This window comes from Alkalihalophilus marmarensis DSM 21297 (assembly GCF_000474275.2).
GTDB classification, from domain to species: domain Bacteria; phylum Bacillota; class Bacilli; order Bacillales; family Bacillaceae_D; genus Alkalihalophilus; species Alkalihalophilus marmarensis.
On sequence record NZ_ATAE01000003.1, the window covers coordinates 171,087 to 228,757 of the forward strand.

Annotated in this window: 59 protein-coding genes (2 of these 59 cut by a window edge); 43 read left to right on the forward strand and 16 right to left on the reverse strand. The window is 38.3% G+C overall.

Annotated elements, in window-relative coordinates:
- Nucleotides 1-598, reverse strand: partial view of a hypothetical protein gene (locus A33I_RS00930; RefSeq protein WP_022626598.1) — the 5' portion only. Its footprint begins 740 nt before the window's first position; the window shows 598 of its 1,338 coding nt (coding positions 1-598); it begins with the start codon at nucleotides 596-598; the stop codon falls past the left edge of the window.
- Between the two features lie 174 nt (nucleotides 599-772).
- Here A33I_RS00930 and A33I_RS00935 point away from each other — a divergent pair, with 174 nt between their 5' ends.
- From A33I_RS00935 to A33I_RS00950, 4 genes are all read left to right on the forward strand, one after another.
- Nucleotides 773-1,132 carry a hypothetical protein gene (locus A33I_RS00935; RefSeq protein ID WP_022626599.1) on the forward strand — a complete coding sequence of 120 codons (360 nt, stop codon included), beginning with the start codon at nucleotides 773-775 and terminating at the stop codon, nucleotides 1,130-1,132.
- 82 nt (nucleotides 1,133-1,214) lie between these two features.
- The gene (yunB, locus tag A33I_RS00940; RefSeq protein WP_022626600.1) at nucleotides 1,215-1,964 is read left to right on the forward strand and encodes a sporulation protein YunB; all 750 of its coding nucleotides are present in this window, start codon (nucleotides 1,215-1,217) and stop codon (nucleotides 1,962-1,964) included.
- Nucleotides 1,965-2,113: 149 nt separating this feature from the next.
- Nucleotides 2,114-2,674, forward strand: coding sequence for a tyrosine-type recombinase/integrase (locus A33I_RS00945; RefSeq protein WP_022626601.1), 561 nt, complete (start codon nucleotides 2,114-2,116; stop codon nucleotides 2,672-2,674).
- Between the two features lie 22 nt (nucleotides 2,675-2,696).
- Nucleotides 2,697-4,178 (forward strand): potassium/proton antiporter, encoded by a 1,482-nt coding sequence (locus A33I_RS00950; RefSeq protein WP_022626602.1) that lies wholly within the window; start codon nucleotides 2,697-2,699, stop codon nucleotides 4,176-4,178.
- 47 nt (nucleotides 4,179-4,225) lie between these two features.
- Here A33I_RS00950 and A33I_RS20090 read toward each other — a convergent pair whose 3' ends face one another.
- The 3 genes from A33I_RS20090 to A33I_RS00960 form a co-directional block, all read right to left on the reverse strand.
- Nucleotides 4,226-4,438 (reverse strand): hypothetical protein, encoded by a 213-nt coding sequence (locus A33I_RS20090; protein ID WP_083477560.1) that lies wholly within the window; start codon nucleotides 4,436-4,438, stop codon nucleotides 4,226-4,228.
- A 59-nt stretch (nucleotides 4,439-4,497) separates the two neighbouring features.
- Nucleotides 4,498-4,956, reverse strand: a complete 459-nt coding sequence (locus A33I_RS00955; protein WP_022626604.1) for a CBO0543 family protein — start codon at nucleotides 4,954-4,956, stop codon at nucleotides 4,498-4,500.
- Between the two features lie 123 nt (nucleotides 4,957-5,079).
- Nucleotides 5,080-6,123, reverse strand: a complete 1,044-nt coding sequence (locus tag A33I_RS00960) for a LolA family protein (RefSeq protein ID WP_022626605.1) — start codon at nucleotides 6,121-6,123, stop codon at nucleotides 5,080-5,082.
- Between the two features lie 184 nt (nucleotides 6,124-6,307).
- Here A33I_RS00960 and A33I_RS00965 point away from each other — a divergent pair, with 184 nt between their 5' ends.
- From A33I_RS00965 to A33I_RS01015, 10 genes are all read left to right on the forward strand, one after another.
- Nucleotides 6,308-7,015, forward strand: coding sequence for a response regulator transcription factor (locus A33I_RS00965; protein WP_022626606.1), 708 nt, complete (start codon nucleotides 6,308-6,310; stop codon nucleotides 7,013-7,015).
- Nucleotides 7,002-8,408, forward strand: coding sequence for a sensor histidine kinase (locus A33I_RS00970; protein ID WP_022626607.1), 1,407 nt, complete (start codon nucleotides 7,002-7,004; stop codon nucleotides 8,406-8,408). The genes A33I_RS00965 and A33I_RS00970 overlap by 14 nt, the downstream gene beginning before the upstream one ends.
- Before the next feature lie 13 nt (nucleotides 8,409-8,421).
- Entirely contained in the window at nucleotides 8,422-9,456 is a 1,035-nt protein-coding gene (locus A33I_RS00975) for a LolA family protein (RefSeq protein WP_022626608.1), read from the forward strand.
- Nucleotides 9,457-9,544: 88 nt separating this feature from the next.
- Nucleotides 9,545-10,300: a phosphorylase family protein gene (locus A33I_RS00980; protein WP_022626609.1), complete on the forward strand. Its 756-nt coding sequence runs from the start codon at nucleotides 9,545-9,547 to the stop codon at nucleotides 10,298-10,300.
- A 246-nt stretch (nucleotides 10,301-10,546) separates the two neighbouring features.
- Nucleotides 10,547-11,311 carry a carbon-nitrogen hydrolase family protein gene (locus A33I_RS00990; RefSeq protein ID WP_022626611.1) on the forward strand — a complete coding sequence of 255 codons (765 nt, stop codon included), beginning with the start codon at nucleotides 10,547-10,549 and terminating at the stop codon, nucleotides 11,309-11,311.
- A gap of 72 nt (nucleotides 11,312-11,383) precedes the next feature.
- Nucleotides 11,384-11,803 carry a hypothetical protein gene (locus A33I_RS00995; protein ID WP_022626612.1) on the forward strand — a complete coding sequence of 140 codons (420 nt, stop codon included), beginning with the start codon at nucleotides 11,384-11,386 and terminating at the stop codon, nucleotides 11,801-11,803.
- An 84-nt stretch (nucleotides 11,804-11,887) separates the two neighbouring features.
- Nucleotides 11,888-12,802 carry a protease HtpX gene (htpX, locus tag A33I_RS01000; protein ID WP_022626613.1) on the forward strand — a complete coding sequence of 305 codons (915 nt, stop codon included), beginning with the start codon at nucleotides 11,888-11,890 and terminating at the stop codon, nucleotides 12,800-12,802.
- Nucleotides 12,803-13,597: 795 nt separating this feature from the next.
- Nucleotides 13,598-13,927 (forward strand): thioredoxin family protein, encoded by a 330-nt coding sequence (locus A33I_RS01005; protein ID WP_022626614.1) that lies wholly within the window; start codon nucleotides 13,598-13,600, stop codon nucleotides 13,925-13,927.
- Between the two features lie 182 nt (nucleotides 13,928-14,109).
- Nucleotides 14,110-15,444 carry a xylose isomerase gene (gene xylA / locus A33I_RS01010; protein WP_022626615.1) on the forward strand — a complete coding sequence of 445 codons (1,335 nt, stop codon included), beginning with the start codon at nucleotides 14,110-14,112 and terminating at the stop codon, nucleotides 15,442-15,444.
- A 61-nt stretch (nucleotides 15,445-15,505) separates the two neighbouring features.
- On the forward strand, nucleotides 15,506-16,549 hold the full coding sequence (locus A33I_RS01015; protein ID WP_022626616.1) for an aldose epimerase family protein: 1,044 nt from the start codon (nucleotides 15,506-15,508) through the stop codon (nucleotides 16,547-16,549).
- Between the two features lie 84 nt (nucleotides 16,550-16,633).
- Here the strand turns inward: A33I_RS01015 and A33I_RS01020 are convergent, their stop codons facing one another.
- Together A33I_RS01020 and A33I_RS01025 are read right to left on the reverse strand one after the other, a co-directional pair.
- Entirely contained in the window at nucleotides 16,634-18,244 is a 1,611-nt protein-coding gene (locus A33I_RS01020; protein WP_022626617.1) for a glycoside hydrolase family 43 protein, read from the reverse strand.
- Between the two features lie 47 nt (nucleotides 18,245-18,291).
- Entirely contained in the window at nucleotides 18,292-19,479 is a 1,188-nt protein-coding gene (locus tag A33I_RS01025) for an ROK family transcriptional regulator (RefSeq protein ID WP_022626618.1), read from the reverse strand.
- Between the two features lie 283 nt (nucleotides 19,480-19,762).
- On the opposite strand from A33I_RS01025, the gene A33I_RS01030 reads away from it, so the two are divergent.
- The 3 genes from A33I_RS01030 to A33I_RS01040 all read left to right on the forward strand — a co-directional run bounded on the left by A33I_RS01030 (nucleotide 19,763) and on the right by A33I_RS01040 (nucleotide 22,887).
- Nucleotides 19,763-21,082: an extracellular solute-binding protein gene (locus A33I_RS01030; RefSeq protein ID WP_022626619.1), complete on the forward strand. Its 1,320-nt coding sequence runs from the start codon at nucleotides 19,763-19,765 to the stop codon at nucleotides 21,080-21,082.
- A gap of 89 nt (nucleotides 21,083-21,171) precedes the next feature.
- Nucleotides 21,172-22,050, forward strand: a complete 879-nt coding sequence (locus A33I_RS01035) for a carbohydrate ABC transporter permease (RefSeq protein WP_022626620.1) — start codon at nucleotides 21,172-21,174, stop codon at nucleotides 22,048-22,050.
- Nucleotides 22,051-22,065: 15 nt separating this feature from the next.
- Entirely contained in the window at nucleotides 22,066-22,887 is an 822-nt protein-coding gene (locus A33I_RS01040; protein ID WP_022626621.1) for a carbohydrate ABC transporter permease, read from the forward strand.
- 25 nt (nucleotides 22,888-22,912) lie between these two features.
- Here the strand turns inward: A33I_RS01040 and A33I_RS01045 are convergent, their stop codons facing one another.
- A complete protein-coding gene (locus A33I_RS01045; RefSeq protein WP_022626622.1) occupies nucleotides 22,913-23,533 on the reverse strand; it encodes a YesL family protein in 621 nt (206 codons plus the stop codon).
- A 157-nt stretch (nucleotides 23,534-23,690) separates the two neighbouring features.
- Here A33I_RS01045 and xylB point away from each other — a divergent pair, with 157 nt between their 5' ends.
- Nucleotides 23,691-25,190 carry a xylulokinase gene (gene xylB, locus A33I_RS01050; protein WP_022626623.1) on the forward strand — a complete coding sequence of 500 codons (1,500 nt, stop codon included), beginning with the start codon at nucleotides 23,691-23,693 and terminating at the stop codon, nucleotides 25,188-25,190.
- Nucleotides 25,191-25,304: 114 nt separating this feature from the next.
- On the opposite strand, the gene A33I_RS01055 is transcribed toward xylB, so the two are convergent.
- Together A33I_RS01055 and A33I_RS01060 are read right to left on the reverse strand one after the other, a co-directional pair.
- Nucleotides 25,305-25,766 (reverse strand): hypothetical protein, encoded by a 462-nt coding sequence (locus A33I_RS01055; RefSeq protein WP_022626624.1) that lies wholly within the window; start codon nucleotides 25,764-25,766, stop codon nucleotides 25,305-25,307.
- A 14-nt stretch (nucleotides 25,767-25,780) separates the two neighbouring features.
- Nucleotides 25,781-26,227, reverse strand: a complete 447-nt coding sequence (locus tag A33I_RS01060; protein WP_022626625.1) for a PH domain-containing protein — start codon at nucleotides 26,225-26,227, stop codon at nucleotides 25,781-25,783.
- Between the two features lie 565 nt (nucleotides 26,228-26,792).
- Between A33I_RS01060 and A33I_RS01065 the strand changes: the two genes are divergently transcribed.
- The 12 genes from A33I_RS01065 (at nucleotide 26,793) to A33I_RS01120 (ending at nucleotide 40,149) form a co-directional block, all read left to right on the forward strand.
- Nucleotides 26,793-28,367 carry a Vga family ABC-F type ribosomal protection protein gene (locus A33I_RS01065; RefSeq protein WP_022626627.1) on the forward strand — a complete coding sequence of 525 codons (1,575 nt, stop codon included), beginning with the start codon at nucleotides 26,793-26,795 and terminating at the stop codon, nucleotides 28,365-28,367.
- 302 nt (nucleotides 28,368-28,669) lie between these two features.
- Complete coding sequence (locus tag A33I_RS01070; RefSeq protein ID WP_022626628.1) at nucleotides 28,670-30,718, forward strand: BglG family transcription antiterminator; 2,049 nt, start codon at nucleotides 28,670-28,672, stop codon at nucleotides 30,716-30,718.
- A gap of 20 nt (nucleotides 30,719-30,738) precedes the next feature.
- Nucleotides 30,739-31,029 (forward strand): PTS sugar transporter subunit IIB, encoded by a 291-nt coding sequence (locus tag A33I_RS01075; protein WP_022626629.1) that lies wholly within the window; start codon nucleotides 30,739-30,741, stop codon nucleotides 31,027-31,029.
- 11 nt (nucleotides 31,030-31,040) lie between these two features.
- Complete coding sequence (locus A33I_RS01080; RefSeq protein WP_022626630.1) at nucleotides 31,041-32,087, forward strand: galactitol-1-phosphate 5-dehydrogenase; 1,047 nt, start codon at nucleotides 31,041-31,043, stop codon at nucleotides 32,085-32,087.
- A gap of 5 nt (nucleotides 32,088-32,092) precedes the next feature.
- A complete protein-coding gene (locus tag A33I_RS01085; RefSeq protein WP_022626631.1) occupies nucleotides 32,093-33,127 on the forward strand; it encodes a zinc-binding dehydrogenase in 1,035 nt (344 codons plus the stop codon).
- A 208-nt stretch (nucleotides 33,128-33,335) separates the two neighbouring features.
- A complete protein-coding gene (locus A33I_RS01090; protein WP_022626632.1) occupies nucleotides 33,336-34,208 on the forward strand; it encodes a 6-phosphofructokinase in 873 nt (290 codons plus the stop codon).
- A 256-nt stretch (nucleotides 34,209-34,464) separates the two neighbouring features.
- Nucleotides 34,465-34,944, forward strand: a complete 480-nt coding sequence (locus tag A33I_RS01095) for a PTS sugar transporter subunit IIA (protein WP_022626633.1) — start codon at nucleotides 34,465-34,467, stop codon at nucleotides 34,942-34,944.
- On the forward strand, nucleotides 34,941-35,225 hold the full coding sequence (locus A33I_RS01100) for a PTS sugar transporter subunit IIB (RefSeq protein WP_022626634.1): 285 nt from the start codon (nucleotides 34,941-34,943) through the stop codon (nucleotides 35,223-35,225). Before A33I_RS01095 ends, A33I_RS01100 begins: the two co-directional genes overlap by 4 nt.
- Before the next feature lie 104 nt (nucleotides 35,226-35,329).
- Entirely contained in the window at nucleotides 35,330-36,592 is a 1,263-nt protein-coding gene (locus A33I_RS01105; protein ID WP_022626635.1) for a PTS galactitol transporter subunit IIC, read from the forward strand.
- Nucleotides 36,593-36,922: 330 nt separating this feature from the next.
- Complete coding sequence (gene tkt, locus A33I_RS01110; RefSeq protein WP_022626637.1) at nucleotides 36,923-38,929, forward strand: transketolase; 2,007 nt, start codon at nucleotides 36,923-36,925, stop codon at nucleotides 38,927-38,929.
- 13 nt (nucleotides 38,930-38,942) lie between these two features.
- Nucleotides 38,943-39,209 (forward strand): phosphocarrier protein HPr, encoded by a 267-nt coding sequence (locus tag A33I_RS01115; protein ID WP_022626638.1) that lies wholly within the window; start codon nucleotides 38,943-38,945, stop codon nucleotides 39,207-39,209.
- 160 nt (nucleotides 39,210-39,369) lie between these two features.
- Complete coding sequence (locus A33I_RS01120) at nucleotides 39,370-40,149, forward strand: Cof-type HAD-IIB family hydrolase (protein ID WP_022626639.1); 780 nt, start codon at nucleotides 39,370-39,372, stop codon at nucleotides 40,147-40,149.
- Nucleotides 40,150-40,191: 42 nt separating this feature from the next.
- Here the strand turns inward: A33I_RS01120 and thpD are convergent, their stop codons facing one another.
- Nucleotides 40,192-41,106, reverse strand: coding sequence for an ectoine hydroxylase (gene thpD, locus A33I_RS01125; RefSeq protein WP_022626640.1), 915 nt, complete (start codon nucleotides 41,104-41,106; stop codon nucleotides 40,192-40,194).
- Between the two features lie 275 nt (nucleotides 41,107-41,381).
- Between thpD and A33I_RS01130 the strand changes: the two genes are divergently transcribed.
- The 3 genes from A33I_RS01130 to A33I_RS01140 all read left to right on the forward strand — a co-directional run bounded on the left by A33I_RS01130 (nucleotide 41,382) and on the right by A33I_RS01140 (nucleotide 43,473).
- A complete protein-coding gene (locus A33I_RS01130; RefSeq protein WP_022626641.1) occupies nucleotides 41,382-41,687 on the forward strand; it encodes a YrhK family protein in 306 nt (101 codons plus the stop codon).
- 186 nt (nucleotides 41,688-41,873) lie between these two features.
- Nucleotides 41,874-43,091, forward strand: a complete 1,218-nt coding sequence (locus A33I_RS01135; protein WP_022626642.1) for an iron-containing alcohol dehydrogenase — start codon at nucleotides 41,874-41,876, stop codon at nucleotides 43,089-43,091.
- Nucleotides 43,072-43,473, forward strand: a complete 402-nt coding sequence (locus A33I_RS01140) for an acyl-CoA thioesterase (RefSeq protein WP_022626643.1) — start codon at nucleotides 43,072-43,074, stop codon at nucleotides 43,471-43,473. The genes A33I_RS01135 and A33I_RS01140 overlap by 20 nt, the downstream gene beginning before the upstream one ends.
- A 54-nt stretch (nucleotides 43,474-43,527) precedes the next feature.
- Here the strand turns inward: A33I_RS01140 and gdhA are convergent, their stop codons facing one another.
- A complete protein-coding gene (gene gdhA / locus A33I_RS01145) occupies nucleotides 43,528-44,910 on the reverse strand; it encodes an NADP-specific glutamate dehydrogenase (protein WP_022626644.1) in 1,383 nt (460 codons plus the stop codon).
- 156 nt (nucleotides 44,911-45,066) lie between these two features.
- On the opposite strand from gdhA, the gene gltC reads away from it, so the two are divergent.
- Nucleotides 45,067-45,972: a glutamate biosynthesis transcriptional regulator GltC gene (gene gltC, locus A33I_RS01150; RefSeq protein WP_022626645.1), complete on the forward strand. Its 906-nt coding sequence runs from the start codon at nucleotides 45,067-45,069 to the stop codon at nucleotides 45,970-45,972.
- A 75-nt stretch (nucleotides 45,973-46,047) separates the two neighbouring features.
- Here gltC and A33I_RS01155 read toward each other — a convergent pair whose 3' ends face one another.
- Together A33I_RS01155 and A33I_RS01160 are read right to left on the reverse strand one after the other, a co-directional pair.
- Nucleotides 46,048-46,218 carry an aspartyl-phosphate phosphatase Spo0E family protein gene (locus tag A33I_RS01155; RefSeq protein WP_022626646.1) on the reverse strand — a complete coding sequence of 57 codons (171 nt, stop codon included), beginning with the start codon at nucleotides 46,216-46,218 and terminating at the stop codon, nucleotides 46,048-46,050.
- A gap of 226 nt (nucleotides 46,219-46,444) precedes the next feature.
- The gene (locus tag A33I_RS01160; RefSeq protein ID WP_022626647.1) at nucleotides 46,445-46,726 is read right to left on the reverse strand and encodes a hypothetical protein; all 282 of its coding nucleotides are present in this window, start codon (nucleotides 46,724-46,726) and stop codon (nucleotides 46,445-46,447) included.
- 381 nt (nucleotides 46,727-47,107) lie between these two features.
- On the opposite strand from A33I_RS01160, the gene A33I_RS01165 reads away from it, so the two are divergent.
- From A33I_RS01165 to A33I_RS01185, 5 genes are all read left to right on the forward strand, one after another.
- Nucleotides 47,108-47,479, forward strand: a complete 372-nt coding sequence (locus tag A33I_RS01165; protein WP_022626648.1) for a hypothetical protein — start codon at nucleotides 47,108-47,110, stop codon at nucleotides 47,477-47,479.
- 130 nt (nucleotides 47,480-47,609) lie between these two features.
- The gene (locus A33I_RS01170; protein ID WP_022626649.1) at nucleotides 47,610-47,891 is read left to right on the forward strand and encodes a hypothetical protein; all 282 of its coding nucleotides are present in this window, start codon (nucleotides 47,610-47,612) and stop codon (nucleotides 47,889-47,891) included.
- Between the two features lie 53 nt (nucleotides 47,892-47,944).
- Nucleotides 47,945-48,727 (forward strand): SDR family oxidoreductase, encoded by a 783-nt coding sequence (locus tag A33I_RS01175; protein WP_022626650.1) that lies wholly within the window; start codon nucleotides 47,945-47,947, stop codon nucleotides 48,725-48,727.
- Between the two features lie 160 nt (nucleotides 48,728-48,887).
- Nucleotides 48,888-49,187: a hypothetical protein gene (locus A33I_RS01180; protein WP_022626651.1), complete on the forward strand. Its 300-nt coding sequence runs from the start codon at nucleotides 48,888-48,890 to the stop codon at nucleotides 49,185-49,187.
- A 34-nt stretch (nucleotides 49,188-49,221) separates the two neighbouring features.
- The gene (locus tag A33I_RS01185) at nucleotides 49,222-49,431 is read left to right on the forward strand and encodes an STAS domain-containing protein (RefSeq protein ID WP_022626652.1); all 210 of its coding nucleotides are present in this window, start codon (nucleotides 49,222-49,224) and stop codon (nucleotides 49,429-49,431) included.
- A gap of 59 nt (nucleotides 49,432-49,490) precedes the next feature.
- Here A33I_RS01185 and guaC read toward each other — a convergent pair whose 3' ends face one another.
- Entirely contained in the window at nucleotides 49,491-50,474 is a 984-nt protein-coding gene (gene guaC, locus A33I_RS01190; RefSeq protein ID WP_022626653.1) for a GMP reductase, read from the reverse strand.
- 183 nt (nucleotides 50,475-50,657) lie between these two features.
- Nucleotides 50,658-51,380, reverse strand: coding sequence for a MerR family transcriptional regulator (locus tag A33I_RS01195; protein WP_031311296.1), 723 nt, complete (start codon nucleotides 51,378-51,380; stop codon nucleotides 50,658-50,660).
- A gap of 121 nt (nucleotides 51,381-51,501) precedes the next feature.
- On the opposite strand from A33I_RS01195, the gene A33I_RS01200 reads away from it, so the two are divergent.
- A complete protein-coding gene (locus tag A33I_RS01200; protein ID WP_031311298.1) occupies nucleotides 51,502-52,389 on the forward strand; it encodes an aminoglycoside phosphotransferase family protein in 888 nt (295 codons plus the stop codon).
- Nucleotides 52,390-52,638: 249 nt separating this feature from the next.
- On the opposite strand, the gene A33I_RS01205 is transcribed toward A33I_RS01200, so the two are convergent.
- Nucleotides 52,639-54,249, reverse strand: coding sequence for a PQQ-binding-like beta-propeller repeat protein (locus A33I_RS01205; protein WP_022626656.1), 1,611 nt, complete (start codon nucleotides 54,247-54,249; stop codon nucleotides 52,639-52,641).
- Between the two features lie 336 nt (nucleotides 54,250-54,585).
- On the opposite strand from A33I_RS01205, the gene A33I_RS01210 reads away from it, so the two are divergent.
- The 3 genes in view from A33I_RS01210 to A33I_RS01220 are tightly spaced (at most 7 nt apart) and all read left to right on the forward strand, a layout consistent with a single transcriptional unit that may run on beyond the window.
- Nucleotides 54,586-56,370, forward strand: coding sequence for an L-lactate permease (locus A33I_RS01210; RefSeq protein ID WP_022626657.1), 1,785 nt, complete (start codon nucleotides 54,586-54,588; stop codon nucleotides 56,368-56,370).
- A 5-nt stretch (nucleotides 56,371-56,375) separates the two neighbouring features.
- A complete protein-coding gene (locus A33I_RS01215) occupies nucleotides 56,376-57,110 on the forward strand; it encodes a (Fe-S)-binding protein (protein ID WP_022626658.1) in 735 nt (244 codons plus the stop codon).
- Nucleotides 57,111-57,117: 7 nt separating this feature from the next.
- On the forward strand, nucleotides 57,118-57,671 hold the beginning of the coding sequence (locus tag A33I_RS01220; RefSeq protein WP_022626659.1) for a LutB/LldF family L-lactate oxidation iron-sulfur protein. It continues 907 nt past the right edge of the window; the window shows 554 of its 1,461 coding nt (coding positions 1-554); its start codon is at nucleotides 57,118-57,120; its stop codon lies off the right edge, out of view.

Genomic DNA, 57,671 nt, shown 5'->3' on the forward strand with positions numbered 1-57,671 from the left:
CATCCTTCAAGGTAGTCTTTAAGGTTTGTTCTGTGTCAATCATATAAATGACAGGTACGTCCGCTTTTTTTAACAAGTCATGAACATAATGAAGGCTCGTAATGGCCATTTTGGTTTTGCCTGATTTGAATAAGTGAATATGAAAATCGGCTATCTTCAAAAAGGATAATTCTCGATCTTCTTCATCTGCATAGATCCATTTATAGTCGTACACCTGGTCATCATTGAAGCAAAGCTCTATGTCCTCTGCTACGCTATGTAATACGTTTCGATCTGGCAGGTCAAAAGAGAGCTCTTCAACCTTACAGGAGTACTTTAGGACGCAATGAAGTAAAGAAGCTGCCACCATATATTCATGGAAGGGCGCGATCACAACTTGTTTGTCTGTACGAATTAACTTATCTCTAAAATGAAAAGGAACAATTCCTGAAAAACAGATAACGTCTGTTTCTTCTATGGCTCTTCTATGCAGCAGCTTGATCTCATCAGGCGTTTTATAGGGATAGATGTTTAATGAAATCTCGGGTAAGGTTTCACTAATTTCTCGTACTTTAATGGAGGAGTGCTCAGAACCAATAAATCCTATTTTAACAGTCAATTGATCACCATCTTTCCGGCTGGTAAAAGATTATATACTGTTATTGTAACGAACAAATGATAGAAGAGCTAGAAGGTCTATATGTTATAAACATATGGTATGATTTGGATGTGGCAGTATCGATTTTTGTCTAGAAATTAACGGAAAAGGTTGAAGGACAGGAGGTGGAATTAGGTGAGGAGATTGTATGACAAATATATCCTTCAGATGTGGCTATTAACAAAAAGAGATGTGAAGGAATGTAAGGAGCTAGCAGAGCAGACGTCATCTAAGACTGGTAAAATGTATTTTCGCGGACTTAAGATGCAAAGCATGATGTTTTTACTTGTTTATTTTTTCCCTCTCGTATGGTTGATGTTTGCATGGATCGTAGGATTCCCGCTGCTTATCTTAGAGGAAGGATTTGTTATGGCTTTGGTACTTTTAAGTGTTTCAACGATTATGATGTTATTGTTTTTAACGATTGTTAGAGCCGGTCGTATTCATTTGTACAGCAAAGTGAAACAGAATGTAATCGACAAGTACATAGATTAATGGTACAAGGTCCTTATTATTATAAATTGTGTTCAGTGCCTCTTTAATCTTGCATAGGAATGGATTAAAGGGGGAGTTTTCTATGCGGACATTTAAATATAAACCCCGAAAAAAGAGAGGGCCTTTACCTTTTAGGTATGTCTTTATTTTATCTATAATCCTACTTGCCGCCCTAACGATCTGGGGGTTATGGATTATTGAAAAAGGGATTAAACCAACGCTCTTACAAATTGCTACTACTGAAACAAGAGTCATTGCGACACAAGCGATAAATGATGCTGTTTCAAAGAAGATCGTATCTGAACTTGATCAAGCAGAGCTATTTTTGATTGAAACAGATGCCGATAATAAGGTAACCTCGCTTCAATTTAACACGCAGGTTTATAATAGGGTCTTATCAGAAGCAACGAACAGAGTACAGCGACATTTGAAAGCGATTGAACATGGTGAACCATTTGATATTTATAGTGGAAGTGAGGGGGAGGTCCATACGTCAGATGGGGGTGTAGTATATGATATTCCTCTTGGGCAAGCAACAAATAATGCACTGCTAGCTCAAATGGGCCCAAGAATTCCTGTTCGCTTCTCGGTCATTGGTGATGTGAAAACTGATTTCCATAGAGAAGTGATAAATACGGGCATTAATAACACCACACTGATTTTTGGGATAGATATAACGGTGGATGTTAAAATTGTCATTCCATTTGCAACAGATACACAAGCCATTCATACCGTCATTCCAATCGGTGTCCGCACGATTCAAGGAGAAGTTCCGGAGTATTATTCAGAATCTGGTGGGATGATTGTACCCGCTGTTTCTGAGGAAGAGTAGGATCATATCTTTTATAACAGAAAATGAAAATGCAGATGCAAAAAAGATTCCTCTTAAGCAGGAATCTTTTTTTGTTCCAAGTGTAAATGCATGCAATGTTACATAACAATTGGTAAAATAATATTAAGTAACATCTTTTGAGGTGATTTATGGAATTCGTAGAACCGATTAAAGAGATTGAAACGATTAATAGAATCAAACAGTTATTAAAAGAAAAGTCTCCTAGAGATTATTTATTATTTGTGATTGGTATTAACACGGGAATCTCAATCAGTTATTTGTTGAATATAAAAGTTGGTGAATTATTAAATGGAGATAATGTACGTGAGTTTTATTATCTAAAAGAAAAAAGTAACAGTCAGGGCAAGCTGTTCTATATAAATTCAATTGTAAAACATGCATTGCTCCTTCAAATTAATGAAGCTGGCTTAAAAGAGGAAGATTATTTATTTAAGTCACGCAAAAATAATCAGGCCATAACAAGACAGCAGGCGTACCGCATCATTCATTCAGTGGCTAGAGAGGCTGGAATGACAGAGAAAATCGGTACTCACACGTTAAGAAAAACATTTGGCTATCATGCTTACCAAAAAGGTGTAGCGATCTCACTTCTTCAAAATATCTTCAATCATTCTACGCGAGCGGAAACACTTCGCTACATTGGGGTAGATAAAGACAACGTAAAAGTAAAAATAGACGTTAATCTATAAAAAACAGGGGGGACGGGCATGCATGCTAAGTTCTGTTAATATTGATTATTTTATTTTATTAATGGCTCTTCTGCTCATTATTGGAGTGCTGACGACTAAATTTTCGACTCGTCTTGGTGTACCTGCACTAGTCTTATTCTTAGTGGTAGGAATGGTGATGGGTAGTGACGGGCTAGGGTTTATTCCATTCAATAACCCTTACCTTGCTCAATTAATTGGAATTATAGCTCTGGTTGTGATTTTATTTGAAGGCGGTTTGCAAACAAAGTGGTCATCTGTTAAAGCTGTTGCTAAGCCATCCTTATCTCTCGCCACAATAGGGGTTTTACTGACCACAATTGTAGTGGCGGTTGCAGCGAAACTTATCTTTGAAGTTAGCTGGTTAGAAGGATTTTTATTTGGAGCAATTGTTGGCTCTACGGATGCTGCTGCTATATTTGCGGTTTTGAAAGGTCAAAACATAAAGAGCAAGCTTAGTTCCACACTAGAAGCAGAATCTGGAACGAACGATCCGATGGCAGTCTTCCTCACCTTATCTTTCATTCAATTACTTACCATAGACGATTCTTCCTACCTAATGCTTATCGGCTCATTCTTCTGGCAAATGGGAGCAGGTCTTGCATTAGGGTATGGATTGGGTCTGCTTGCGAGTTATGCTATTAATAAAATTAATCTCGATTCAAGTGGGTTGTATCCCATCTTTGCGCTAGCCTTTGCTTTATTAACCTACAGTTTAAATGATTTGATTGGTGCTAGCGGCTTATTAGCTGTGTATGTAGCTGCCTTAGTTATAGGTAACCGTGATTTAACATATAAGCATTCCATTTTCAGATTCAACGAAGGTTTTGCATGGATGATGCAAATTTTAATGTTTATTATACTAGGCCTCTTAGTTTTCCCAGCACAGCTTTTATCGTTTGATATTATTGTCAAAGGCTTCCTGCTCGCGTTAATTTTAATATTCGTGGCTCGCCCAGTTGCCGTCTTTCTTACCACGCCTCGAATGGGATTTTCGACACGCGAGAAAATATTTTTATCCTGGGCAGGTTTAAAAGGAGCTGTTCCAATCGTATTAGCCACCTTTCCAATGACGATGGGAGTGGAAAACAGCCAATTATTCTTCAATGTTGTCTTTTTCGTTGTTCTAACTTCAGCCCTCATTCAGGGTTCAACCATTTCTTACTTTGCAGAGAAGCTTGGTTTGAACGGCCCTGAAAAAGTAGAACCCCCACATACGTTAGAGCTTGTATCTATTGGAAAAGCGAATGCTGAAATCATTGAATTTGCAGTGAATGAAAATATGAAAGTGACTGGCCAAGCATTGAAAGACCTTGAATTACCTAGCGACGTATTGATCAGTGCAATCATACGTAATGGCGACCTTGTCACACCACATGGTGAAACGGTCATTAAGCCTGGGGATATTCTCTATATTCTTGTTGCAAAACAAACAATTAAAGCCTTAAAAAGGTTAATGAATGAGACAAAAGATGAAGAAAACTGATGCTTTAAAAGCGTTTCTGCAATGGCAGGGACGCTTTTAATGTTGGGTTAACTCACTTGGCAAGGAGGGAAGCCATGGATGTCTTGAATGGATTTAAAGTCATACTGTTTCAGGGCAAATTGAGAATGGTAGAGATATTCAAGGACGAGAAGCTTCTGGTCTGTTGAACCGCATAACACGCCAGAAGTTCCAGTCCCATCTCTAAAAGAGACTCCGATAGGCTGATTTGTCAAATACGGGATTTTTTGTAGCCAATGCATCACGCTCACCCCTTTATATCCATCCTATGTGCACAATTGGAAGGAGTGATTATAAACAATCATAGAAACCACTGCGAATATTTATGAATCAGGTAATATGGAATGAAATAAGAGATAAACGTTTTATTAAGATTCCAATCGTTTCCGTAGGCAGCTCGTCCCATCCATTTCACCAAAAATTCAAGAATGGTTGTAAAGCATGTAAACACGAGTACCCATGAAGATGCTGACTCCTTTGTCCTCCTGATTAAATAAACCATGATAGAAGAAAACACTGGATACAATCCAAGATTAAGCGGCATTGTAGTTAAAAACTGCTTTTTCTTTAACACAGGCTTTAGCACCCAGAAATGATGACGGTCTCCCCAGATACATAAAATCGTGGCAATGACTGTTGCAAAAGGAGTAATTTTATAGAGAATCATTTTATTTCTCTTTCTAAATAATAAAGTGGCAAGGATCCAGGGGATAAAAAAGAAATAGAAAATATTTACTCGCATAGGAATCACCTCAGTCATAGCGTCTCACCTCATGAGTAAATTATGCTGAGGAATTGCTTAAAAGGCTAATAAAGAATCGATAAAAACCCGCCTGCTTGATACAGGACGGGCCTTATCATTGTCATTCACATTGTCATTTGCTTATTGTAGAACGGCACCGATCTCAAGAAGAGAATCTTTATTCATCTCTTCTCCAGATGCCATTAACTCGATATGCACTTCATCTTGCGACCAAAAAAGAAAGTGCATATCAAACATGTTCATATAGTGGCCTTCAAAGTCTTCTGTAGAGACTGGCTCTGATTCTTCAAGCATTTCTGTTTTGTCAGTTGTTAGAGAGATCATTAAATAATCAGTTCCATCAATGTAGTGGATTGTAGCCATGTCCATATCCTCAAAATAGGTTGCCTCTTCGAATTCAAAATTCTGAGGGATGCCTTCTAATTCTGGAATGGAGAAAGGTGCTGCTTCTTTTAACTCTTCTAGTGTTAAAGATTCGGGCATGAAATCGTCAATCGTAAGAACTTCTGCATCCTCTGGTATATCAAATTGGAAAAGGGTTTCATCGATATCAATATTGTATTCAATATGTGTATATTCAACGGAAGAAGAAAATTCATCACTAATCCACATCATCTTAAGCGGCATATAGGTTTCTTCATCTACCCAAATATCATAATTGACTTCGCCTAGAAAATCCTCTTCTTCTCCTTCTTTACTAGCCAGCGCCAAGTGAATTGTACTACGTCCGGCAATCGTTTCTTTTCCCATTACAGTCACATCTGTCGAATCAAGCATTTCAGTCAGGATTTCGCGGATGATCTCTCCCTCGCTAGGAGTCTCTTCAGCTAATTCATCTGATGTTTCAAAGACAGTTACCGTATTTTCATGAGGATCGTAGGACCACGATTCTTTGCCGTTAGAAATATGAAGATAACCATCTTCCATTTCTGTACGATATCTGTCAGGTTTAACATTCCATTCTTTATACGTTGAAGATTCATTCTCATTTTCATTATTTTCCCCTTTGAATTTAAAGGTGGAGGAAACCTCAGCATAATAGCTTTCTAAGTTTTCTTGGGCTTCAACAGCCTTTTCAATAATTTCGTCGGTATTTTCAAGAGAGCATCCTGCTGTAAGGAAAATGGCTGTTGCTAGCGTGAAGGCAGCTTTAATTTTTTTCATAACTTTTCACCTCATTTTTGATTTATCTAACCGAATATAACTATAAAGAGGAAAAATAAAGAAAAAGAAAGGAATTTATAAAGAAAGTATGAAGTTCCGAGTTGGTCTTTTATAGAATCACATAATTTACTATAATAGGAAAATAGAGAAATGGATGCTAATTCATTAGAAGGAATGAAGAGGAATGACAGAGACAATTCTCGTAATAGAAGACGACCGAGAGATTAGTAAAATACTAAATGAATACTTAATTCGTGAAGGATATAAAGTCGTCATGGCTCATGACGGAGAGGACGGGTTAAGACGCTTTGCTTCGATTCAACCCAACCTCCTCTTAGTTGATTTAATGCTTCCTAAGGTGGACGGCTTTGAAGTGTGCAGACAGGTGCGTCAACAAAGCGAGGTGCCGATCATCGTTGTAAGCGCCCGTCAAAGCGATATTGATAAAATACATAGTTTAGGGCTAGGAGCAGATGACTACATCACTAAGCCATTTAGTCCGCTCGAGCTTGTTGCCCGTGTTAAATCCCACCTTAGACGTTACCACCGTTACAATGGTCTAAAGGAAAAAGAGAAAGTGCTTAATTTTGATGGGTTAATGATTAACACTAATCGTAGAATGGTAGAAAAAGAAGGCAATCCGCTGACCTTAACGATGAAGGAATTTGAACTACTGCTAGCACTTGCTGAAGCTCCGGGGCAAGTTTTTTCTAAGGAACAGCTGTATAACCGAGTATGGAAGCAAGATGATGCGGATGATATTCGTACAGTAACGGTTCATATAAAAAATGTACGTCGAAAGTTAGGCGACGGCAGTAAGCACCCCCGTTTTATTGATACAGTGTGGGGGATAGGCTATAAATTTATAGGTCAAAAACATGAAGATTCGTAACTGGCTTCTTCTCCTTTTATGTGTCGTGATGGTGGTCCCTTTTGTATCGACTTATTTCTTTATCAGCTACATAAATGATTGGATTGAACGTGAACAATTTCAAGAATATATAGATACCTCTATTCGCATTCATCATCTTGCCTCCACCTTAAAAGAAAATCCTCGTCTTTATCAGTTTCCTCCAGTAGATGAAGAAGCCCTAGCGGGTGAAGTCAATGAGGATGAAATTGTACATATTTATTCAAAAGACCGCCAAGTCCTTTTAAATATTAATGGGCAGACGTTGTATACTGGTGCCGTCCCTGCAAACCAATTAATGCAAGGCTTATACGAAACAGAGGAATCCCTTTCTCATTTTACGTATAAGGAGCCAGTTTATTATGAAGATGAGATCATTGGCTATTTTGAAATTAAAAAAGAGAGAACAGAATTGATGAAACAAATTGATCGGGGCTCCATTTATACGGTTCTTTTTATGATTGGCGTGCTTATTTTGACATTACTGATTACGCATTTCTTAGTCAGGCGGAGAATCGTAAGACCTGTGACTACTCTAGTAAAAGAGATGAAACATTTTGGGGCAGGAACCTTTCCAAAGAGGAAAGCGGATTACGGAATGAATGATGAATTTAGTGAACTGCTTGAAGGGTTTTATACGATGAGTGGGGAGATTAAAGAGGTTCAAGAGGTGAAGCAAAAACTCATAGCTGCCATTTCGCATGATTTGCGCACCCCCTTAACTTCTATAAAAGCCTATGCAGAAGGATTAGCTCACCATCCCGAGAAGCAAGAAGAGTACCGGGATGTGATTATTAGAAAAGCTAACTATATGGAAAAACTCGTGGAAGATCTTCTTTTGTATTCTAGGCTTGAGATGAACAGTTTGGAGTTAAATAGACAGGTCGTTGATGGAGAAGAAGTAGCAGAGATGTTAGTGGATGGATACGCGGAAGTGTGTCATCAAAATGGGATTGAACTCATCACTCAAATTGACGTCCAGCCATGTGACATTCTTTGTGATGTCGATCGCCTAGTTCAAGTGATGGATAATCTTGTGACTAATGCAATCAGGCATACGAAAACAGGGAAAAAGATTGAATTAACGGCCACGACTAAGCGAGATCTCCTGCCGTCAGATGTGCCGGTAGATGATGATTGGATTTATTTTATCGTACAAGATGAGGGGTCAGGCATAACGAAAGAAGACCTTACTCATGTGTTTAAATTATTTTATCAAGCAGACAGTGCAAGAAGTAAGGATCGGGGAAAGGGAGCTGGACTTGGTCTTGCGATTAGTAAACAACTAATAGAGCTGCACGGCGGTGTGATTGGTGCTGCTTCTACATTAGGGGTTGGCAGCTGCTTTTATTTCGCCTTAAAAAAAGAAGAATAGCGGGGGGATGAGATTGAAAAATGTAGCTATTGGGGTCATGAGTATACTCCTTATTATAGTTAGCGGATGTCAGATGAGAGGGTTAAGCGGCAACGAGGTCATGGCAAGTATGCTTGAAGCAAATCAAACGGCGATCTCTTATTATATGGAAACGGATTATCAGGGGAATGACGGTGATCCATTTACTATGAAAGAATGGCGGATGGCGGATGGCAAGTTTCGTACAGAAATGTATGAAGGAGAGAAACTTGTTTATGTTTCGCTTTACAGTGACATTGGACATGTCCTGCTAGATTATGAAGAAGAACAGCTGATCACGTATGATTCACCGGAAACGGCATCCTATTTAACACAGACACCTCGTGAGTCGATGATGCAGATGCTTGAAGCAATGCATGATCATTACGACATTAAAGTAAAAGAGGAAGCCAAGCTTCTAGATAGAGAAGTATTTGTACTGGAACTTAGTTCAAAACAAAGTGATAACGATCAAATGGAACTTTGGATTGATAAAGAAAATTGGGTGTTGCTGAAGACGGATTTTGTATTTGATGAGGAATGGATGACAAGTGAAGCAGCTGCTTTTGACATAAATCCTAAAATGGAAGAGTCGCTCTTTCTCATTGATGATACAATTGATTTCGAACCAGTCTCTCTAGATGATCTTGTTTCAAATGAGCAGGTTGACTTAGAAGAAGCAAAGGAGAAGACAGGATTTGACATCTTAACACCGACGCAAGAATATCATTTTCATGAGGCCACTATGTACCCTAGACCAGAGGATGAAATGGGTGTAACACTTACTTACAGAGACGCAGAAGGCCGACACTTATTTTCATATGAGGTATTTAAACGAGATGAGCCTCTAGCAGCAGTCTTTGGAAATGAAGAAGAATTAACAGTTAGAGAATCTCCAGGTTTGTTAATTTGGGATCATACATTAAAAATGATTTCATGGCAAGAAGGTGATGTGTTATATAGATTTAATCCTGAAAATGATCTTATAACTAAAGAAAAAGCACTGCAAATTGTAGAAGGACTAAGATAGATAACGGGGAGCAATGACATGAAGATGTGGTGGCTCCCTTTTTAATAGTAAGAGATGTTCTAAATAGATAATTAGGAAAGGAGACTTCATGAAACTATACGGTGAATTTTCACAAGCGGATTGGCTAAAGGCACTACAAATAAGTAAAGCTGATGTTCCTGTTTCATTTATCATTCACGGGGAATGGGAGCATGAAGAGAACATCACTCAATGGAGAGATATATTAAAAGAGGAAATGCGGCTGCCGAAGTGGAATAGTGTAATGGGCAGACACAAGGGGGCGCAAGTAGGTTTTGCCAATGTATACGGAGCGCCTATGGCTGTAAATATCGTTCATCAATTTGCGGCTAGCGGGACTGAGGTCTTTATTCAAACAGGCTATTTCGGCGGATTGTCATTAGAAGTTAAGTATGGAGATATTTTCATTGTAACGGAAGCTGTGATGGGGGATGGGGTCTCAACTTCCTATTTGACTGGCGAAATAACGGTGAAGTCAGATCCTGAGCTTGTTGCATTAGCTGTGAAGTATTGTGAAAACAAAGGGTACAGCTATACTACAGGTTCTATTTATTCAACTAACACCCTGCTGCTTGAAACAAAGGATCTGATCAAAGCATGGGCTAGTAAAGGGTGTATAGGAGTAGATATGGAAACGGCCGTGACCATAGCAGCAGCTCAGTACTTTAATAAACGAGCTGTAGGTTTGTTAACACTTTCTGATCATTTAATAAATGGTGATACCCTATACACTTATACCGAAGATCGTGAAGCGGTTGAGGCTCGTACAGATGAGCGAGTTAGAGAAGTCGCCCTTTATCTAGCAGCAGGAGAGTGGGGTGATTAAATGGAAGATATGTATCTATTTATCATAGTTATTGTTGCATTATCGCTCTTTTATAACGGATATAAAAGAAAAATGAATTACGATATAAAACGGTTAGAACTAGAATTAGAACACAAGAAGATTGATCTTGAAACAAAGAAAATAGATTATGCCAGACACGTGAGTAAAGATCAAAAGCATGTTTAAAGAAGCATTTCTGTCACACAGAGATGCTTTTTCTTAAGGAATGAAGAATGGAGATGAATCATGAACAAACAAAAAATAGCTATGCTGCATTTATTACTTAATGCCGGAGAGGTTGAAATAAATCAAAGCCTCATAACACAAGCCGTACAAAAAGCAGCTGAAAAGGGAGCAGAATGGATTATTACTCCAGAGCTAGCTGTCAGCGGACTTCAATTCACAAAAGAATGCGGCACGGATTGGATTGAGCAGCAGCCAGATGAATGGATGTCTAGTTTAATGGAAGTGGCTAAGTCTTCAGCAGTAACCCTCTTTATAGGGGCACCTGAAAAAGATCCTAAAGGGGAATTGTTTAATTCAGTATTTGTCATTAATCGAGAGGGGCAGCTGATCGGAAGACAAAGGAAGCTTTCAAGTGTAACGGATGATTGGTCCTCGTCAGGAGAGCGTCTTCAACCAATAACAATTGATCATGTAAACGCTGGTATTCTCATTTGTGCTGATTCCTACACAAAAAAGAACGCTGTAGCTCTTAGAGATAAAGGAGCGGAAATCCTTATTGCGCCATCTTCCTGGGGACCGGGGCTGCATGGGCCAAATGGAGAGTGGGAAGCTAGAACAATAGATACCGGTCTGCCGATGTTTGTATGTAATCGTACAGGTGAAGATGAAACTGTTACTTTTTGGGAAGCTAAAAGTCTAGTGATTGATCATGGGGTACACTTGCTTGCCCATCATTCAAGAGAATCAGCGATATTACTGTTCGATTGGGATTTTGATAAAAGGGAGTTACTATCAACTGAATTTGAGGTTGAATATATCATTTGAAAATTGAAACCTTATTCGATGTCACCCGTACATACAAGGTAGGGTGACAACTAAAAAAGAGGAGCTGCCGTGATGAAAAAATTACCTTTCATCTTATTATTGACTTTCGTTCTGCTCATAATTTTAACTGGTTGCGGGAATGATCTGACTTACTCTGAAGTCTCGATTGATCATGTAGAATCCAATCTAGATGCATTCATTCAACAAGCAGAGCCAGAGAACGGGATTTATCTCTTCTTCCATAATGATGACAGCTTTTATGTCTATGTAACGAGCGGTCATCTCACCCAAGGAGAAAGACCTTTGCACATTTCTAATTTTAATATAGAGCGCGAGGCGGATGTATTAAACATTTATTATGAAGAAGAGCAAGCAGAAGAAGAGTCTAATAACCACCGTTTGTATCTTGTTAAGTTGGATAAACCAATTGAGGAAATCAACGCATATAAAAATGGCGAAGAAATTCCATTTGCAATGGTAGGCGGCAGTTAGTTCACGTTTTTGTTATCATTTTTACACCCTTTATTAGATAGTCGTGTTAAACTAGCACATATTAATGTAATTGGAGGATGAAGAATGGGAAAACGATTATTATTATTAATTGTCACAAATATTCTCGTTATGACGACCATCGTCATTGTTTGGTCACTCATAACGACCTATACGGGAATAAATGGATCATTCCAAACAGGTGCTCCTGGTGTTGGAATTGACTTTATTGCGCTTGGTGTATTCAGTTTGCTTGTAGGTTTCTCAGGGGCATTTATCTCCCTTGCAATGTCACGTTTTGTTGCAAAAATGATGATGAAAGTAAAGATTCTAGATCCTGATGGGAATTTGACTCACGAAGAACGCGCAGTGGTAGAGAAAGTGCATCGTCTATCACGTGCTGCAGGATTAGCTCATATGCCGCAGGTTGGTATTTATCCATCTGCAGAGGTCAATGCTTTCGCTACAGGACCATCAAAAAAACGTTCGCTTGTTGCAGTTTCGCAAGGATTATTAAATACGATGGATGATGATGCAGTTGAAGGCGTTATTGCCCATGAAGTCGCTCACGTAGCGAATGGAGATATGGTGACGATGACGCTCTTGCAAGGGGTAATTAATACATTTGTTGTCTTCTTCTCGCGTATTGTAGCGATTATCGTTTCAAGGTTTGCACGTGAGGAATTACAATGGATTGTTCAGTTTGCTGCTATTATAATTTTCCAAATCCTCTTCTCTATCCTTGGAAGTCTTGTTGTCAGTGCGTATTCCCGTCACCGAGAATTCCATGCTGACCGCGGGGGGGCGGATCTTGCGGGACGTGATAAAATGGCACATGCCCTACGTTCACTTAAAGCATATGTAGACCGTGCGAATGTACATGATCGTACGAATGACAGTGCTGTTCAAACGATGAAAATTAACGGAAAAGGTGGAGTGATGAGATTATTCTCTACTCACCCAGACCTTGATGAGCGTATTGCACGTTTAGAAGAACGTTAAATGTAGAAAGCGAATCCTTTTAAGGATTCGCTTTTTTGCATATATGTGCCGGTTATACTTTTGGAAATTTATCAGTATTGAGTTATGCCGCAGTTCAGTTCAACTGAAAATCCTAAAATGTAGTGTAGGTGTAAGCCCGCCGCTTCTGAAATATGCCTCGCTTTCCACGGTGAGCTGCGGGGTCTCATCCCTGATCTAGGCACCGCTCAAGATCTCTCTAACATAAATGCCTCAAACATGGGTTACAGCAAAGTCTTCGCTCCTGAACTATACTTCGCTTTTCGCGGGGAGCTAGTGAGCTTCCTCGGGCTAATGCCCTGTGGGATCTCACTCCTGCTCTAGTCCCTGCAGAAGTCTCCATATAGTTCATCCGCTAAGGGGTTGCATTGAATAATTATCAAGTGGAGCGATTTAGTTATGGTTCAGTTCAAATTAATAAAAGCAGACATCCTTGGGTTCATCTGCTAAGGTCACTGAACAGCTGCTTATATTGAGGGAGCAACTTAACAACATCCTTCCTCCGTTGATTGTAGCGGAAGGCACCGACTCCAGCGGGATGTGCGTGACCAGGGAGATCCCACAGGAGCCAATGCGACGAGGAAGCTCCCGGACCGCCCGTGGAAAGCGTGTGCCTGCAGTGGAAATCAACAATTATTGCAGGGAGGGCTTTTGCAATAGTCTCATGTAAAGCGGGGTTCAAGTATTCCTTTAACTCTAATTAGATGATGTTTAGAAATGAATACCCCTTGCCGTTCTGTGTTACGATAAAAATAAGGACAAAAAGGAGGGGAACGGATGAAGGATTTAACTACAATTGAAATGGTAGATGAGTTTATACAAGAGAACAAATTTAGTTTCGTCTACGTATCAAGGACGAATTGCGGTGTATGCCATGCCTTGCTGCCGCAAGTTAAAGAAGTATTGTCGGAATTCCATCTGATTAACCAAGGATTCGTAAATGCGGATCAACTAGAAGAAATAGCTGGCAGGTTGTCTATATTCACAGTTCCTGCTCTGCTCCTATTTATCGATGGAAAAGAGACGATAAGAGAAGCTAGATTTGTTCCAATCGAAACGTTTGAAGAAAAGGTTCGAAAGGTTTATCAACTTTATAATGCTGATTAAATCATATAAAAAAGCAGCTTCAATTTATGGAAGCTGCTTTTTAGACTATTTTGTCCCCTCTAAAGGCTTGTTTTTTTATTGAAATAAACTTTGTACGTTCGATAGACAAACTAAGTAACTGGTGATATAATTCAATTATTGAAAGCGGTTACCACTAAACCTTAATAATGGGGGAATAAATAATGAGCTATTTTGATAATGTGAACAAGGTTAAATTTGAAGGTTCTGATTCTACCAATCCGTTTGCTTATAAATATTACAATCCCGAAGAACAATTTAATGGAAAATCAATGGAAGAATATCTTCGGTTTGCGGTATCATACTGGCATACCTTCACAGGAGAAGGGAATGATCCATTTGGAGCGGGTACTGCCGTTCGTCCATACAACCATTTTACAGGAATGGATCTAGCAAAAGCACGTGTTGAAGCCTCATTTGAATTCTTCGAAAAGCTTGATGTACCATATTTCTGTTTCCATGATATTGATGTAGCTCCAGAATCAGATTCATTAAGCGAGACATTTAAAAATCTCGATGAAATTGTGTTAATGATCAAAGGGTATATGAAAACAAGCAAGGTTAAATTACTTTGGAACACAGCGAATATGTTTACCCACCCACGTTGGATGCATGGTGCTGCTACAGCACCGAATGCCGATGTATTTGCCTATGCCGCTGCAAAAGTAAAAAAAGGTCTAGAAGTTGGTAAGGAGCTTGGTTCACAAAACTATGTATTTTGGGGCGGACGTGAAGGGTACGATACATTATTAAACACAGATATGGGCTTTGAGCTTGATAATCTGGGACGCTTCTTTCATATGGCGAAAAGTTATGCAAATGAAATTGGCTTCGATGCTCAGTTCTTAATAGAACCAAAACCAAAAGAACCAACAAAGCATCAATATGATTTTGATGTCGCTACAGGTCTTGCATTCTTACAAAAATATGACCTGCAGGATACGTTTAAATTTAATATCGAAGCTAACCACGCAACACTTGCTGGTCATACTTTCGAACATGAATTACGTACGGCACGTATCAATGGTATGTTAGGTTCAGTGGATGCGAACCAAGGTGACACATTACTAGGATGGGACACAGATGAATTTCCTACGGATCTGTATTCTACAACTCTAGCTATGTATGAAATTTTGAAAAATGACGGTCTTGGAACTGGCGGTTTAAACTTTGACGCTAAAGTAAGACGTGGATCATTTGATACCGATGACCTGTTCCATGCTCATATTGCAGGGATGGATGCCTTTGCAATCGGTGCAAAAGTGGCCCAACGCTTAATTGATGATAAAGTGTTAGAAGACTTCATTGCGGATCGTTACAGCAGTTACAATAATGGAATCGGACGTGACATTGTTGAAGGAAAAACGGATTTCCATAAGCTTGAGCAACATGCTCTGCAATTAACGCAGATAAACAACAAATCTGGTAGACAAGAACAATTGAAATCAATTGTCAATAAATACTTGCTAGAGACATTTGCAAATATTACGGTAAAGTAAGGAATGTGTGCTGAGGGCTTATGGGTCCTCAGCCTCTTTTTTGAAAAGGGGGATAGGAAGAATGGTGATTAGGACAGAAGAGGTTATTGGTGAGCTAAACGGTCAATCCGTGAAGTTAGTCCGATTAAGTAATAACAATGGAATGGAAGTGGCGTGTCTTAACTATGGATGTACGATTACAGAAATTCGTGTGCCGGATCGGAATGGGGTAATTGAAAATGTTGTATTAGGTTTTGATACATTAGAAGAATATATCAAACACTCTCCTTACTTTGGATCGGTGGTAGGACCGGTAGCAGGAAGAATAACAAACTCTAGCTTTATTGTAGACGGTGTACACTATCAGCTGCCATCAAATGAAGGAAAGCATCATCTTCATGGAGGACCGAATGGTTTTGATAAAGTGATCTGGGATGTGGGAAATGTAGAAGATGAGTCGATTCTTTCATTTACATATGAAAAAGTTGATGGATTCGCAGGGTATCCGGGTAACTTGAAGGTTACCGTTACCTATCAATTAACAAACGATAATGAGCTTATCATCTCTTATTACGCAACGACTGATAAGAAGACCGTGGTAAATATGACGAACCACTCGTATTTTAATTTAAGTGGAGCGATTAAAAGAGATATCCTCTCCCATGAATTAAAGGTCGCTAGTGATCGGTTCTTACCATTAAATGACTCGTTGATCCCAACGGGTGAAATAGCAGAAGTTGAAGGTACAGCATTTGATTTTAGAGAAGGCAGACCTTTGGAAGATGGAGTGAAATCTAGGCATTCACAAAACCTGCTCGTTGGTAGAGGTTATGATCATCCTCTTATTTTAAGTAGAAACCAAAAAGAAGAAATATGCTTGGTTGAACCTCAAAGTGGACGGAAGCTTACTATTGAAACAGATGAACCAATTGTTGTATTGTACACTTCAAATATGATGAAGCCTACCTTTACTATGAGAGGGGTAGAAGCGAACAAGTATTTAGGGGTTTGTCTAGAGACACAACACCACCCTGATGCAATCAACCATTCTTCCTTTCCTTCGATCGTTCTGGATGAAGACGAGGAGTATAAGACGACTACTGCCTATCGTTTTTCTATAGAGTAGGAGCTAACAAGAATCACTTTTAGAAGTGGTTCTTTTTTTCGTGAAAAGAAACCACATATGCATTCAGCACATGTGGTAAGACTTTTATTCTTTTTCTTTATAGATGAAGTAATCAAAGTCTGCGGGAAGGCTTTCTCCGGAAGTGTCTTGACATTGCATCCCAACGAATGCTCCTGTGAAAAATCCGCCGCCTTGGATGTAGTCATCTGATAGTTTATAAGAGTAAAAGTCAATTGGAATGACCAACCAACTTTCTCCATCAAATGAATACGAATATCGGTAGGTGTTCGTATTGACATCAACACGCATAAAGACATACTCCACATCATCTGGAACTGGAATTTCATTATCTTTAAGAGGTTGATCAAATGTAGTGTTATCACATGTAGTTAGGTCAAGAATTCTGCCTTTCTCCTCATGCCATGTTAGTTGGAGAGCAGTCCAATTTTGTGTATTGTAGTAGTTTACTAGGCCTGCTGCCTGTTGGAAAGAGTGAGGCATGAATGATACTTTTGTTTCTGCACTAAACGCAAAATGCTGCCAGCGCCTTGCTACAAATGCTTGAGTGAACTTTGATGTTAAAGATTCTTTTCCGTATAGACGCAAATGACCTTTGTTTTCTGTAAGAGATAATGTCTTCTCACTAAGGGGAATACGGAGAGTCTGAAAATGAAGAATTAATTCTTCATGATCAAAATCATCTTTCTCTAGAATATCATTTTCCCCTTTCACCTCTTCTATTGCGGGTCCTTCTATTTCAAAGGAAGGCTCGTTTCCACCTACTACATAAGGCCAGTCATTTTTCCATTCAAGACGTTGAATAGCCGTTTCGCGGCCGAGCGGGCAGAAACCACGAGGGTCGAGCAGGGGCTGCCCTTCTCTAGGTAATGGTCGTCCTGTTAAGTGAACGAGAAACCACTCATCTGTATGAGTGTGAACAATCGATGCATGGCCTGCTTTTTGAAGAGGGTTTCTTGGATTTGGAAACGACGTAATCAATGGGTTTTCTGGATGAACTTCATATGGTCCCCACAAGTCTCTAGAGCGAGCAATTGTAGCTTGATGATCGTATTTAGTGCCACCCTCTGCTGTTAATAAATAATAATAACCATTTATTTTGTAGAGGTGAGGAGCTTCGGTCAATTTGATATCGGTTCCTTTAAAGATGACTTCTTTTTTGCCGATCAGCTTCTCTTCTTCAACACTATATTCTTGCAAAACGATGCCATAGAAATTGTGATGAGACAAACGGTGGTCCCAAACCATGTTCACAAAATACTTTTTACCGTCATCGTGATGGAATAAAGAAGGGTCAAATCCTGAGCTGTTTATGTGGATCGGTTCTGACCATTCCCCATCAATCGTATCGCATGTGACGAGGTAGTTATGGCAATCCTTCCATTGTCCTTCTGTAACTTTTACATCAGTATAGATTAACCAAAATTTCCCGTCGCTATAAGAGAGTGCAGGAGCCCAAATGCCACCTGAATCAGGATTTCCCATCATATTTAATTGACTGAGGCGGTTGAGTGGACGAGAGATGAGGCGCCAATTCTTTAAATCTTTTGAGTGGTAGATTCCAACACCAGGGAACCACTCAAACGTAGAGACAGCAATATAATAGTCTTCTCCGGCACGGCAAATACTCGGGTCTGGATTAAATCCTGTTAAAATTGGGTTTTGAATGGTTGTCATAACGTTTCACCTCTTAGTTAAGATTGGTTTATCAATAAATTTATTTGTTACGCTTCTTCTACATTAATTGCTAGAAAATTCTCGGCTGAAAAAGCAGCAACACCAAGAGCAGCAGAGCGTTTTTCAAGTTCTGAGAAATGAATGTGTAAATCTTCTTGATGGGTGGATAACACTTGTTTTTCTATTCTGTTTTTTAGTGGCTCGAGAAGCCAGCTTTCTAGTGCAGCAAGCCGGTTACCGATAATGATCTGTTCTGGATTAAATGAATTCACAATATTATTGATACCGACAATTAAATAGTCGGCAAGTTTTTCTATCAGGTGAATGGTTTTTTTATCTCCACTTTCAGCAAGTGTAACAAGTGCTTCGAGTGTAATCGGTTGGTCGTTATCAAGGATGATTCCATGCTGTAAGGCCATCTCTAGTAGAGCTCTTTCAGACGCATATAATTCCCAACAGCCTTTATTTCCACAAGTACAAGTAGGACCTTCCATATTAATCGTCATATGGCCAAGCTCTCCTGAAAGACCATTGTGCCCTTTATAAAGTTCACCGTTTAAAATGAGCCCGACGCCAATTCCAATGCCGCCACTAACATATACAAGATTATTGGCTTCTTTTCCGACTCCAAATTTCTGTTCTCCATAAGCACCAGCATTAGCTTCATTTTCAATCTTCACTGGTACGTGATACTTCTCTTCAATAACAGTACGTAAATCTTTGTTTTTCCAGCCTAGATTAGGAGCAAGCAAGATGTCTCCTGTTTTACTAATCGTTCCTGGTACTCCTATGCCGATACCGACAATGCCATAAGGGGAAGCAGGCGCAGCGGCCATTAATTCATTAATTATTTCAAATAAGATCTCAGTCGTTTGGTCAAATGAAAGGTTCGTCTCCTTAATTAGCTTTTCATTGCAAATATTCCCTTGCAAGTCACAGAGCGTACCAAGAATATAATTAACGCCAATATCAAGACCAATTGAATATCCTGCTGATTGATTAAATAGCAACATAACAGGTCTTCTACCTCCACTTGAAATGCCAGGACCTGTTTCTAGGATTAAATCCTCTTCTAGTAATTCATTGACAAGAGAAGAGACCGTTCCTTTGTTTAGGCCAGTTTTTTGAGCAATATCAGCCCTTGAGATAGGGGAGGATTCTTTAATAGAATGAAGAACGAGAGACTTGTTACGTTTTTTAACAACGTGTTGATTGAACGTTTGAATCATTTTCATTGTCTGCTCCACACTTTCTTTTGAAGTTTTTTAACAACTGTATTTTTCATAGACTAACAAATTACCTCTAAACTGCAAAGGAAGTAGAGGGCTGAGTAAAGATAATGGCTCTAATAATCAAAGAGATACAATAGAAGTGTAAACGCTTCCTTTAGCTAGAGTATACCATTTATAAATTTATTATACACTTAGTTTATCCACTAGACAAACGATGTTTTTAGTGATATTCTAATTTTGTAGTTTGCAACATCTGACTTTTCTAAAAATTAAGGGGGGTTTCGTAATGTTCAAAAGGAAAGCGGTTACATCTTTATTTGCTTTGATGGCTGGTGTATTGGTTGCCTCAGGCTGCTCAGATTCTAGTAGTGGTGAGGGCGGAGTTAGTGAACCAACTGGGGGTCAAGGAGATTCAGCTACGGTTCAATTTATGCACCTATGGCCACCAGGTAGTTCTGCTGAACATCACCGTATCGTAAATGAGATCATTGAAGATTTTGAGACAGAGAATGAAACTATTTCAATTGATCTACAGGTCTTAAGTAATGAACAATACAAAGATCAAATGACCATTTTATCTTCATCAAATGAACTTCCTGATGTAGGAATGACATGGGCAGCCGGTTATTTAGATCCATATGTCGATGGGAATAAATTTGCACCATTAGATGACATGTTAGAAGACGGTTTAAGAGATGAATTTGTTGCAGGAACACTAGAAGCCTATGAAAAAGATGGCCAAACATACGGACTACCTTTAGAATTAAATACCGTTTATGTTTACTATAACAAAGTGATTTTCGATGAGTATGGATTAGAAGCTCCAGAAACATATGATGAGCTTGAACAAGTAATTTCAACATTAAATGAAAATAATGTAGAGCCAATTGCGCTTGGAAACAGAGATCGATGGACAGGATCAATGTGGTATATGTACTTTGCAGATCGCATTGGTGGTTCTGATGTATTAACAAATGCTATTAACCGGTCTGGTTCGTTTGAAGACCCTGCTTTAGTAGAAGCAGCGGCAAAAGTACAAGAATTAGTAGATAATAATTCCTTCTCAAGTGGATTTAATGGTCTTGCTGATGAAGAAGCAAAAAGCATGTTTATGAATGAACAAGCAGCTATGTATATGATTGCAACATGGGATTTACCTAACTACACTACAAACGAGAGTGTACCTCAGGAATTTAGAGATAGTGTTGGCTACTTCAAGTTTCCAACTGTGGACGGAGAAGGTGACACAAACAGCTTTGTAGGTGGGCCGGGTGTGGGCTTATTCGTGAGTGAAGAGTCTGATGTTCAAGAAGAAGCAAAGCAATTTGCAGCTTACTTTGTAGAAGAGTGGGGCGAGCGTGCGGTTAGTGAAGCGGGTGTAATTCCAGCTACTATTGTTGATGGTGATTCCCTTGACCTTCCGGATATGTATGTTGAAGTTTTACAAGATTTAAATGATGCAACAAACTTAACGCTTTATGCTGATGTACAAATGAGTGCCTCTGTAGCTCAAACTCACTTAGATTTAATTCAAGCTCTCTTCGGGGGTTCCATCACGCCTGAAGAATTTGCAGCTCAACATGAAGCTGCTCTTTCAGCTGAATAATAAAAAATTGAGTCATCCAGTAGTCACACGAAAAGGACACTTCCAAACTGGAATGTCCTTTTCGATTCTCTTTTAGGGGGTTCATTGATATGAACAAAGTCATGTCAAATAAATGGTTTATATCTCTTTACATTCTCCCTGCATTGTTGTTATTAGGTATTTTTATTTTTATCCCCCTAGTCCTTACAGGGTATTATGGGTTGATGAGATGGGATGGAATAGGAACAATGCAGTTTATTGGTTTGGAGAATTATATCAACGTGCTGCAAGATTCGAGGTTTTGGGAAAGTGCTGGTCATTCCTTTTTATTAGCACTTTTTTCAACTGCTAGTCTCGTTATCTACTTAGCAGTTTCAATGATCCTAGCTTCAAAGATTAAAGGTTCTGATTTATTAAGAAAAATCTATTTGATTCCTATGTTGCTATCATCTGTAGCGATTGCACAGCTATGGATAAAGATTTATAACCCTTCTAACGGTATGCTTAACACCATCCTACAGGCGTTCGGTGTGCAAAATCCTCCGTTATGGTTAGCGGACCCGAACATCGTACTATATTCAATCTTCATACCTATTTTATGGCAATATGCAGGGTTTTATATTTTGATTTACTATGCAGCTTTAAAAGGCATTCCAGAATCAGTCGTAGAGGCAGCTAAAATTGATGGGGCAACCCCTTTTCAAATTGCATACCGCATTAAACTTCCAATGATTATGGGTGTCGTAAAAGTGACCATTGTATTGGCGATTGTGGGTTCCCTTAAGTACTTTGATTTAATTTGGGTTATGACAGGCGGAGGTCCTAATGGTGCGAGTGAAGTAATGGCCTCATATATGTATAAGCTAGCATTTGCAAATAATAACTTTGGCTACGGTAGTGCGGTAGGATTTATGTTACTTCTTATCACGTTACTCGTAACAATCTTCATTCGTAAGCTGACAGCTAATAAAGATGAGATTCAATATTAAAGGGAGGTTTATATAATGGGGCGTATCGGATATTTCTTTCTTTACCTATGTCTAAGTATCGTGGCTGTATTTCAAATTTTCCCTATTATTTGGTTGTTTCTTTTCTCTTTAAAAGACAATCGTGAAATCTTTGCCGGTTCTCCTTTTGCTCTCCCTTCTAAAATTAAATGGGAGAATTATTTAAGCGTATGGGAAGGTGGCATTGGAACGTACTTTTTCAATAGTGTCTGGATCACAGGCGTATCAATTTTTCTGACTCTTTTATTTGGAAGCATGGCAGTCTTCGTTATTACGAGAATGAACTGGAAATTAAATAAATTTGTGCTAGGGCTTTTTATGGTAGGTTTAATGATCCCAATTCATTCAGCTTTAATTCCCCTTTTCAGCATGTTTTTAAATGTGAATTTGATCGATAATCCTTGGGCGATCGTCTTAACGTATACGGCATATAACTTACCAATCACAATGATGATTCTTCTTGGGTTTTATTACACGATTCCAAGAGAGATTGAAGAAGCAGCCATTATCGATGGCGCTTCATTGCATCGCTTGTTTTTTACTATTCTATTGCCAATCTCAGCACCAATTCTCTCTACTACAGCCATTATCAATATGATTTATAACTGGAATGAGTTTGTATTTGTTAATACATTTATCAGCTCAGATAAATATAAGACATTAACCGTAGGGATACAAAATTTTGTTGGACAATATATGACGGATTGGGGCGCAATTGGAGCGACTCTTGTCATTAGCGTATTACCTATATTGATTGCTTTCTTATTTTTCAGCAACAAAATTGTTGAGGGGATTTCATCAAGTGCTGTCAAAGGCTAATAAAGATCACCTGCCTTATGATAAGTCAGGTGATTTTATTCATGGTTTGTTTTTGTTGGATGCGACTGAATGAATGCATCACAATCCATAAGGTGATAAAGCTATAAAAACTTGCCCCGAAAACAAGACCTAGAGCGGGAATAACGGTGTATATGAAATAACTGGCTCCTAGGCTAATGATGATGATTAAAGTATGGAGCGGGCTGACTAGCATCGTTAAGAAGGAATTTTTGAAAAGCTGGCTCACCTTCAAGTTATAATGCACATACGTCGGAAAAAGGTAGAACAACCAAATGACAAACAGAAGCAATCCAGCAAGCAAAGGAGCAGATGTCCATATAAATAGTTCACCGATATTCGCTTGTAAAAAGAAAAGATTAAAAAGAAACACAGCAGATAGTAGATAAACTACGATCCCTAAGCGGTTGCTTTTAAAAAATTCATTCTTATAGTATTGCCAGAATGATGAAAAGACTGGTTGATCCGAATTTCCTGTCAACCATTGTCTAACCAATGAAAACATAGCTACAGTAGCGGGGAATAATCCTAGAATGATCCCTCCTGCCAATGTGAAAATTATCCATAATAGATTTATGTAAGCAAAGCGTGTAATCCATTCAAAAATACTGTACAGTGCCCGACTCATGTGAAGTAACCTCCTAGTCTATAACGCTTATCTAGTAGAGTATAAATGAATTGTATTGTTTTCTAATCAAATATTCAACACTTAGTTTGTTTAATAGATTAACAAACAACAAATAAAAAAGCTTACTGAAATGTAAGATAGGGGAGGAGTTATAAAGATGAAATATGTGATCGGAGTAGATTTAGGAACAAGTGCGGTCAAACTATTGCTTGTTAATCAAAAGGGAGAGGTAACAAAAGAAGTATCAAAAAAATACGATTTAATTCATGAAAAAACAGGCTATAGTGAGCAGAATCCTGAAGACTGGGTTGATCAAACTGTAGCAGGGTTAGCTGAATTGATGAAGGGTTTCACAGGAGATGCTGCAACTGTTGAGGGAATCAGCTTTTCAGGACAAATGCATGGCCTGATCCTTCTAAATGCACAGCAACAGCCTCTTCGAAATGCAATTTTGTGGAATGATACCCGTACCACTTCTGAATGTGAGGAGATTTATGAAACGATTGGTGAAGAGCGTCTACTAGAGCTAACGAAAAATCCAGCTCTAGAGGGGTTTACGTTACCTAAAATCCTATGGGTGAAAAAACATGAGCCAGAGTTGTTTGCAAAAGCTTCCACATTCGTGCTTCCAAAAGATTATGTGCGCCTTAAGTTAACTGGGCAGCTTCATATGGACTATTCAGATGCTGCGGGGACACTATTACTCAATGTTGCAACAAAAGAGTGGAGCACCGAGATGTGTGACCGGTTTGAACTCGCGCAAGACTTTTGCCCGCCGTTGGTTGGGTCTCATGAAGAAGTAGGAACCTTACTTGTTGACGTGGCAGAGAAAACGGGATTAACGCCTGATACACGAGTATTTGCAGGGGGCGCAGATAACGCTTGCGGGGCAATTGGCTCTGGCATACTTGAAGAAGGGAAAACGTTAGCGAGTATTGGTACATCTGGTGTTGTGTTATCTTATGAAACTTATGAAGATAAAGACTTTAAGGGCACGGTCCATTATTTTAACCACGGTGTTCCTGATGCTTTTTATACGATGGGGGTCACTTTATCTGCTGGATATAGTCTCAGTTGGTTTAAAGAAGTATTTGCAAAACAGGAGGATTTTGTGAGTTTATTAGCAGAGGTAGCAGAAGTACCTGTCGGTGCAAATGGTCTATTATTTACACCTTATTTAGTCGGAGAAAGAACACCGCATGTTGACTCGACGATACGAAGCAGCTTTATCGGAATAGATAGTTCACATGAGCGAAAAGATTTTGTTCGTGCGGTACTTGAAGGGATAACATTTTCTTTAAATGAATCTGTTGAAATCTTTCGCAAGCATGGTAAAACAATCGATACCGTCATCTCAACCGGTGGTGGAGCTAAAAATGAAGTGTGGTTGCAAATGCAAGCAGATATTTTTAATGCAAGAATTGTAAAGCTTCAAAGTGAACAGGGACCAGGAATGGGAGCGGCTATGCTTGCTGCAGTTGGTTGTGGGTGGTTCACTTCCTTGAATGAATGTGCTGATACTTTCTTAAAAGTAGACAAAGAATTTCTTCCTCAAGAACACAATGTCCGACTATATAAAGAGCTTTTTCGTTTGTATAAGAATGTCTATTCATTAACACAAGATATAAATCAAGAATTAGTAAAGTTTAGAAAATAGAAATGAGTTCATGGCAGCTCTTCAAAAGGTTATCTCTGAATTGGGTTAATTGATAGATACAAACAAATAAAAAATGACTTATTTCTATTTGTAGAAATAAGTCGTTTTTACTTTTCATATTCTCTCAAACCCTTCAGCCTCTAAATAATTAGCGGCTTCCCGGTAGGTTGTAAATGTTCCGTCTAAGCTGTCATCATCAGCATATACATTCCACATGTCTTCTTCTTTAAGAATAGTAAGAGTCACCGTATTCTCATTTATCCATGTTTCCTCTAATGGTTCATCGGTCACTTCCTCTTTAGGAGTTAGTGAAAGAATTGATTTACGGATCGTCGCACGCAGAGCTTTCTCAGTGAAGTCACGAATATTGACCATACCCTTGTCATTGGTCGTATACCCAGTCATTCTCCCTGCGTACACAAACCCGTTTCCATTCGGGTGCAAGTGGTACACAACATTCTTGTTATCATATGAGCTTTCATTGTAATGAAAATTAACTCGGCCAAGTGAGACATCTTTGCGCTCAAGCTCTGGAAAAGATTCAATTATCGCTAGTTTTTCTTCAAAAGTTAACATATTGCCTCCATCATCTATCGATTGGTTGTTGAAGGCTTATTATACCATAATTTTATATCTGAATTCTTTTGTAGCAGTATTCGAATAAACTCGGCTTCATCCTCTGGGGAGATCGTTAACACTTTTACCTTGCCATAGCTGAGTTCTAATCGGTCGATAGAAAGGGCAGGTGCGGAAAATGGATTCTTCGTTTTCCTAAGGCCATTAATTTCATGTATAAGGACGTTTTTCTTAAACGGTCCGCATACGACTTTTAAGGTAGTGTCCTCTATGATATAGCCAGTCTTAAACCAAATCCATGCGATAAAAACAGCAAGGAGAGACGTAATAAAAATCTCAAAGACTTGAGTTAGAGGACTTTGGTCAATTTGTATAGATAAAATGGGAGTGATAATAAATAAGAGAATTACACCCCACAATAAAATAGTCAGCCACGTATCTTTTTTTGAAGGGAAATACAAAGTTCTCGCTCCTTTCGCATATAATAGTATACGCAGAAAGGAGCAGGCAGGTTTCATTTAATAGCGGAGTAAGGTTTTAAAAAATACCTCGAATAAAGCCCGTGATTAATCTTGGGATAAATAGTACAACATCACCGATGATGCCAATCGTGGTGCTCAGCAACATGTCCTTATCTTTCTGTTGCTCGCTCATCTTATCAACTCCTTTAATTATTGTTAAATTATACCATATAATCTTGTGGGGTTATCAAGCGTTGACAACTTTCTTAAGGTGTCATACAGTAAAATTAATTAGATGACAGGTGGTGACCCAATTACATGAAGTACTAATCCTATTTTAGAAAACAACCAATTGAAGGCATGTTAAAGCAGGTGTGTTCCCTGTTTTATTTATTGATGCCTCAATTATCGTTTTCAGGATAGGATTGGTCTTCTATAGTTGGAATAACATCAATAATAGTCTCTATTATTTGGTGCACCCTGCTATACGTATGCCTCCTATCCTGAACAAGGATAGGAGGCTTTCTTTGTCTCCAAGTACATTATAGAAAACGGAGATGGTGTCATGTTGCTAGAAGCAAGTAATCTAAAACATAGTGTAGCGGAACGAACGTTATTTACCATTGAGTCTTTAAAGATTGAAAATGGTGAGCGTATTGGCTTAGTTGGACCTAACGGTTGTGGGAAAACGACTTTATTAAAAGGACTGGCCGGAGAGACTGTATTTGATAAAGGCAGCGTCATCAAGCACAGTACATGTGAAATATTGCCGCAATTAAAGCGGACAGACGCGATTAAAAGCGGGGGAGAGGTAACTCAAGAATACATTAATCAAGCATTGTTGAGGGAACCTAAGCTCCTGTTAGCTGATGAACCCACCACTCACCTAGATACAGATCATATTGAATGGCTGGAACAGAAATTAAAAAGGTGGAAGGGAGCTTTAGTTATTGTTTCTCACGATCGTGCATTCTTAGATGCAGTATGCACAAAGATCTGGGAGCTAAGTGATGAGAAGTTAAATGAATTTAAAGGGAATTATACGGAATATGTTAAACAAAAAGAGATTCAAAAGCGTAAACATGAGACTGATTATGAGAAGTACGAAGAGAAGAAAAAACAACTGGAATCTGCATTAAAGGCAAAAGAACAGAAAGCAAAAAGAGCGACGAAAAAACCAAAGAATATTAGTCGTTCAGAAGCCAGTATTACTGGAGCTAAACCTTATTATGCAAAGAAGCAGAAAAAACTTCAGCAAGTAGGGAAATCAATAGAAACAAGGCTTAATAAGCTTGAAAAAGTTAAAAAGCCAAATGAACCTGCCGAGCTGAAAATGACGCTGCCTAATGAAGATCGATTTAATGGAAGGATTATGATTAGAACAAAAAACCTGCGAGGCACCGCTGGAAGCAAGCTCCTCTTTGAAGCGAACAGCTTTTACCTGTGCGGCGGGGATAAGGCAGCTGTAATTGGACCGAATGGCAGCGGGAAGACCACATTTATTAAAAAGTTGATACAAGCAGATGAAGGAATCAAGCTCTCACCATCACTTAAAATGGGTTATTTCAGTCAAGATCTCTCGATTCTTAATCTAGAAAAGACCATATTAGAAAATGTGAGGGAGGGATCTATACAAAATGAAACTCTCATTCGTACAGTTCTCGCAAGACTTCACTTTAAAAGGGAGGATGTCCACAAGCCAGTCAAGGTGCTTAGTGGAGGAGAACGTGTGAAGGTAGCATTAGCAAAGTTGTTTGTAAGTGATATCAATACTCTTATCTTAGATGAACCAACCAACTTTTTAGATATGCAGGCAGTAGAGGCATTAGAATCATTGCTTAAAGAATATAAAGGAAGTATAGTAGTCGTTTCACATGACCGCCGTTTTCTTGAAAATGTGGCGACAAAGGTGATAGCGATTGAACACAAGCAGCTGAAATATTTTGATGGGTCCTATAAGGAATATAAACAATATGAGTCAATAGAAAATCGAGATATGAGCGAAGACCAGGCACTTATTCTAGAAACGAAAATATCTGAAGTTTTAAGCCGATTGAGTATCGAACCAACGGAGGAATTAGAAAGAGAATTTCAGAGACTGGTTGAGGAGAGGAGAAAGCCTAAAGGAAATCAATCTTGAAAAAGAGGAGGAAGCTTGAGGTATTTTAAACCGTCAAGCTTCCTCTTTTTTAAATCATGCTTATAGAGAGGGTTCATAAAAGTGTCAACAAATATAGCGACAAAAATTGATTTTGATTTTGTTTTTCAAATTACTGTAATCTATTAGGATAAATATAAATTATTATTTCGAAATAAATAATTTATAGAGACTAGATTGTATCATCACGTTGCACAAAGAGAAGTCAAGAAATGAGAATGAAAGCGTCATCAAAGGTAATCTATTTGCTGTTAAAATAAAACTAAACAAGGGGGATGTAGCTTATGTATCTAGATGAGAGGAGCAACTCAATTTTAAAAAAAGTTGTCGGTAATCCAGATATATCCAATAAAGAATTGGAAAATAAGTATCGTTTGTCCCGAAGACAAATCAGTTATAGCTTCAGTAAAATTAATAGCTGGCTAAAGGATAATAATTACCCAACTATTACAAGAACGAACAGTGGTAATTTTATTGTCAATCCTATATTAATTGAATTATTTGCAGATAACACAGAAAATAATTCACCAACTCAATATATTCCATCAGAAAAGGAACGTGCTGAGTTTATTATCTTAATTCTTTTAAGCAGTGAAGAAGAGTTATCGTTAATTCACTTTTCAAGCGCGCTTCAAGTTAGTAAGAATACTATTTTACGAGATATGAAAGCAGCTCAAAAAATGGTGAACCAATATCATTTGGAAATTGCATACTCTAGAATGCATGGCTATGACGTGGTTGGAACAGAGTGGAATAAACGGAGGCTGCTTATAGATGTTTTAAGGGGAGTCTTTAACATCTATAAAGGAGAAATCTATATTCAGCAATTTGTTCAACTATCTTCTGCTAATATTGAAAAAATAAAGGAACAAATGGTTGAAGTTGAAAATCGTTTAGAATTAAAGTTTATTGACGAACGAATTAAAATACTACCTTATATTATTGCAGCTCTATTAAAGAGAATTAAGAAGGGCAATTTATTAAAAGATTCCTATCACATACACTACGATGAGTTATCCGATACAAAAGAATTTGAGGCAGCGGAAATTTTAATACAAGATATAGAGAATATCCCGAAGGAGGAGAGGTTATTTATTACGCTTCAACTTTTAACCTCTAACGTATTAACATCCCAATTTCTAACGGAAAGTGAATTGCCTCACTTAAAAAGAGCTTTAAGAGATAGTTTAGAGTTATTTGAGAAAAAAGCATGCATTATTTTTAAGGAAAAAGACGCTCTTTTAGATAGATTAGTATTGCATATGAAACCTGCATATTACCGAATCAAATATGCTCTTACAACGGAATATTCAATACTCAATAAAGTGAGCGAAGAGTTTGAAGCTATTCATTTCATCGTAAAAGACTCAATTAAGCCGTTCAAGGATTATATAGGAACCGACATTCCTGAAAATGAAATTATGTTTATCACTATTTTTATTGGTGGTCACCTTATTAATAGTGGGGAAACGATTTCTTTTAAGAAAAAAGCTGCTGTTGTATGTCCGAATGGAGTTTCAATTTCAAGACTGATGGAAAATACTTTACGAGATTTATTTCCTGAGTTTTATTTCTATCAAGCATTTTCGATCCGTGAATTTGAAAAATTAGATTTAGACTATGATCTAGTTTTTTCACCAGTCCCTCTACAAACAGAAAAACATCTCTTTATAGTCGATCAATTTATAACAGATTTTGAAAAGAGGCAGTTGAGACAGAGAGTAATGCAAGTGATTTTTGGTTTGAATTCTTCTGTTGTGAAAATTGACCAGCTCATGCACGTAATTGAAAAACATGCAGATATTCATGAAAGACCAGGCCTTGAGAAAGCACTTCAAGAATATTTTTCACTTAAAGTCGCTACTGAGGAAACCTCAACAAAGAAAGGGGAGCAGTTAACTGATTTTATTACATCAGATACTATCCAGGTAATAGAATCTGTTTCGAGTTGGCAAGAGGCACTCTCACTAGCAGCTGCACCTTTACTAGAGCAAGGAGTAATAACAGAGCAGTATATTACAGCTATGAAAAATCAATATACAGAAATGACACCTAATATAGTTCTTAGATTAAATGTTGCTATTCCTCATGCTCGGCCTGATGATGGGGTTCATAAAGTGGGAATGAGCTTACTAAAAATCAAGGAAGGACTGCTTTTTAAAGAGAATGAGAGAATACATTTAATCGTAGTTATTGCAGCAGTCGATAAGAATCAACATTTGCAAGCCCTACTCCAACTAATGAAATTAGCAGAAAAGAATGAAGTTATTCATGAGATAAAGAATGCTGAAGATGCAGAGAACATTCATCAATTGATCAAGACTGCCCTGTAGAAAAAATTGGAGGTAATTATATGAGTATTCCAACGGTGCTAATTGCATGTGGAGCAGGTATTGCTACTTCAACGATTGTGTGCGAAAGAGTTGAAACGTTATTTAAGGAACAGAAAGTTCGTGCTCAGGTCATCCAATGCATGATTTCAGAGGTTTCATCCCTCCAGGACGGAGCAAGTTTGGTGATTTCGACAACCATTCTTCCGCGAGCCTATAACATACCTTCAATCATTGCAACAGCTTATGTATCTGGGGTTGGTATGGAAGAGCTGGATCGAAAAATACTGAATCTTTTAAAAAATAAGCAGTGATAGGAGGAACTATGAAAGCCGCAGTGTTGCATTCAGAGAATAGGATTATCTATCAAGAAGTAGACATTGATCATTGTAAGGAAGATGAAGTAAAGGTACAAGTAATGGCAGCGGGGATTTGTGGCTCTGATACCCATAAATTAATGACAGAGTGGAAGTATAGTTTGCCAGCTATTATGGGTCACGAGTTTTCAGGCTTAATAGTAGAAAGAGGGAATGCTGTTACAAATGTTGAGGTTGGTGATAGAGTTGTGGCCATTCCTTTTACCCCCTGTAAGATGTGCAGTTATTGCAATAGTGGGGAGTTCTCTTTATGTGAGAATCATGGAATGCTTGGGTCGAAATCACCTGGTGGATTTGCTGAATACGTCAATATAAAAGCAACTAATGTATTACCTATAAATGGAATGGATTTTGAGGAAGCTGCGATGATCGAACCTCTCGCAGTAGCTTTACATGGTGTGCTACATATACACCCTCGTATTGGGGATAAAGCAGCTGTTTTTGGAGTTGGAACAATTGGGATTCTAGTTATTCAATGGTTGAAGATTGCTGGAGTAAAAGAAATTATTGCAATCGACATATCCGATGAAAAATTAGAAGAGGCCAAAATGATGGGGTGCGAGAGAACAATTAATCCTCTAAAAGAAGATTTAGTAGAAACTGTTTTATCATATACCAATGGTGAAGGTGTAGACCTTTCATTAGAATGTGCTGGTTCCAAAGTGACGCAAGAACAGTGTCTTCTTGTTACTCGTAAAAAGGGTAAAGTGGGGTATTTAGGCATTGCTTACTCTGATGTACTTTTAAAAGAACACGCCTTCGAAAGCATTTTTAGAAAAGAATTAACACTTAAAGGATTTTGGAATTCCTATTCTGCTCCTTTTCCTGGGGAAGAATGGATAAAGAGTATTGAATATATTCAAAATGGACGGATTAAGTTAAAAGAATTAATCTCACATCGCTACAAACTTGAGGAAACACAGAAAGCATTCGATATGATGATCAACCGAAAAGAAACGTATGGAAAAGTATTAATTCTACCAAATAAGGAGTGATCAAAATGAAAGCAGTATTAAAAAAAGAAGCTGGTTATGACAAGATGTCATTAGAGACAGTGGAGGAACCAAAAGTTAAAAATGATTTAGTGAAAATTAAGGTTGCTTTTACTGGGATTTGTGGTACCGATATTCATACGTTCACCGGTGAATACAAAAATTCAAAAACTCCTGTGGTGTTAGGACATGAATTTTCAGGAATAATTGTAGAAGTAGGGCCGGATGTTAAATATTTAAAAGTAGGAGACCGCGTGACAAGTGAAACGACCTTTACTACTTGCGGGGAGTGTAAATATTGTCTAGAGAAAGATTATAACCTCTGTTCTAATAGAAAAGGAATTGGTACTCAAGTTAACGGTAGTATGGCTGAATATGTGTTATCACGTGAAGAAAGTGTACATGTTCTAGCTGATACAATCAGTTTAGAGGCAGGCGCTTTAACAGAACCCCTTGCTTGCTGCGTCCATGCTGGATTGGAGAAAACATCGATTCATAAAGATGATGTAGTGTTAATATTTGGTCCAGGACCAATTGGTTTATTACAATGTCAAGTGGCTAAGGCACAAGGAGCTTTTGTAATATTAGCGGGTATCACCAAGGATAATGATCGTTTAGAGCTAGCTAAGGCATTAGGTGTTAATGTTGTAGTTGATGTCCTAAAAGAAGATTTAGCTGCAGTAGTTTTTAAACACACTGATGGATATGGAGTTGATAAGGTCTTCGAATGTTCAGGTGCGGTTGCGGCTTTAAATCAGGGGTTGCCTCTCGTTAAGAAAAAGGGTACTTTCGTTCAAGTTGGGATATTTGCAAATAAAACCAATCCACTCGACCAAGAAGCTATTGTACAACGAGAAATAAACTACATAGGTACACGTTCTCAAAAGCCGAGCTCTTGGGAAAAAGCATTGCTTCTCTTAGAGGAAGGCAAGATTGATGTTGATAAAATGATTACTAAATTTGTGGCTTTAGAAGAGTGGAGAAAAGGCTTTGAAGCAGTAATTGAAGGCAATGAAATTAAGGTGATGATTAAATCGCAATAGGACTTTTACTGAATTGACACTTTATTTATCTAATTGGATAAAGTGTCTTTTTTTGAATTTTTATCACAAAGCTACACAGTTATTTAGACACAAAAGTGAATGAAACCTTAGGTTAATGATGAGTAATGAATGATAATATTAAAAGGTATATGAAAATTACAACAACCCACACCAGGCAGTGTGAAAACTAAATGTAGAGGTGATAGCCTTGACCAAAATTGGAATTATTAATGTAGATCATTCACCTTCAGGATTACATCAATTTCTTCAAAGAATTCTGTCACAACTATCCTCTTATGAGGTGGTGGGAATCGAATGGAATGATCACGAAGGTAAAATGCATACAAAAGACCTTCACGAATATGCTTCATCTTATCCTGTATTGCAAACGGTTTCTTCCGATGTCTTAGAAAGATTAATTGGAGACCTTCATTTATTTAGTCGGATAATTGTTATTGGCGGGATAAATGTTTTTAAGGAATTAAAAAAAGTAAATAATCAGATTGAATTTTTGTTTGTACCTGCATCAATACACAATAATATAACATGGACGGAGCTATCTCTTGGTTATGATACAGCCCTCAATTCTATTATTGAAAGTACGTTAAAAATAAAGGACACAATCGAATCTCTCAAATATTCAATACCAAGACTATTTGGTGTTCAAATCCCGGGAGAAGCACCTTCTAAGATGCTTAAAGATCTTTCTATCGCAGTAGATGGATTTTATTTAGAAAGTCAGTCTAATCAAAATCAGTTTAATAGAGACAATAGTTGTTCGATTCAGCAGTCTTTAAAGAATAATTTTTCCAATGGATTGACCTACTCATTTTTGCTATTTGATGAGAGAATATATGCGGCAAACATTCCAGAGTACTCTCTTCCTGAACTTGATGTTGATTGGAAAGTTATTCAAATTGATGAAGCACTCTGTATGGGACAAAATCCATCTGCTTTAGACCGAATAATAGCTAAGACATTTGCCAATCAGGCAGTGGAATGGGTTCATTCTCATGCAAAATCCGAAGTCCTTTATATTGATCGAAGAGAAGTGAAAAGGAAAAGTTATTCAAGAGTTTAACAGCTTAGCTTGTATATCTAAGCTGTTTTTTCTTTGAAAAACATCATCACAATGTTGTACAACCGAGGTTCAATGAATGGGGATGAAAACGGATACATTTTGAGCTGGTGTGATGCTACTATAAATATAGAAAGAGAAAGACAGCAGCAATCTCACATCTGCTTGAGGGTATTTCCTTTCATTTACATTGCTTTTGAGTAACTGAAATATTGAAGTTAAATACCAAGCTTATGATATTTATTAGGAGGAGTACAATATGCATTTTGATGAAACATTAATTTTAAAAGATATAGAAGCATTAAGTTCAGAAGAAGCGATTCGAGTAATGGCAGGTAATTTATTTGAAAAAGGTCTTGTAAAAGAAAGCTATATTGATGCGATTGTGGCAAGAGAAAAGAATTTTGCTACAGGTCTTCCTACAAAAGGTTACTCAGTTGCAATTCCTCATACAGATAAAGAGCATGTAAACGAGAAAGCAATTAGTGTAGGAATTATGAAGGAGCCGGTTGATTTTGTCATCATGGGTGAAGAGGGTGAAACAACGCCTGTTAAATTAGTATTCATGCTAGCCATGAATGAAAGTCATTCACAGTTAGAATTATTGCAACGCTTAATGCAAATTTTCCAAGATGATAGTATTTTAAATCAAATTGCCCATGAAGAGTCAAGGACAAAAGTAAAAGATCTACTTCTAAATCTTCTACAAGTTGAATTGAAAGGAGGTGAATTAAATTGAAAAAGAAACAAATTTTAATCGCATGTGGAGCAGGAATTGCTACTTCTACTATTGTGAATGATGCAATCGAATCAATGTGCAAGGAGAATAACATTCCAGCTAACTTAGTTCAAATTAAAATCACTGAAGTTGGTGGTTATGTAGATACAGCTGATTTATTAATAAGCACAACAATTGTTCAAAAAGAGTATCCATTCCCAGTAATTAACGCTCGAGCATTCTTAACAGGAATTGGTTTAGATGAAGCGAAAGCTGAAATTTTAGAGGAATTGAAAAAATAATAGAAGATTAATAGACATACATAATCTTCATTCACACAGTCTCTCGCTTTCAATTTCTAAACATTGAAAGCGAGAAAATTGTTTAGGTAAAGGGGGATCCGTTCATGGATCGTATGGTTGAGTTTCTACAATCATTCTTGGCACTAGGGCCTACGGTTATTTTGCCAGTTGCTATATTTTTAATTGGAATTGCCTTTGGACAAAAAGTTGGAAAGGCTTTCAGATCGGGACTAATCATTGGTGTTGCATTTGTGGGGATTTTCCTTGTCGTTGATTTACTTGTTAGTAATCTAGGTCCCGCTGCAAATGGCATGGTTGATCGTTTTGGTATTCAACTAAATGTTATTGATGTAGGGTGGCCAGGAGCTGCTTCCATGTCTTGGGCTTCACCAATAGCAGCTTTTATTATACCTCTGGGACTATTAGTCAATGTAATTATGCTTGCAACAAACACCACAAAGACAATGAATGTTGATATATGGAACTTCTGGCATTTCACTTTTACAGGAGCTATTGTATATACCATTTCGGGAAGTATGATTCAAGGCTTGATTGCGGCAGTACTATTCCAAATAGCTTGTTTGAAAATAGCAGATTGGACTGCACCAATGTTACGTGATTACTTTGATTTACCAGGTGTATCTGTAGCAACTGGAAGTACTGTATCATATGCTCCGCTTGGAATTCCGCTTGTTAAACTTCTACAGAAAACACCAGTAATCAAGAACTGGAATGCAGATCCTGAATCCATTCAAAGACGGTTTGGAGTGTTTGGAGAATCGATTTTCATGGGTCTGATTCTTGGAATAGGATTAGGGTTACTCGCTGGGTATCCAGTAGGAGAAACGATTCAAATAGGAATGGCAATGGCTGGTGTAATGGTGTTAATGCCTCGTATGGTTAAGATCTTAATGGAAGGGTTAACGCCTGTTTCAGAATCAGCGCGTGAATTTTTAAAGAAAAGATTTGGTCAGAAGGACATTTATATTGGATTAGATGCTGCTGTAGCAATTGGGCATCCATCCGTGATTTCAACTGCGTTAATCTTAGTACCAATTACTGTTTTATTAGCTGTTATCTTACCGGGTAATAATGTTTTACCGTTTGGAGATCTTGCAACAATTCCATTTATTGTCGCTTTTATCGTGGGAGCCGCAAGAGGAAACATTGTACATTCCGTCATTGTAGGATCTATTTTAATTGCATTAACACTTTATATGGCTACAGATATTGCTGTTATTCATACGGAAATGGCAGTCAATGGCCAATTTAACTTGCCAGAAGGTACAAATTTAGTATCGAGTCTTGATCAAGGTGGGAATTTAATTAACTGGGTTATTTATAAGTTCTTTGCAATTTTTAATTAAGATTATATTTTATTATTAAAAACAATCATAAGAGAGTATGGTGATAAAATGGTAGAGGGATTTGTAGATTATGCATTAGGACCACATGGAAGGTTCCTTAGTGAAATCTATTTACAATATCAATTCCCAATTAATACATTAATTGTAGGTATAGCCACTTATAAATTGTTTTTTACAAGAAAGAAGAAGTCTGCTGAAACTCATTAATTCAAGTAAGAATGTTTGAAATACAAAGTCCAATTAGTTTAGTTGAATAGTTGTTTAGAAAGGTAGGAGGATAAAATCAAGTAATGTTGATACATCCTCTTATTTAAATTAAGGAGTGATTAAATGAGCACAGTAATTGATCAAGAGGTGACACAACTGGCTATTAATACAATTCGTACACTCTCTATAGATGCAATTGAGAAAGCTAGCTCAGGGCATCCTGGGATGCCAATGGGAGCTGCTCCAATGGCTTATGCCTTATGGGCTGATGAAATGAATCATAACCCTGCTAATCCTAATTGGTTCAATCGTGATCGGTTTGTATTATCAGCAGGTCACGGATCGATGTTGTTATACAGTCTTCTTCATTTGTTCGGTTATGGTGTATCCTTGGAAGATCTGAAGAATTTCAGGCAGTGGGGCAGTAAGACTCCTGGACATCCAGAGGTAGGACATACTCCTGGAGTAGAGGCGACGACTGGACCTTTAGGGCAAGGTGTTGCAATGGCTGTAGGGATGGCAATGGCAGAAAGGCATATAGCAGCTACATACAATAAGGAGAAATTCAATATAGTAGATCACTTTACTTACAGCATTTGTGGTGATGGTGATTTGATGGAAGGAGTATCGGCTGAGGCAGGTTCATTAGCAGGGCATCTGAAACTAGGACGTCTAATTATGTTATATGATTCAAATGATATTTCTTTAGATGGTGAGCTTCACCATTCTTTCTCTGAAAATGTAGAAGAGAGGTTTAAAGCATATGGTTGGCAAGTATTACGTGTAGAAGATGGGAATGATTTAAAAGCTATACAACAAGCCATTCAAAAGGCTAAAAGTGATCTTAACCGGCCTACTTTAATAGAGGTAAAAACGACAATAGGTTTTGGTGCACCTAGTAAAGCGGGCACCTCTTCTTCACACGGTGCTCCACTAGGGGTGGAAGAAACTAGTTTAACTAAATTAGCTTATAACTGGGAATATGACGAGTCATTTCATGTCCCTGAAGAAGTGAGAACTCATTACCAAAAGCTTGCTGAAAAAGGGGCAGATAAAGAATCCTCATGGTTGAAGAGTTTTGAAGACTATAAAAAAGCCTACCCTAATCTAGCAGCTCAATTAGAAGCCGTGAGCAACGATGAGCTCCCCAATAACTGGAGAGACAATCTACCAACATTTCAATATGGTGAAGAGATTGCTACAAGAGTATCTTCAGGAAAAGCACTCAATGCTTTGGCATATTCTATTCCTCAATTGCTAGGGGGATCTGCAGATTTAGCAAGCTCTAATAAAACTCTTCTTACAAAGGAAGATAACTTCGCTTCTGGAAATTATGCTGGGAGAAATATTTGGTTTGGGGTTCGTGAATTTGGAATGGGGGCCGCTTTAAATGGTATGGCTCTTCATGGAGGTTTGAAAGTTTTTGGAGCAACCTTTTTTGTATTTTCGGATTATCTAAGACCAGCAATGAGGCTAGCTGCAATAATGAAATTGCCTATTACGTACGTTTTTACCCATGATAGTATAGCGGTTGGGGAAGATGGCCCAACTCATGAACCGGTAGAGCAACTTGCCTCATTACGCGCGATGCCAGGTATGTCGGTGATTCGCCCAGCTGATGCAAAAGAAACGGTGGCTGCATGGAGTATAGCTATAGAAAGTTCAGATAAGCCAACTGCTCTCGTACTTACTAGGCAGAATGTACCGACACTAAAGCTTGATAGTGCAGTAGTCGCTGAAGGCGTAAAAAGAGGAGCTTATGTTGTATCAGAAGCTAAGAATGAAGCAACAGGACTGTTACTAGCAACAGGATCAGAAGTGTCACTAGCCATCTCCGCACAAGAAGAGTTAGAGAAAGAGGAAATCTTCGTTACAGTTGTAAGCATGCCAAGCTGGGACCGATTTGATCAACAACCTATCGAATACAAGAAAGAAGTCCTGCCAGATCATTTAAATAAAAGGATTGCAATCGAAATGGGTTCTTCAATTGGTTGGCATAAATATATAGGGGATAAAGGGAATCATATTACGGTAGATAAATTTGGTGCCTCAGCTCCCGCTGGCAAATTGTTTAAGGAATATGGATTTACAATCCAAAATATTGTAGAAACATTTAAATCTTTAACATAGGAGTGAATAAATAATGGCAGAAAAAGTATTTACAGTGATAGATGAAACTGGAATTCATGCTCGACCTGCAACTGTATTAGTTAAAACAGCTGGTAATTACGAGTCAGACATTCAGTTGGTATATAAAGAAAAAAGTGTAAACTTAAAGTCTATTATGGGCGTGATGGCTTTGGGAATCCCTAATGGGGCGGAAATTAAGATTAGAACTTCTGGTAATGATGAAATTGCAGCTCTAAAAGCAATTACTGAAACCCTTAATAATCAGGAATTAGCTAAATAAGATAAACTCATTTAGATGAATTTCATGTTGCTTGTCTGTTACGTTATAATGGATAAGTGGAGATTTATTTTATAATGAGTGAGATAGCATGTCTCTTACTCTAATCTTTTGGAGTAAGAGATTTTTTTATTATAAAAATAGAGTATATAGGAGTGGAATCATGACAGACAAAAAAATCATTTTCTTTGATATTGACGGTACTTTATTAGACCATGATAAGAAGCTGCCTCAATCAACAAAAGAAGCCATTAAAGAGTTAAAGCAAGCTGGACATGAAGTGGCAATTGCTACAGGCCGTGCTCCTTTTATGTATGAAGATCTGCGTGAGGAATTAGGCATTCATAACTTTGTCAGCTATAACGGTCAATATGTGGAAGTGGAAGGTGAGCTGATTTACGGCAACCCTCTTGATAAAGATAAGCTTGAGGAGATTACCGAGCTTGCAGCTACAAATGATCATCCTCTTGTTTATATGGGAAAAAAAGAAATGAAGGCGAATGTAGAACAGCATGATCATATCGATGAAAGTATCGGGACATTAAAAGTAGAGGCTTTTCCTACTCACGATCCTGACTATTTCAAAATGGAACATATCTATCAAACACTATTATTTTGTGAGCACGAAGAAGAAAAATTTTATGAGAAGAAGTTCCATGCTTTTGACTTTATTAGATGGCATCCTCTATCGGTAGATGTACTGCCAGCAGGTGGTTCAAAAGCAAAGGGTATTGAGAAAATGATTGAGAAGCTTGGAATCAATCCTGAGAATGTGTATGCATTCGGTGATGGATTAAATGACATTGAAATGCTCTCGACTGTTGCTCACGGTGTAGCCATGGGAAATGCACATGAAGAGACGAAAAAAGCAGCGAGATACCTTTCAAAAGCAGTGGATGAGGATGGTATAGTTCACGGATTGAAAATGGTAGGGTTATTATAATGATAAAGAGGCAATTCAGCACAATGCTGAATTGCCTCTTTTCTATTTAAGTACGGTTTCCTTTCCAAGCGGTTCGGTCGTTTTACGAACGGCAATGTATTCTGGTCTTTTGCCAGCTCCTGAGAAAGGTTCAACGAGCTTATTCTCTACGCTGTTATATACCATAAATAAATTGTTTCGCGGATATGGAGTCATATTGCTGGTTGAAGCATGCATCGTGTTTGATTCAAAGATGGTAATTGTACCAGCTTTACCTGTGGCAACCGATAATCCTCCGCCTATTTTTTCTACAAGCCATTTCAAGCTGTCATTATCAGGAACACCTACTTTTTGAGTTTGTAATGATTGCTTGTAGTTATTTTCAGGCGTTTCACCAACACAGCTCACATAGTAGTTATGAGATCCTGGTACGAGCATGAGCGGGCCATTATGGATATAGTTGTCGGATAGAGCAATCGACATACTTAACGCACGCATCCGCGGCATTCCGTCTTCTGTGTGCCATGTTTCAAAATCCGAATGCCAGTTAAACTCCTTACCTGAAAAGCCTGGCTTATAGTTTATTCGAGATTGATGAATATAGACATCACTTCCTAATAAGTGGTTAACAATTTTAAGTAATCTTTCATCTCCAGCTATGTTTTTAAAGTATTCGTCGTCTTGGTCTACAGAAAAGATAGAACGAATCTCATCAGAATCTGGTTCACGGATAATTTTATCCGACTGTGTGTGTTTGTTTGAGTCCTGTAACTCAAAAATGGCCTTTTGCATGGCTGCTACTTCTTTTTCTGAGAATAGGTTCTCAATTTGCAAAAAGCCGTTTTTCTCATAAAAATTAAGCTGCTCTTTGGAAAGAGGAGCCTCATGGTCTAGTCTGCGGTCGGTATGAATCACAGGGTCCTTACGCTTCGTGATCTGCGGCTTATCGCTTACTCTTGAAGGGTAAAAATCTTGCATGTGCAAACACTCCTATTTCATAGATCTCAGATAACCAATAATTTGGTATATCTGGCTCACTCACACTCATACCACTCAAATTTTCATAATAAACATGAATTTGTGAAAATGAGAACAATATATCAATTTTTTTAACAGGGGTAGAATAGGTATGGCTTTATAACTTGTTAAAGCAAGGGCAACGTTTTATTTAACAGGAAAAATCAGGGAGCAGTTTCATATTTTATGATAGAGGGTAAAATCATGTAGGGAGCTTTGCACCAAGGAGGATGTTCATGAAGAATAAAGTTACAAGAATTAAAAATGGTGAAGAGTATCTTGACGTGAAGCTGGGCCGAATGCGTATTTATTTTGATAAGAGATATAGAGTTATTTCTACGATTAACGATCTATTAATTGGGATATTGTTTGTGATAGGGAGTATCCTTAATTTTTTTGATCAGGCAGAAAAAATTGGTCTCATTTGTTATCTCGCTGGAAGTACTTTTTTAGTTGTCAGGCCGATATTAAGGCTTATGCATAGTGCAAGTTTAAGAAAGGAAATACAGGACAAGGACACATATACTACGGATAATAATTAGTCTGATGAATATAAAAAGGCGCCTTCTGTGGCGCTTTTTTATATTGAAAAATGGTTAGCGTTAGTTATGAATATATACATAAAAAAGGCAGAAGCCAATTACAAAAATAAGAAAAATAAAGGTCGTTGCATTTCTTATGTCAAATAATGAAAGGGACAGAAAGAATTAATAAGGAGGCTGATTAACTTGTCGTATACATTGAGATTTCCAGGCGTAACAGAAATTGGATGGGGAGTGTTCGAGTCGCTTAAGGAACATGTATTAAAAATGGAAGCGAAGGAGATTTTACTTATTTCAGATGATATTTTGCTTGAACTAGAGAGTGTAAAAGACATCGTGGAAAATATCATGACAGTAGCAAATATCCATGTGTATTCAGATGTGGAAGCAGAACCTACGCTTGAATGTGCTCAAAGATTGGTGAAATATACTAAAGAAAAAAATGTTGATGTTGTAATAGGATTAGGTGGAGGCAGTGTGCTGGATTTAGCTAAGCTTGCAGCCGTGCTTTCCATTCATGATGGGACAGTAAGAGATTATTTAAATCTAACTGGAGATAAAAAAATTATCGCAAGAGGATTGCCAAAAATTCTAGTTCCTACTACTTCTGGGACAGGGAGTGAAGTAACAAACATTTCTGTGCTTGCCCTGCCTGGAACTAAAGATGTGGTAGCGCACGATTATTTAATTGCTGATGTCGCTCTTGTCGACCCTGCATTAACTGTATCTGTGCCCCCTAGGTTAACAGCTGCGACTGGGGTAGATGCTCTTACTCATGCCGTTGAAGCCTTTCTTTCTGTACAAGCTAACTCCGTAACGGATGGGTTAGCACAAAAAGCAATGCAATTGATATCAGGGTCTTTAAAACAGGCGGTAGATAATGGTGAAAACAAGGAGGCAAGGAGGGACTTAAGCGAAGGAAGCTACTTAGCAGGTCTTTCTTTTTTTCACGCCGGGGTTGCTGGTGTCCACGCTCTTGCATACCCTCTTGGAAGTAAATTTCATATTCCGCATGGGGAATCGAATGCAGTACTATTACCATACGTCCTCTCGTACATAAGCAAAAGCTGTCCTGATAAAATGCAGCAAGCAGCAGCTTTGCTTGACCCGAGTTACCATCCAACTAAATTGTATGAAAGAGATGATTACTTAGGCCTCTTTAGGCAGATGATAGAAGACGTCAATTTACCAACTTCATTAAAAGAATACGGGGTAAGAGAAGAAGATCTAGAAGCTCTTACTGCTGATGCATGTAAGCAAACTAGATTGTTAGCCAGAAGTCCGCTCCCGTTAACTAAAGAAGACATTTATCGTATCTATGAAATGGCATTTGAAGGGATTCGTTCATATGAGTATGGTCCCTTAAATAGGAGGGGGAATAAAGGTGTATGTTACAGAGATTGAACCACGGGTGTCTGAAACGGATGGAGCCGGTCATATAAATAATACAACCATTCCTGTGTGGCTTGAAGCGGGCAGACATGAGTTATTCAAATTATTTACTCCAGACCTTTCATTTGAAGATTGGAAAATGGTTATCGTGAAAACAACACTCGAGTATAAAAAGCAAATCTATTTCGGTGAAAAGGTCGAAGTGAAAATGTGGATCAAGCGGATTGGAAACAGTAGTTTAGAGTTGTATGAGGAAATTCATCAAAAGGGCATGCTATGTGCTAAAAATGAAGCAGTCTATGTGAATTTCAACCTCCATACACAACAGACTGAATCTATTCCAGAGAAGATAAAGGCAGAATTAGAAGAACATCTTTGGCCAGAAAGAGAGTAGAAATAATGTTAAAAAGCCGACTAGAAGCAAGAGACTAGTCGGCTTGTTGATTATTTAGATAACTCCTTGAGAAATCATGGCATCTGCGACCTTTTTAAATCCAGCAATGTTTGCACCGAGGACAAGGTTACCAGGTTCCCCATATTCATATGAAGCGTCTAAGCTTGTTTTGTAGATGTTCTTCATGATTTGCTGCAGCTTAGCATCTACCTCATCAAATGTCCAGCTAAGTCTCATACTGTTTTGTGCCATCTCAAGAGCAGATACTGCTACCCCGCCGGCATTTACGGCTTTTGCAGGTCCAAATAAAACCCCATTTGTTTGGAATACATGCACAGCTTCAAGAGTAGATGGCATGTTGGCCCCTTCTCCTACTGCAAGGACACCATTGTTTACAAGTGTTTTTGCATGATATTCATCAATTTCATTTTGTGTTGCACAAGGAAGAGCGATGTTGCAAGGAACCTCCCAAATGGCTGTACAGTCATTGATATACCTTGCTTGTGGGTGGTCTTTCACATATTCGCAGATTCGTTTGTTTTCCACTTCTTTTAAACGTTTAATGGTATCAAGTTTAAGGCCAGCTTCATCATAGATATAACCATTTGAATCACTGCATGCAACAACAGTGCCGCCTAGTTGAATCGCTTTTTCCATTGCATAAATGGAAACATTACCTGACCCAGAAACGACAACAGTATTTCCTTGAAAAGTTAATCCCTTTTCTTTGAGCATTTCTTCAACAAAATAGACGGTTCCATACCCTGTTGCTTCTTTTCTCGCAAGACTTCCACCATAAGAGAAGCCTTTTCCAGTTAGAACACCCGCTTCATATTGACCGCGCATTTTCTTATATTGACCGAACATATAGCCAATTTCACGAGCACTCACTCCAATGTCTCCAGCAGGAACATCAGTGTCTGCTCCGATATGTTTGCCCAGTTCGCTCATGAAACTTTGAGTGAAGCGCATAATTTCAGCATCACTCTTTCCTTTTGGATCAAAGTCAGCTCCGCCCTTTCCACCGCCGATAGGCTGACCCGTTAAGGAATTTTTGAAGATCTGTTCGAAACCAAGAAATTTCACAATGCTTGTATTAACTGATGGATGGAAGCGAATGCCGCCTTTGTAAGGACCTATAGCACTATTAAACTGTACACGAAAACCACGGTTTACTTGGACAGTTCCATGATCATCCACCCAAGGAACTTGGAAACTGATCACACGTTCAGGTTCAACTATGCGTTCTAAAATCCCGTTCTTACTATAAGAGGGGTCCTTTGCAAGCACTGGTACTAACGAGTCAAATACCTCTTTCACGGCTTGATGGAATTCAGACTCATTAGGATTTCTTTCCTTAACGGAACTAAATACTTGATCTACATATAGTCTAGCTTCCTCTGTTTTTGAGTCTAGTACCTTCTCTAATGTCTCCATTTCAATCTCCCCCAATATCGGATAGTGATTTTGAATGTTCTGATTGTTAGATTTTCTGTTATGTAGTATTTTATTATTGACTGATTGATATGAACAATATGAAGTTTAGATAAAATTAATGCCAAATTGAGATCATTTAATAATGGAGGGGATAAATTGGAATTAAGACAAATCAAATATTTTATTGAAGTGGCAAAACGAGAACATATGACAGAGGCTGCAGAAGCCTTGCATGTCGCACAATCGGCAGTCAGCAGACAAATCTCAAATTTAGAAGAAGAATTAGGAGTCAAGCTATTTATTAGAGAAGGAAGAAGGGTAAAAGTAACACCAATTGGACGTCTATTTTTAGAGCGGATGAATCAGGCGATGAACGTGATTGACAATGCTAAATTAGAAGTTGAAGAATATTTAGACCCAGAACAAGGAACAATTCGCATTGCTTTTCCGATTAGCATGGCTGCATATACATTGCCAACGGCTGTGGTAGCATTCAGAAAGCAATATCCGAAGGTGAAATTCAAATTAAAGCAAGCAACATATCTTGAACTAATTAATGGGGTAGTGAATGGAGATTTTAACATGGCTTTGATTGGGCCTGTACCGAGAAATGAACCTAAACTTAAAAGCGAGATCTTATTTACAGAAAAAATTGTCGCTCTAGTTCCTATACACCATCCATTCGCAAACTATAAAAGCTTAATGCTGAGAGAGCTTAAAGAGGAATCCATTATTTTATTACCTGAAGGATATATTTTAAGGGATATTATTGTTAAGGCTTGCGAGAGTCAAGGCTTTACTCCTGAAGTGTCATTTGAAGGTGATGATATTGATGCATTAAAAGGGCTTGCCGCAGCAGGTCTCGGCATTACATTGATTCCCGAAATTACGTTAATGGACCATGTCCCTCCTTCAACAGTAAGAATTCCTGTAGAAGAACCGATGATTCCAAGGACTGTCGGAGTCATTATTCCGGGTGAAAGACCGTTATTGCCAGCTGAGGAGCTGTTTTATCAATTTTTAAAGAAGATTTTTACAAGACTCGACCGCTTTCAAAATTAATTATTATTGTGGGAAAGTAATTAAAGAGTTGGCAATTTGTAGATAGTGAAGTGGACTGAGGACTAATACTGGAGATTATGATGAGGTTCTCATTCGATTATAACGATTTAAGAGCATGTCTAATTGCTGGCTGTATTTAATTGTATCTGGATGATTTAATCCATTTTTAAGACCGCTTTTAATCATCTCGCAGCGAAGCTTTTCAATTCGACCTTCTAATTTTATTAGTAATGCATCATTAAACAACGTATGTAACTCCCATCTATATATAATTAATCCAATTTATAGGTGAAAAGTAACCGTTCTCTATCTTAGATCACTTTTGCTTAGATGTTAAGAGCTTCGACAAAGTTTTTGAATTTTATGAAGGAAGATAGGACTTTTTTGTGAAAAAGTGTATGATAATTTAACATAAAAAGACCGAGTATAAACAAGTGGATGTAGACGTGTCTATACTCGGTCTTTCCAGGAATTATGATAGTGTAGGTTGATCGATTGCATATATAGCTTTTTGCATCGTTTCTATTAAATCCTTTTGATATTGACTATATCGATAAGAGCTAGGGGCAGTGCGCAGGTTGATCGATTCATTTTCATGTTTAAGGTATGTCCAGTTGTGTACTGGAATGGAGAATAGATATTTATTGTGATCAAACTTCATGACGAACATAGAGGTATCCCCAAATTCTTTTAAGGGGTGCTCTAACGTAACTTCTAAACAAGCCGAAAATTCTAGAGTGTTTATACTTTTCACCAAGACCAGTCTCCTTTTCTCAACTGTTAAATTTGATTATGGTTTTAATCTTGATTTTCCAAACAAATCATTAGCTGCATGTCACACGATTTCTTATACTACGCTTATGCATCAAAGGTTTCAAACGGATATAAAAGAATTAAGAATATTAAATGAAGTCATAATTACCAGGTAGTTTTTTAATTTTTTATACTAACATAACGAATAAGGCAAGTATCTAAACATTTTGAAATATAAAGCTCATTAACGATACATACAAGCAATCAGTGAATCTTATACCTTTCAATTAATACCTTTCAATTAATCCAATTTAATTGTTACAAGTCATTTGATACAATAAAGAACAAGAGTTTTATGCAAGTTAAATGAGGTGAGGTATTAATGGAACAATTAAGTCTTTTTGAAGATCCTTCGGAAGAAAATGATCATAAAGACGAGAAGCCGAAACAGAAAGAGAGAGTACCCCGTTCTTCGGCAAAGTTTTTACATGTAGATGAAGATATTATGATGTTATTAAAAGACGGTAAAACGGTTGTGGAAATCTGTAAATGGTTGATTGAGAACCGAGGATTTGATGCATCAACCTATTCACAAGGCACATATAAAATATATCCTGCACTAATGCAGCATTTAAAATTCTTGGAAAAAGAAAAGTACATCCGCTTAGTTGAAGTCGACCGAGGAAATGGAGTGTTCGAACCATATAAGGAAGATATTTCCCGATTGGCAGATGCAAAGTATGAGGTAATCTAAGTAAAAGCGAGCATATGGGATTTCAATTGCTCGCTTTTTTTCATGCTTTGCCTACTCATTGTTTTCGACAATTCATCATGAATATAAAGTTTATATTTATGATAAGATGAGGGGAATAGGGAGGTATGAAGTGGTGAAAAGTTCAGCTAAGATCATCAGTGGGATTAGTATCCTGTTTGCACTCATTTTTGTTTATGAAAGACTCGTTCAAAACAGCAATTTACCCGAACTATTTGGTTCCATGCTATGGTTTGTACCAGTAGTCTTATCAGTGCTTTTCTATATGATCGCAGTAACGATCAATAAAGGCTATAACAAGGCTCTAAAAATAATAGGGATAGCTTATATTATTATGACTGTCATAGGAATAAGCTGGTATTTTGTGATTATTGTTATGATGGTAACCGGTTAATACATAGGTGATAGGATGAGATGAATTAAGACTCCGAAATGGGGGACTTAAATATGGGAACATTAGATGGAAAGATCGCGATAGTAACAGGTGTCAGCCGCTTGAGGGGAATTGGCGCTGCTATTTGTAAGGAACTTGCAGAAACAGGATGTCAGATCTTTTTTACATATTGGACAGACTATGATGAACAAATGTCCTATCAGATCGAAGTAGATGAACCTTTAATGATAAAAGAAAAGCTTCGGCAATCTGGTGTGGAAGTCCAGTGTATGGCACTGGATTTAAGAGATATTCTTGCCCCCGAGAAGCTATTTAAAGAAGTGGTTGAACAACTGGGTGATCCAGATATATTAATTAACAATGCCGCCTATTCAAGTAATAATGGTTATACAACCTTAACTGCTGAAGAATTAGACAAGCATTACTTTGTTAATGTACGAGCAACGATGCTGCTTTCAAATCACTTTGCTCAAGCATTTAGAAAGGGCAGCGGAGGGAGAATTATCAACCTTACCTCTGGTCAATCTCAAGGACCCATGCCGGGTGAGCTAGCGTATGCAACGACCAAAGGAGCTATTGATGCTTTAACGGTCACTCTCGCTCAAGAGGTGGCGCCGCTCGGTATAACGGTCAATGCGGTGAACCCCGGACCGACAAATTCGGGATGGATGACAGAGGAAATCAAGCAAGATTTAGCAGCTAAATTTCCTTTCGGTCGAGTGGGAGAGCCAGAAGATGCAGCAAAGGTTATTAAATTTTTGGTAACTGAAGACGCAGCCTGGATGACTGGACAGGTGATTCATTCAGAAGGCGGATTTATACGTAAGGGAGGGTGACTCATACGAAGTCACCTTTTTATTTTTAAAATTTGCCCTAACTTACTCTATTATAGCAGGAGTATGTAAAAGTATGTCATGTACAACTCGATCATTTTCGTGTTATGAAAGGGAACTCGTAAGGGTGAAGATAAGTTAATTCAGAAGAAGGGCGGGTAAGATGAATACTTTTGAAGGCTATAACACACGAACTATCACATCTCTAATTTTCGGAATGCTAGCCATTATATTTCACCAAATTTTATTTGTATTTATCCTTCCTCTCATCGTTATTAGCTTCGTGTTTGGAATTGTAGGATTTGTAGATATAAAGAAAAACGGTCACTGTGGGGTCCTGTTAGGAATCGTTGGGATTTTATGCAGTTTGGTAGGCTTATGGTTTCTCGTACTAGAGTTTATTGAAATGATAAACTCACTAAAAGAACTTGAGAAGGTACAGAGGGTGCTAGATGGATCTTAAAGGTAGCTTCGGGTACTCGGTATCTTAAAAGAAAATGGAACTCAGTGGAATAGGTACATTATCTACTGAGGGTATTACAGCTTTTATTAAGATGATTCAACAATTTGAAGTAATGGGTTTAACAGTTACTATTATTGGGGTGAAACCAGAACACGCGATTTATTTTAATACGAATGGTTATCAGGTAGAGGCCTCTTTTCAAAGTAATCTTCATAATGTCATCCATCGTTATTTACACCAATAAGGGATTCGTTTATATAAAAATAACCTTACCTCCTAAACGGAAATAAGGTTATTCTTGTATTAGTACGTTTTATCACCATTAAAGATAGAGTTTTTTACAACAACATAATCTACGTGACGAATGGCATCTAATTTAGTACCACCAGCGTAAGAAATCGATGATTGAAGATCTTGCTCCATCTCAATTAATGTATCCTTCAATGAACCTTTGTGCTCGACAATCATCTTTTTCCCTTCAACGTTTTTCTTCTCGCCTTTTTGGAATTCTGAAGCCGATCCAAAATATTCCTTGTATAGCTTTCCATCTTTTTCAATCGTTTCGCCAGGTGATTCTTCATGCCCTGCAAATAATGAACCAATCATCACCATAGACGCGCCGAATCTGATAGATTTGGCAATATCACCATGCGTACGAATACCGCCATCCGCAATAACAGGTTTGCTTGCAGCCTTGGCACACCAGCGAAGTGCAGCTAGCTGCCAGCCTCCTGTACCAAAACCAGTTTTAATCTTCGTGATACATACTTTACCTGGTCCAATTCCAACCTTTGTAGCATCTGCTCCAGCATGCTCAAGCTCTCTTACAGCTTCCGGCGTCCCAACATTACCAGCAATAACAAAGCAATCAGGCAAATGTTTTTTAATATGTTGAATCATTTCAATGACGGCATTTGAGTGGCCGTGTGCAATATCAATTGTAATATAATCAGGCACTAATTGTTCCTCAGCTAATTTAAGCACAAAATCGTATTCTTCAGCTTTTACTCCAACGCTAATAGAAGAGATTAATTCCCTTGATTTCATATCTCTAATAAAAGATACTCGTTTTTCAGGTTCGAAGCGATGCATGATGTAGAAGTAGCCATTTTTCGCTAAGAACGTTGCAATTGTTTCATCAATAATCGTCTGCATATTCGCAGGTACGACTGGCATTTTAAATGTATGTTTACCTAAAGTGATGGTTGTATCACACTCAGATCGGCTATTTACTACACATTTTGCTGGAATCAGTTGAATATCTTCGTAATCAAACACATTTTCCATAATTACACCCCTAAAAACGAATATTTAAATTATATCTAAAAAGAATCGTTCGTACATTTGGTAATTTACATCATTTTCTGATGAATGTCAAAGCTTTTTTCGAGATGAACAGGTAAAGGAGGGAAGGGGTACAATAAAAAAGCGATACAGCATCTCTTCTGTATCGCTTAATCATAGTAAAATTTATTGGCGATCATCTGCATAACTGCCCATTGCTTCACTCATAAATTGGGCTAGACCTTCTCCGAATTGATCAATGTTTTTAGTGAACCGATCGTCTAGAATATACATTTGACCTAACCCTTTAAAGGCATCTAAAGAATAGCTGCCTATTTTATTTAATAAGATAAACCATTTTTTAATAGCTTCCTGTGCTTCTTTTGAGGCTGGGTCCGTTTGACGAATAGCAGCCAGTTCCCGGTAGAGATTATTCATCTCTTCTTGTCGTTCCTGAGTCATACCTTTAGCAGTCTCATCTACTTTTTTATCTCCATAACGTTCTCTTGCTTCCTTTTCATAAGGGTTATGACTGAAGTCAAATCCCTTAAACTTTTCTTCGCTTGTCATATGAATGTCTCCTTTTTTATACTGTATGGTCTTGTCAATCGTTACAATCATTTGGTTAAGTTTATCTCGCTTTTCCAAGAGCATTTTACGTTGCCACACTAATGCTTTTTCCTGATTAAAACGAGGGTCTTCGAGTACTTCTTTAATCTGTTTTAATGAAAATCCAAGTTCTTTATAGAAGAGAATTTGTTGAAGTGTATCTAAGTTACTTTCTGAATAATACCGATAGCCTGCTTCCGATATCGTATCTGGTTTTAACAGGCCGATTTCGTCATAATGATGAAGTGTGCGCACACTAATCCCCACGAGCTCTGCAATTTTTTTTACTTTCACATCCAACCCTCCTTTCAAACCTTACTATAAGCTATCACGTGACGTGAGAGTCAATATTTGAATGAAATTAATTACACCAGTATTTGGTATAATGAAAGATATATAAGAAGGTGAGAGGGTGGATCAGATGAACCGAAAATACCTGAAAGTATATAAAGAAGCACATACCATACAACCTCTTACAAAAGGATTTTCTAGGGATGAAAAATATGTTATTGATCAAACCTATTTACTTAGAATCTTCCCTAAAGAGGAATTAGAGCGGCGAACGATTGAGTTTGAAACGATCTCTAAGCTCACATCATTTTCTAAAAAGGTACCAAGACCAATAGAGTTTGGAGAGTTAATAGATGAGGAGAAGGGATATATGGTTTTATCCTACATGCCAGGTACTGACGGGGAAGAAGCATTAACAAGGTTAAAGGTAAGTGAGCAATATAGGGCGGGAAAAGAAGCAGCAGAAGAATTAAAGAAGCTTCATCAATTGAATGCTCCGTTTGAAATTCCAGAATGGCATACGGCTAAGAAGAAAAAAAGCGATAACTATTTAAAAGAGCTCAACCTCATTAATATAGATGAACATACGAAAAAGCTTTTATCCAGTTATATAAGGGAAAATGAATACCTAATGCAAGGGCGGCCAAACCAGTTTCAGCATGACGACTTTCTCCCTTCTAATCTAGTCTTTCATCATGACCAATTTAGCGGGATTATTGATTTTCAGAGGATGGATTGGGGTGATCCTATTCATGACTTGCAAAAGATAGGTTTCTTTACTAAGCAAGTCAGTCCGGCCTTTGCTAAAGGAAATATTGACGGCTACCTTAGAGACAAAAGGGAGGAAGATAGTTTCTGGCCGCTTTATGGTCTGTATAGTGCGATGCATGTAGTTTCTGCTTTTGTATGGGGGATGAAAATGGGACCTAAGCAGTTTGAATTTTTGTCGGAACGAGCTTTTGAAGTGTTAGACGACCATGACTATTTCCAGAGCAATATTCCGAAGTGGTATAAGTGAGAAAGCATAAGAGGCTGAGACATAAGTATTTTACTTTTGGAAATACAAATATTACAGATGGGGCCTATGTATACCGCTCCTAAAATATACTTCGTTTTCCGTGTGGAGCTAGTGAGCTTCCTTGGGCTTTCGCCCTGTGGGATCTCACATTTGCTCTAGTCCACACAGGAGTCTACGTATATTTCATCCACTAGATTAGCGCTTCAGTCGTATCCTGAGTCAAACACTTTAATTATGTCCATGACTTTACTAATTTAATTTCAAACCAAACACCTCGCCGCCACGGCTTGCGACAACGACATAATTGTTATAAACAGCAGGGGATGCTTCCACATTTGCCCTAAGATTCATTACATCTAGCACTTCTCCTAAACGTGCACTGATCAAATGCATATTGCCGGCTGAATCTGCTTGAAGGATATACGCATCTCCGTTATCTGTATAAACATCAATTGGAGAGGACCATGCATAATTGGTCATCAGAAGACGCCACTCCTCTTCGCCTGTTTCTTTATTTACAGCGACCATTAATCCACCATTTATCGTGTCGTAACGTGCTATCGTGAAAATAACGAGATGATCTATTTCCTCCTTGCCGACTATAGGAGTGGCTAGCATCCCACCGTTCACATCTGGGATGGAGTAAGCTGGATAGCTAAGGCTCCATATAACCTCACCAGTAATGCCGTCTATTTTGCGGAGCAGACAATAACCGAATGATCCTTGGTGGTCCACTTCTGTTCCTGTATAGATGAAAGGGTGGTTTTCTTCTTCATCTATAACAATCGTCGCATCTGTATCATCCGTTGCTTCTAGCGCAAATATCGGAGTAGAATTTTCTAAATCGATTGCTATTACACTCCCACCATTATCTGCAAAATATGCAATGTTTCGATAAACAGCGATCGAATTTTCAATTCCTTGATGTGAGTTATTTGCCACTTTATATCGGGCTTTTTTAATCTCAGGCTTTACAGAAATAGATTTCTGTTCACGGTCGAACGTGGTATTAAGATTTGCATGATAAAATAGGCCGTTTTCTCCGCCAAGCACTAGTTGATCAAGCTCACGGTTAATGAGTGCTGCCCCGTCAAATGCCCCCCATCCTCGATAAGCCCAAGGATCAACTCCAGGAATAAAAAATAGTTCACTTCCATCTATTAGACTAAAAATGCGATATCCTATTGGACTCTCAGGAATTCCTTGACCAACGTACAAGAGGGGGTAGCCGCGCGGATCAATAGAAACAGAGCCTTTAATTGGGCCCCCTACTTTAATTGGAGGTCTTGTTTGAATGCCTGTTTCTAGCTCAGCAAAATAGACAGATCCATCAAGCGATCCGTAAATGACCTCTGTAAATCTTTTTTGATTTTTAAAAGACTTATCAACATTCATAATGGCACGTACCTCGTCATCCCATGTGATGATACTAGGCTGTCCTGTCCAGCCGGCCCCTCCGCCCCACTTGTGATGAGAGCCGGTACGGAAACTCCATGCTTTTTCAATGTGAGAAACGTTTGTAGAGATACGTCCGTAGGCGGGTGCAGTGCGATTGTGGTTTCCTCTAAATGTAAGAACACCAGGGACGTCGGTATACTTCTCAGGAAACAAGGCGGAATCAAATTCAACGTCCGCTTTAGATTCGTATGTAAGAGTTGGTATTTCTTGTTTTTCTATATGTACCGCTTGATAAGCTGGGATAGGGGCTTGAAAGCTCTTTTGCTCTACCTTCATATAGATGTGATCCGCAGCGTATAATTTTTCATCAGCTGAGACTCGGTCACCAGTTATCGTTTTAATTGTACAGCCGTTTGAGAATAACAAAGTTATCATCATTAAGATTACCAGGTGCCATTTCAATTTTTTCACTTCCCTTAACAGGTGCACTTTTTCAATATATTGTAAGGGGTTTCCGGTGAAAAAGGTGACGGAAATTGTAGGTGAATGATAAAGAAGTTTCGGGGGGAAGTGACATAGGACGGAGTTTATAATAAGAAGATTCACGTAAAAGAGGTACAGTGAAATGAGGAGAATGCTTCGAAGTTTAATGATTAATATTAAAATTATTCCTCACAAAAATAAATTTCCCAACAACTATTGAAAATTCATAACATTTCAGCTATATTGAAAGCACTTACATATAAGGTCATCAGATGACCTTATGATTATTTTATGGTATAAAGGGGAGGGGCAGGAATGAGTTTAGGAATTTTATCGTTATTCGCATTAATACCAATACTGACGGTTTTTTTGTTTCTTGTTATTTTTAGGTGGCCGGCTAAGCATGCTATGCCAATAGCTTTTGTGGTTACCGTAGTTATGGCGTTATTTGTTTGGGAAGTGCCGGCTGCACAAATTGCAGCAGCCAGTACAAAAGGTGTGGTGACGGCACTTGAGGTGCTATTTATCGTCTTTGGTGCCGTACTCATGCTGAATACACTAAAAGAAAGTGGAGCGATCCAAACAATTCGTCAAGGGTTTATTGATATCTCTCCAGACCGGCGAGTGCAGGCTATTATTATTTGCTGGCTGTTTGGATCCTTTATTGAAGGCGCTTCCGGCTGGGGGACACCGGCTGCCGTACTAGCACCTTTATTGGTTGCAATTGGCTTTCCTGCAATGGCAGCCGTCATGGTAGCCTTGATTATTCAATCCACTCCGGTATCTTACGGGGCTGTTGGAACACCAATCTTAATAGGTGTGCAGTCTGGGTTAACCGGCTCTGATAATGTGGTTCAGGCTTCAGCAAGTCTTGGTATGAGTTTTGAAGAGTATATTCGAATGATTGGCGGTCAAGTAGCTATATTTCATGGGATTGTAGGGCTGTTTATTCCATTAATTATGGTCACGATGCTGACGTTATTCTTTGGGCCTAAAAAGTCGTTGAAGGCAGGTATGGAAGTATGGAAATTTGCTCTATTTGCAGGTCTTGCTTTTACCATTCCATATGCACTAGTTGCTAATTTCCTTGGACCTGAATTTCCATCATTGTTCGGTGGTTTAATTGGTCTTGCGATTGTTGTACCAGCTGCAAAAAAGGGTTGGTGTATACCTAAAACTAAATGGGATTTTGAACATTCATCTAAATGGGATCCAGAATGGACAGGAACACTGTCAGCTACAACTATATCAAAAACGACCATTAGTCCGTTAAAGGCATGGCTGCCGTATATTTTAATGGGAGTGTTACTCGTCATTACGCGATTAAATGTCCTTCCGTTTGGCGATTGGCTGAAGCTTGCCAAAATTCATATTGAATCTGTATTTGGAACACAGATTGCTATTGAGAGTACGCCGTTTTTCTTGCCAGGTTTTATTATGGTACTGATGTCCCTATTAGGCTATATCTTATACAGCATGAATCAGACAACGTATGGAACGGCAGTGAAAAATTCAACAAAAATGATTATTGGAGCAGCACCGGCCTTGCTGTTTGCTGTGCCAATGGTGCAAGTATTTATTAATTCAGGAGTTAACACAACTGGGTATACGAGTATGCCGCTAGTATTAGCTGAGGGTGTCTCAGTATTAATGGGACAAAATTGGCCGCTTGTTGCACCAGCCATTGGGGCATTAGGGGCATTTGTGGCAGGTAGTAATACGATTAGTAATATGATGTTTGCGATGTTTCAGTTCGGTACAGCTGAAAATGTTGGCATTAATCCGGCAACAATTGTCGCTCTACAAGCCGTTGGCGGAGCGGCAGGAAATATGATTTGTGTTCATAATGTAGTTGCAGCATCAGCTACAGCAGGTCTTGTCGGGAGAGAAGGAACGCTTATACGAAAAATGTTAATACCTACCTTCTATTATGTCTTCTTTGCAGGCGCTGTTGGGTATATAGCTATAAATGGTATTGGCTTAAATATCGGAACATTCATGGCAGCAGTCGTTGTTATTGCGATCGTATCCATCATTATAAAAGAGAATCGTAAGGAAAAGATAACAGAAGATCACAGGCAGCAAAAGTTCGGAGGTTGATTTAAATGAAAGTTTCATTATTTATTACCTGTTTGGCCGATGTATTTTATCCAGGAGTGGGGAAAGACACGGTTGAAGTATTAGAGAGATTAGGATGCGAAGTGGATTTTCCAGAAAAGCAGACTTGTTGCGGGCAGCCGGCATTTAACAGCGGCTATCATAAAGATACAAAGAAAGTGGCTAAGCATATGATTGAGACATTTGCTCATTCTGATTATGTAGTGATGCCCTCAGGTTCTTGTGCATCGATGATTCATGAATACCATGATTTATTAAAAGATGAGCCAAAATGGCAGGTGCGAGCAGAGGATTTGGCGAAAAAAACTTACGAGTTTACGCAATTTCTTGTTCATGTGCTTAAAGTTGAAAAGGTGAATGCCAGCTTACATGCGAATGCAACCTATCATACATCTTGTCACATGACACGATTACTAGGGGAGAAAGAAGCTCCTTTTAAACTCCTTGATCAAGTAGAAGGCTTGAACCTGCAGACCTTGCCTAATCGCGAGGCATGCTGCGGATTTGGGGGAACATTTGCAGTGAAGATGTCACCAATTTCTGAACAAATGGTCGATGAAAAGGTTCGTCATATTGAAGAAACGAAAGCGGAGCTATTAATTGGGGCAGATTGCGGGTGCTTGATGAATATTGGCGGACGGATAGAGCGCAATGGAAAGCCAGTCAAAGTGATGCATATTGCACAAGTATTAAACAGCCAAGAATCTGTGAAGAAAGGGTGAATAGTTCATGGCAGTAAAAATAGGCGACCCCAATTTTAATACACGAGTAGAAAAAGGGTTAAAAAATACATTTATGCGACAAGCTGTTACATCCGCTCAAGAACGGCTGAAAATGGCCAAGTCGAAAGCAGAAGATGAGCTCGGAAATTGGCAGGAGTGGCGCAATATAGCTGAAGAGATTCGCACGCATACATTGGAAAATATTGATTACTACTTGCATCAGCTAAGTGAAAACGTAAGCAATAACGGCGGGCATGTTTTCTTTGCGGAAACAGCAGAAGAAGCAAATGCTTACATTAAAGAAGTTGCTCAAAAGAAAAACGCAAAGAAAGTCATTAAATCTAAATCGATGGTGACAGAAGAAATTAGTATGAATGAAGCGCTTGAAAGTGTTGGGTGTGAAGTGATTGAATCTGATCTTGGAGAATATATTCTCCAAATTGATGATCATGACCCACCGTCTCATATCGTCGCCCCGGCTCTCCATAAAAACAGAGAACAAATACGTGAAACCTTTGAAGAGAAGAAAGGATACACGAACACGTCTAAACCAGAAGAGCT

Coding starts and splice junctions, on each gene's coding strand:
- A33I_RS01180 (WP_022626651.1), top strand. CDS start 48,888: ATGAATACTTTTGAAGGCTATAACACACGAACTATCACATCTCTAATT.
- A33I_RS01095 (WP_022626633.1), top strand. CDS start 34,465: ATGCATTTTGATGAAACATTAATTTTAAAAGATATAGAAGCATTAAGT.
- A33I_RS00965 (WP_022626606.1), top strand. CDS start 6,308: ATGACAGAGACAATTCTCGTAATAGAAGACGACCGAGAGATTAGTAAA.
- A33I_RS01030 (WP_022626619.1), top strand. CDS start 19,763: ATGTTCAAAAGGAAAGCGGTTACATCTTTATTTGCTTTGATGGCTGGT.
- A33I_RS01040 (WP_022626621.1), top strand. CDS start 22,066: ATGGGGCGTATCGGATATTTCTTTCTTTACCTATGTCTAAGTATCGTG.
- A33I_RS01215 (WP_022626658.1), top strand. CDS start 56,376: ATGAAAGTTTCATTATTTATTACCTGTTTGGCCGATGTATTTTATCCA.
- A33I_RS01020 (WP_022626617.1), bottom strand. CDS start 18,244: ATGACAACCATTCAAAACCCAATTTTAACAGGATTTAATCCAGACCCG.
- A33I_RS01130 (WP_022626641.1), top strand. CDS start 41,382: ATGAAGAATAAAGTTACAAGAATTAAAAATGGTGAAGAGTATCTTGAC.
- A33I_RS01185 (WP_022626652.1), top strand. CDS start 49,222: ATGGAACTCAGTGGAATAGGTACATTATCTACTGAGGGTATTACAGCT.
- A33I_RS01025 (WP_022626618.1), bottom strand. CDS start 19,479: ATGAAAATGATTCAAACGTTCAATCAACACGTTGTTAAAAAACGTAAC.
- yunB (WP_022626600.1), top strand. CDS start 1,215: ATGCGGACATTTAAATATAAACCCCGAAAAAAGAGAGGGCCTTTACCT.
- A33I_RS01175 (WP_022626650.1), top strand. CDS start 47,945: ATGGGAACATTAGATGGAAAGATCGCGATAGTAACAGGTGTCAGCCGC.
- A33I_RS01045 (WP_022626622.1), bottom strand. CDS start 23,533: ATGAGTCGGGCACTGTACAGTATTTTTGAATGGATTACACGCTTTGCT.
- A33I_RS01005 (WP_022626614.1), top strand. CDS start 13,598: ATGAAGGATTTAACTACAATTGAAATGGTAGATGAGTTTATACAAGAG.
- A33I_RS01065 (WP_022626627.1), top strand. CDS start 26,793: ATGTTGCTAGAAGCAAGTAATCTAAAACATAGTGTAGCGGAACGAACG.
- A33I_RS01085 (WP_022626631.1), top strand. CDS start 32,093: ATGAAAGCAGTATTAAAAAAAGAAGCTGGTTATGACAAGATGTCATTA.
- A33I_RS01105 (WP_022626635.1), top strand. CDS start 35,330: ATGGATCGTATGGTTGAGTTTCTACAATCATTCTTGGCACTAGGGCCT.
- tkt (WP_022626637.1), top strand. CDS start 36,923: ATGAGCACAGTAATTGATCAAGAGGTGACACAACTGGCTATTAATACA.
- A33I_RS01070 (WP_022626628.1), top strand. CDS start 28,670: ATGTATCTAGATGAGAGGAGCAACTCAATTTTAAAAAAAGTTGTCGGT.
- A33I_RS01120 (WP_022626639.1), top strand. CDS start 39,370: ATGACAGACAAAAAAATCATTTTCTTTGATATTGACGGTACTTTATTA.
- A33I_RS00970 (WP_022626607.1), top strand. CDS start 7,002: ATGAAGATTCGTAACTGGCTTCTTCTCCTTTTATGTGTCGTGATGGTG.
- A33I_RS01055 (WP_022626624.1), bottom strand. CDS start 25,766: ATGTTAACTTTTGAAGAAAAACTAGCGATAATTGAATCTTTTCCAGAG.
- A33I_RS00960 (WP_022626605.1), bottom strand. CDS start 6,123: ATGAAAAAAATTAAAGCTGCCTTCACGCTAGCAACAGCCATTTTCCTT.
- guaC (WP_022626653.1), bottom strand. CDS start 50,474: ATGGAAAATGTGTTTGATTACGAAGATATTCAACTGATTCCAGCAAAA.
- gdhA (WP_022626644.1), bottom strand. CDS start 44,910: ATGGAGACATTAGAGAAGGTACTAGACTCAAAAACAGAGGAAGCTAGA.
- A33I_RS00980 (WP_022626609.1), top strand. CDS start 9,545: ATGAAACTATACGGTGAATTTTCACAAGCGGATTGGCTAAAGGCACTA.
- A33I_RS01075 (WP_022626629.1), top strand. CDS start 30,739: ATGAGTATTCCAACGGTGCTAATTGCATGTGGAGCAGGTATTGCTACT.
- A33I_RS00950 (WP_022626602.1), top strand. CDS start 2,697: ATGCTAAGTTCTGTTAATATTGATTATTTTATTTTATTAATGGCTCTT.
- A33I_RS01200 (WP_031311298.1), top strand. CDS start 51,502: ATGAACCGAAAATACCTGAAAGTATATAAAGAAGCACATACCATACAA.
- xylA (WP_022626615.1), top strand. CDS start 14,110: ATGAGCTATTTTGATAATGTGAACAAGGTTAAATTTGAAGGTTCTGAT.
- A33I_RS00945 (WP_022626601.1), top strand. CDS start 2,114: ATGGAATTCGTAGAACCGATTAAAGAGATTGAAACGATTAATAGAATC.
- A33I_RS00955 (WP_022626604.1), bottom strand. CDS start 4,956: ATGACTGAGGTGATTCCTATGCGAGTAAATATTTTCTATTTCTTTTTT.
- thpD (WP_022626640.1), bottom strand. CDS start 41,106: ATGCAAGATTTTTACCCTTCAAGAGTAAGCGATAAGCCGCAGATCACG.
- A33I_RS01115 (WP_022626638.1), top strand. CDS start 38,943: ATGGCAGAAAAAGTATTTACAGTGATAGATGAAACTGGAATTCATGCT.
- A33I_RS01165 (WP_022626648.1), top strand. CDS start 47,108: ATGGAACAATTAAGTCTTTTTGAAGATCCTTCGGAAGAAAATGATCAT.
- xylB (WP_022626623.1), top strand. CDS start 23,691: ATGAAATATGTGATCGGAGTAGATTTAGGAACAAGTGCGGTCAAACTA.
- A33I_RS00995 (WP_022626612.1), top strand. CDS start 11,384: ATGAAAAAATTACCTTTCATCTTATTATTGACTTTCGTTCTGCTCATA.
- A33I_RS20090 (WP_083477560.1), bottom strand. CDS start 4,438: ATGCATTGGCTACAAAAAATCCCGTATTTGACAAATCAGCCTATCGGA.
- A33I_RS00990 (WP_022626611.1), top strand. CDS start 10,547: ATGAACAAACAAAAAATAGCTATGCTGCATTTATTACTTAATGCCGGA.
- htpX (WP_022626613.1), top strand. CDS start 11,888: ATGGGAAAACGATTATTATTATTAATTGTCACAAATATTCTCGTTATG.
- A33I_RS01015 (WP_022626616.1), top strand. CDS start 15,506: ATGGTGATTAGGACAGAAGAGGTTATTGGTGAGCTAAACGGTCAATCC.
- A33I_RS01080 (WP_022626630.1), top strand. CDS start 31,041: ATGAAAGCCGCAGTGTTGCATTCAGAGAATAGGATTATCTATCAAGAA.
- A33I_RS01035 (WP_022626620.1), top strand. CDS start 21,172: ATGAACAAAGTCATGTCAAATAAATGGTTTATATCTCTTTACATTCTC.
- A33I_RS01210 (WP_022626657.1), top strand. CDS start 54,586: ATGAGTTTAGGAATTTTATCGTTATTCGCATTAATACCAATACTGACG.